Origin of the sequence: Mycobacterium sp. GA-1285 (genome assembly GCF_001499905.1) — a bacterium.
Classification (GTDB): Bacteria; Actinomycetota; Actinomycetes; order Mycobacteriales; family Mycobacteriaceae; genus Mycobacterium.
This window is the reverse complement of the sequence record NZ_LQIS01000052.1, coordinates 1-56,911: the sequence shown is the minus strand read 5'-3', so window position 1 is coordinate 56,911 and position 56,911 is coordinate 1. Positions and strand designations below refer to the sequence as shown.

Annotated in this window: 56 protein-coding genes and 1 pseudogene (1 of these 57 cut by a window edge); 24 read left to right on the top strand and 33 right to left on the bottom strand. The window is 66.7% G+C overall.

The features are described 5' to 3' along the window. Positions 1-1,279: pseudogene (locus AU193_RS18970) on the bottom strand (DEAD/DEAH box helicase family protein) (its annotated part extends 867 nt beyond the left edge of the window); the annotation flags it as partial. A 196-nt stretch (positions 1,280-1,475) separates the two neighbouring features. Between AU193_RS18970 and AU193_RS18965 the strand changes: the two are divergent. Next, positions 1,476-1,760 (top strand): hypothetical protein, encoded by a 285-nt coding sequence (locus tag AU193_RS18965; RefSeq protein WP_064423919.1) that lies wholly within the window; start codon positions 1,476-1,478, stop codon positions 1,758-1,760. Between the two features lie 73 nt (positions 1,761-1,833). Here AU193_RS18965 and AU193_RS18960 read toward each other — a convergent pair whose 3' ends face one another. The 8 genes from AU193_RS18960 to AU193_RS18925 form a co-directional block, all read right to left on the bottom strand. Further along, positions 1,834-2,412 (bottom strand): hypothetical protein, encoded by a 579-nt coding sequence (locus AU193_RS18960; protein WP_064423918.1) that lies wholly within the window; start codon positions 2,410-2,412, stop codon positions 1,834-1,836. Positions 2,413-2,505: 93 nt separating this feature from the next. Continuing rightward, a complete protein-coding gene (locus AU193_RS18955) occupies positions 2,506-2,853 on the bottom strand; it encodes a metal-sulfur cluster assembly factor (RefSeq protein WP_064423917.1) in 348 nt (115 codons plus the stop codon). Continuing rightward, a complete protein-coding gene (sufU, locus tag AU193_RS18950; protein ID WP_064423916.1) occupies positions 2,831-3,301 on the bottom strand; it encodes a Fe-S cluster assembly sulfur transfer protein SufU in 471 nt (156 codons plus the stop codon). Before sufU ends, AU193_RS18955 begins: the two co-directional genes overlap by 23 nt. Position 3,302: 1 nt before the next feature. Further along, positions 3,303-4,553, bottom strand: a complete 1,251-nt coding sequence (locus tag AU193_RS18945) for a cysteine desulfurase (protein WP_064423915.1) — start codon at positions 4,551-4,553, stop codon at positions 3,303-3,305. Position 4,554: 1 nt separating this feature from the next. Continuing rightward, positions 4,555-5,319: a Fe-S cluster assembly ATPase SufC gene (gene sufC / locus AU193_RS18940; protein WP_064423914.1), complete on the bottom strand. Its 765-nt coding sequence runs from the start codon at positions 5,317-5,319 to the stop codon at positions 4,555-4,557. Then, positions 5,316-6,500 carry a Fe-S cluster assembly protein SufD gene (gene sufD, locus AU193_RS18935; protein WP_172798361.1) on the bottom strand — a complete coding sequence of 395 codons (1,185 nt, stop codon included), beginning with the start codon at positions 6,498-6,500 and terminating at the stop codon, positions 5,316-5,318. Before sufD ends, sufC begins: the two co-directional genes overlap by 4 nt. A 41-nt stretch (positions 6,501-6,541) precedes the next feature. Continuing rightward, on the bottom strand, positions 6,542-9,121 hold the full coding sequence (sufB, locus tag AU193_RS22950) for a Fe-S cluster assembly protein SufB (protein ID WP_156425291.1): 2,580 nt from the start codon (positions 9,119-9,121) through the stop codon (positions 6,542-6,544). Next, a complete protein-coding gene (locus tag AU193_RS18925; protein ID WP_082683056.1) occupies positions 9,118-9,837 on the bottom strand; it encodes a metalloregulator ArsR/SmtB family transcription factor in 720 nt (239 codons plus the stop codon). The genes sufB and AU193_RS18925 overlap by 4 nt, the downstream gene beginning before the upstream one ends. Positions 9,838-9,928: 91 nt before the next feature. On the opposite strand from AU193_RS18925, the gene mptB reads away from it, so the two are divergent. From mptB to AU193_RS18910, 3 genes are all read left to right on the top strand, one after another. After that, positions 9,929-11,623 (top strand): polyprenol phosphomannose-dependent alpha 1,6 mannosyltransferase MptB, encoded by a 1,695-nt coding sequence (mptB, locus tag AU193_RS18920; protein ID WP_064424053.1) that lies wholly within the window; start codon positions 9,929-9,931, stop codon positions 11,621-11,623. A 35-nt stretch (positions 11,624-11,658) separates the two neighbouring features. Further along, positions 11,659-12,567 carry an ABC transporter ATP-binding protein gene (locus AU193_RS18915; protein WP_064423913.1) on the top strand — a complete coding sequence of 303 codons (909 nt, stop codon included), beginning with the start codon at positions 11,659-11,661 and terminating at the stop codon, positions 12,565-12,567. Positions 12,568-12,659: 92 nt separating this feature from the next. After that, positions 12,660-13,448, top strand: coding sequence for an ABC transporter permease (locus tag AU193_RS18910; protein ID WP_064423912.1), 789 nt, complete (start codon positions 12,660-12,662; stop codon positions 13,446-13,448). Here AU193_RS18910 and AU193_RS18905 read toward each other — a convergent pair. Next, a complete protein-coding gene (locus tag AU193_RS18905; protein ID WP_064423911.1) occupies positions 13,362-14,045 on the bottom strand; it encodes a hypothetical protein in 684 nt (227 codons plus the stop codon). The two genes, AU193_RS18910 and AU193_RS18905, sit on opposite strands and share 87 nt — an antisense overlap. Before the next feature lie 89 nt (positions 14,046-14,134). Here AU193_RS18905 and AU193_RS18900 point away from each other — a divergent pair, with 89 nt between their 5' ends. Next, positions 14,135-14,704, top strand: coding sequence for a TetR/AcrR family transcriptional regulator (locus AU193_RS18900; RefSeq protein ID WP_064423910.1), 570 nt, complete (start codon positions 14,135-14,137; stop codon positions 14,702-14,704). A gap of 73 nt (positions 14,705-14,777) precedes the next feature. Continuing rightward, a complete protein-coding gene (locus tag AU193_RS18895) occupies positions 14,778-15,707 on the top strand; it encodes a heme A synthase (protein WP_172798360.1) in 930 nt (309 codons plus the stop codon). Here the strand turns inward: AU193_RS18895 and AU193_RS18890 are convergent. Then, entirely contained in the window at positions 15,657-16,385 is a 729-nt protein-coding gene (locus tag AU193_RS18890) for a hypothetical protein (RefSeq protein WP_064423909.1), read from the bottom strand. The genes AU193_RS18895 and AU193_RS18890 overlap by 51 nt on opposite strands. Before the next feature lie 29 nt (positions 16,386-16,414). Here AU193_RS18890 and AU193_RS18885 point away from each other — a divergent pair, with 29 nt between their 5' ends. Beyond that, positions 16,415-17,386, top strand: a complete 972-nt coding sequence (locus AU193_RS18885) for a quinone oxidoreductase (RefSeq protein ID WP_064423908.1) — start codon at positions 16,415-16,417, stop codon at positions 17,384-17,386. Here AU193_RS18885 and AU193_RS18880 read toward each other — a convergent pair. Further along, positions 17,383-18,309, bottom strand: coding sequence for a heme o synthase (locus AU193_RS18880; protein ID WP_064423907.1), 927 nt, complete (start codon positions 18,307-18,309; stop codon positions 17,383-17,385). The two genes, AU193_RS18885 and AU193_RS18880, sit on opposite strands and share 4 nt — an antisense overlap. Positions 18,310-18,495: 186 nt before the next feature. Here AU193_RS18880 and tkt point away from each other — a divergent pair, with 186 nt between their 5' ends. The 5 genes from tkt to pgl are packed head-to-tail and all read left to right on the top strand — an operon-like array spanning position 18,496 to position 24,904. Then, positions 18,496-20,595 carry a transketolase gene (tkt, locus tag AU193_RS18875; protein ID WP_064423906.1) on the top strand — a complete coding sequence of 700 codons (2,100 nt, stop codon included), beginning with the start codon at positions 18,496-18,498 and terminating at the stop codon, positions 20,593-20,595. Between the two features lie 25 nt (positions 20,596-20,620). Beyond that, positions 20,621-21,739 carry a transaldolase gene (tal, locus tag AU193_RS18870; protein ID WP_064423905.1) on the top strand — a complete coding sequence of 373 codons (1,119 nt, stop codon included), beginning with the start codon at positions 20,621-20,623 and terminating at the stop codon, positions 21,737-21,739. After that, the gene (gene zwf, locus AU193_RS18865; protein ID WP_064423904.1) at positions 21,736-23,262 is read left to right on the top strand and encodes a glucose-6-phosphate dehydrogenase; all 1,527 of its coding nucleotides are present in this window, start codon (positions 21,736-21,738) and stop codon (positions 23,260-23,262) included. Before tal ends, zwf begins: the two co-directional genes overlap by 4 nt. Further along, entirely contained in the window at positions 23,259-24,170 is a 912-nt protein-coding gene (gene opcA / locus AU193_RS18860) for a glucose-6-phosphate dehydrogenase assembly protein OpcA (protein WP_064424051.1), read from the top strand. Before zwf ends, opcA begins: the two co-directional genes overlap by 4 nt. Continuing rightward, positions 24,167-24,904 carry a 6-phosphogluconolactonase gene (gene pgl, locus AU193_RS18855; protein ID WP_064423903.1) on the top strand — a complete coding sequence of 246 codons (738 nt, stop codon included), beginning with the start codon at positions 24,167-24,169 and terminating at the stop codon, positions 24,902-24,904. The genes opcA and pgl overlap by 4 nt, the downstream gene beginning before the upstream one ends. A 5-nt stretch (positions 24,905-24,909) precedes the next feature. On the opposite strand, the gene AU193_RS18850 is transcribed toward pgl, so the two are convergent. Beyond that, positions 24,910-25,410: a nitroreductase family deazaflavin-dependent oxidoreductase gene (locus tag AU193_RS18850; RefSeq protein ID WP_064424050.1), complete on the bottom strand. Its 501-nt coding sequence runs from the start codon at positions 25,408-25,410 to the stop codon at positions 24,910-24,912. Between the two features lie 84 nt (positions 25,411-25,494). Here AU193_RS18850 and AU193_RS18845 point away from each other — a divergent pair, with 84 nt between their 5' ends. Continuing rightward, complete coding sequence (locus AU193_RS18845; RefSeq protein ID WP_064423902.1) at positions 25,495-26,931, top strand: HNH endonuclease signature motif containing protein; 1,437 nt, start codon at positions 25,495-25,497, stop codon at positions 26,929-26,931. A 213-nt stretch (positions 26,932-27,144) separates the two neighbouring features. Then, a complete protein-coding gene (locus AU193_RS18840; RefSeq protein ID WP_064423901.1) occupies positions 27,145-27,516 on the top strand; it encodes a hypothetical protein in 372 nt (123 codons plus the stop codon). A gap of 10 nt (positions 27,517-27,526) precedes the next feature. On the opposite strand, the gene ppc is transcribed toward AU193_RS18840, so the two are convergent. Continuing rightward, positions 27,527-30,328: a phosphoenolpyruvate carboxylase gene (gene ppc / locus AU193_RS18835; RefSeq protein ID WP_064423900.1), complete on the bottom strand. Its 2,802-nt coding sequence runs from the start codon at positions 30,326-30,328 to the stop codon at positions 27,527-27,529. Between the two features lie 152 nt (positions 30,329-30,480). Here ppc and AU193_RS18830 point away from each other — a divergent pair, with 152 nt between their 5' ends. Beyond that, complete coding sequence (locus tag AU193_RS18830; RefSeq protein ID WP_064423899.1) at positions 30,481-30,876, top strand: hypothetical protein; 396 nt, start codon at positions 30,481-30,483, stop codon at positions 30,874-30,876. A 64-nt stretch (positions 30,877-30,940) separates the two neighbouring features. Here the strand turns inward: AU193_RS18830 and secG are convergent, their stop codons facing one another. From secG to gap, 4 genes are read right to left on the bottom strand one after another with little or no spacing between them, the layout of a single operon-like run. Continuing rightward, positions 30,941-31,174: a preprotein translocase subunit SecG gene (secG, locus tag AU193_RS18825; protein WP_064423898.1), complete on the bottom strand. Its 234-nt coding sequence runs from the start codon at positions 31,172-31,174 to the stop codon at positions 30,941-30,943. 45 nt (positions 31,175-31,219) lie between these two features. Then, the gene (gene tpiA, locus AU193_RS18820) at positions 31,220-32,005 is read right to left on the bottom strand and encodes a triose-phosphate isomerase (RefSeq protein WP_064423897.1); all 786 of its coding nucleotides are present in this window, start codon (positions 32,003-32,005) and stop codon (positions 31,220-31,222) included. A gap of 14 nt (positions 32,006-32,019) precedes the next feature. Beyond that, a complete protein-coding gene (gene pgk, locus AU193_RS18815) occupies positions 32,020-33,243 on the bottom strand; it encodes a phosphoglycerate kinase (RefSeq protein ID WP_064423896.1) in 1,224 nt (407 codons plus the stop codon). 4 nt (positions 33,244-33,247) lie between these two features. Next, positions 33,248-34,270, bottom strand: coding sequence for a type I glyceraldehyde-3-phosphate dehydrogenase (gap, locus tag AU193_RS18810; protein WP_064423895.1), 1,023 nt, complete (start codon positions 34,268-34,270; stop codon positions 33,248-33,250). 180 nt (positions 34,271-34,450) lie between these two features. Here gap and AU193_RS18805 point away from each other — a divergent pair, with 180 nt between their 5' ends. After that, complete coding sequence (locus AU193_RS18805) at positions 34,451-34,696, top strand: hypothetical protein (protein WP_064423894.1); 246 nt, start codon at positions 34,451-34,453, stop codon at positions 34,694-34,696. A gap of 12 nt (positions 34,697-34,708) precedes the next feature. Here AU193_RS18805 and AU193_RS18800 read toward each other — a convergent pair whose 3' ends face one another. From AU193_RS18800 to uvrC, 5 genes are all read right to left on the bottom strand, one after another. Next, entirely contained in the window at positions 34,709-35,416 is a 708-nt protein-coding gene (locus AU193_RS18800) for an ABC transporter substrate-binding protein (protein ID WP_064424049.1), read from the bottom strand. A gap of 700 nt (positions 35,417-36,116) precedes the next feature. After that, complete coding sequence (gene whiA / locus AU193_RS18790) at positions 36,117-37,094, bottom strand: DNA-binding protein WhiA (RefSeq protein WP_156425300.1); 978 nt, start codon at positions 37,092-37,094, stop codon at positions 36,117-36,119. Continuing rightward, on the bottom strand, positions 37,091-38,128 hold the full coding sequence (yvcK, locus tag AU193_RS18785; protein WP_064423891.1) for a uridine diphosphate-N-acetylglucosamine-binding protein YvcK: 1,038 nt from the start codon (positions 38,126-38,128) through the stop codon (positions 37,091-37,093). Before yvcK ends, whiA begins: the two co-directional genes overlap by 4 nt. After that, positions 38,125-39,024 (bottom strand): RNase adapter RapZ, encoded by a 900-nt coding sequence (gene rapZ / locus AU193_RS18780; protein ID WP_172798359.1) that lies wholly within the window; start codon positions 39,022-39,024, stop codon positions 38,125-38,127. Before rapZ ends, yvcK begins: the two co-directional genes overlap by 4 nt. Positions 39,025-39,035: 11 nt before the next feature. Then, positions 39,036-41,030 carry an excinuclease ABC subunit UvrC gene (uvrC, locus tag AU193_RS18775; protein WP_064423889.1) on the bottom strand — a complete coding sequence of 665 codons (1,995 nt, stop codon included), beginning with the start codon at positions 41,028-41,030 and terminating at the stop codon, positions 39,036-39,038. Between the two features lie 53 nt (positions 41,031-41,083). Here uvrC and AU193_RS18770 point away from each other — a divergent pair, with 53 nt between their 5' ends. Together AU193_RS18770 and AU193_RS18765 are read left to right on the top strand one after the other, a co-directional pair. After that, entirely contained in the window at positions 41,084-43,063 is a 1,980-nt protein-coding gene (locus tag AU193_RS18770; protein WP_082683055.1) for a gamma-glutamyltransferase family protein, read from the top strand. Continuing rightward, a complete protein-coding gene (locus tag AU193_RS18765) occupies positions 43,060-43,527 on the top strand; it encodes a GNAT family N-acetyltransferase (RefSeq protein WP_064423888.1) in 468 nt (155 codons plus the stop codon). The genes AU193_RS18770 and AU193_RS18765 overlap by 4 nt, the downstream gene beginning before the upstream one ends. Here the strand turns inward: AU193_RS18765 and AU193_RS18760 are convergent. From AU193_RS18760 to AU193_RS18750, 3 genes are read right to left on the bottom strand one after another with little or no spacing between them, the layout of a single operon-like run. Beyond that, entirely contained in the window at positions 43,514-43,963 is a 450-nt protein-coding gene (locus tag AU193_RS18760; RefSeq protein ID WP_064423887.1) for a PH domain-containing protein, read from the bottom strand. The genes AU193_RS18765 and AU193_RS18760 overlap by 14 nt on opposite strands. After that, positions 43,960-44,439, bottom strand: coding sequence for a 6,7-dimethyl-8-ribityllumazine synthase (gene ribH, locus AU193_RS18755; RefSeq protein WP_064423886.1), 480 nt, complete (start codon positions 44,437-44,439; stop codon positions 43,960-43,962). Before ribH ends, AU193_RS18760 begins: the two co-directional genes overlap by 4 nt. Further along, entirely contained in the window at positions 44,436-45,755 is a 1,320-nt protein-coding gene (locus tag AU193_RS18750; protein ID WP_064424047.1) for a bifunctional 3,4-dihydroxy-2-butanone-4-phosphate synthase/GTP cyclohydrolase II, read from the bottom strand. Before AU193_RS18750 ends, ribH begins: the two co-directional genes overlap by 4 nt. Positions 45,756-45,931: 176 nt before the next feature. Here AU193_RS18750 and AU193_RS18745 point away from each other — a divergent pair, with 176 nt between their 5' ends. Next, positions 45,932-46,264: a hypothetical protein gene (locus tag AU193_RS18745; RefSeq protein WP_064423885.1), complete on the top strand. Its 333-nt coding sequence runs from the start codon at positions 45,932-45,934 to the stop codon at positions 46,262-46,264. 37 nt (positions 46,265-46,301) lie between these two features. Here the strand turns inward: AU193_RS18745 and AU193_RS18740 are convergent, their stop codons facing one another. Further along, entirely contained in the window at positions 46,302-46,901 is a 600-nt protein-coding gene (locus tag AU193_RS18740; RefSeq protein ID WP_064423884.1) for a riboflavin synthase, read from the bottom strand. Positions 46,902-47,004: 103 nt separating this feature from the next. On the opposite strand from AU193_RS18740, the gene AU193_RS18735 reads away from it, so the two are divergent. Both AU193_RS18735 and AU193_RS18730 read left to right on the top strand, forming a co-directional pair. Beyond that, positions 47,005-47,709, top strand: coding sequence for an LppX_LprAFG lipoprotein (locus AU193_RS18735; RefSeq protein ID WP_064424046.1), 705 nt, complete (start codon positions 47,005-47,007; stop codon positions 47,707-47,709). Then, positions 47,709-49,292 carry an MFS transporter gene (locus AU193_RS18730; RefSeq protein WP_064423883.1) on the top strand — a complete coding sequence of 528 codons (1,584 nt, stop codon included), beginning with the start codon at positions 47,709-47,711 and terminating at the stop codon, positions 49,290-49,292. The genes AU193_RS18735 and AU193_RS18730 overlap by 1 nt, the downstream gene beginning before the upstream one ends. A 19-nt stretch (positions 49,293-49,311) precedes the next feature. Here the strand turns inward: AU193_RS18730 and AU193_RS23405 are convergent, their stop codons facing one another. Continuing rightward, the gene (locus AU193_RS23405; protein ID WP_172798354.1) at positions 49,312-49,473 is read right to left on the bottom strand and encodes a hypothetical protein; all 162 of its coding nucleotides are present in this window, start codon (positions 49,471-49,473) and stop codon (positions 49,312-49,314) included. Between the two features lie 172 nt (positions 49,474-49,645). Here AU193_RS23405 and AU193_RS18725 point away from each other — a divergent pair, with 172 nt between their 5' ends. Genes AU193_RS18725 through AU193_RS18715 form a run of 3 tightly spaced genes read left to right on the top strand, consistent with a single transcriptional unit; the run spans position 49,646 to position 52,337 of the window. Then, complete coding sequence (locus AU193_RS18725; RefSeq protein ID WP_172798358.1) at positions 49,646-50,200, top strand: type 1 glutamine amidotransferase domain-containing protein; 555 nt, start codon at positions 49,646-49,648, stop codon at positions 50,198-50,200. A gap of 47 nt (positions 50,201-50,247) precedes the next feature. Continuing rightward, entirely contained in the window at positions 50,248-51,297 is a 1,050-nt protein-coding gene (locus tag AU193_RS18720) for an ABC transporter permease (RefSeq protein WP_064423882.1), read from the top strand. 5 nt (positions 51,298-51,302) lie between these two features. Continuing rightward, positions 51,303-52,337, top strand: coding sequence for an ATP-binding cassette domain-containing protein (locus AU193_RS18715; protein WP_064423881.1), 1,035 nt, complete (start codon positions 51,303-51,305; stop codon positions 52,335-52,337). Here AU193_RS18715 and ribD read toward each other — a convergent pair. Genes ribD through AU193_RS18690 form a run of 5 tightly spaced genes read right to left on the bottom strand, consistent with a single transcriptional unit; the run spans position 52,324 to position 56,892 of the window. Beyond that, positions 52,324-53,325, bottom strand: coding sequence for a bifunctional diaminohydroxyphosphoribosylaminopyrimidine deaminase/5-amino-6-(5-phosphoribosylamino)uracil reductase RibD (gene ribD / locus AU193_RS18710; RefSeq protein WP_064423880.1), 1,002 nt, complete (start codon positions 53,323-53,325; stop codon positions 52,324-52,326). The genes AU193_RS18715 and ribD overlap by 14 nt on opposite strands. After that, on the bottom strand, positions 53,322-53,999 hold the full coding sequence (gene rpe, locus AU193_RS18705) for a ribulose-phosphate 3-epimerase (protein WP_064406030.1): 678 nt from the start codon (positions 53,997-53,999) through the stop codon (positions 53,322-53,324). The genes ribD and rpe overlap by 4 nt, the downstream gene beginning before the upstream one ends. 4 nt (positions 54,000-54,003) lie before the next feature. Further along, positions 54,004-55,377 (bottom strand): RsmB/NOP family class I SAM-dependent RNA methyltransferase, encoded by a 1,374-nt coding sequence (locus AU193_RS18700; protein ID WP_064423879.1) that lies wholly within the window; start codon positions 55,375-55,377, stop codon positions 54,004-54,006. Positions 55,378-55,384: 7 nt separating this feature from the next. Further along, positions 55,385-56,314, bottom strand: a complete 930-nt coding sequence (gene fmt / locus AU193_RS18695) for a methionyl-tRNA formyltransferase (RefSeq protein ID WP_064423878.1) — start codon at positions 56,312-56,314, stop codon at positions 55,385-55,387. A 41-nt stretch (positions 56,315-56,355) separates the two neighbouring features. Next, positions 56,356-56,892, bottom strand: a complete 537-nt coding sequence (locus AU193_RS18690) for a LemA family protein (protein WP_064423877.1) — start codon at positions 56,890-56,892, stop codon at positions 56,356-56,358. Positions 56,893-56,911 lie beyond the last annotated feature (19 nt).

Below are 56,911 nucleotides of genomic sequence, written 5' to 3'. Positions count from 1 at the left end.
CAGGCGTGGTGCGATCACCGACTCATCGACCGTCAACACGATCACCTTGTAATCGGTGAGCAGTCCGCGCTCGACCGCCTCACCGAAGGTCAGCCGGTGAAACTCCGGACCGAAGGTGAGTTCGTCGTCCATCGAGACGAGTTCGGCGGAGTGCTCGTCTGCCTTGTCCTTGACGTTCTCGTCGAAGATGCGCGGCGTGGCCGTCATGTAGAGGCGACGGGTCGCCTTGATGTAGGCGGCATCGTGAATCCGCACGAAATTCGACGGGTCCTCCCCCGACATCGTCACGCCGGTGGTGCGATGGGCCTCGTCGCAGATCACCAGGTCGAACGGGTCAACACCCAAACCCTGGGCCTCGGCGACCACCGGCAACGACTGGTAGGTGCTGAAAACCACCGTCAGACCCTGAGCCCGCTTGCGGTGTTGCATCTCGTGCACGAGCACCTGCGGGTCGGTGGTGACCGGGATCGGCACGTCGTGGACATTGAAGTCCTCAGCCGAGCGCGACACCTTGGTGTCCGAACACACCGCGAATGCGCGTAGATCCAACTCGCTCTGCGCCGTCCATTCGCGCAAAGTCTGGCTCAGCAGCGAGATCGACGGCACGAGGAAGAGGACCCGTGCGCTGGCGCCGTTCTCGCTGGCCGTGCGTTCGGCGATCTTGAGCGCGGTGAACGTCTTGCCTGTGCCGCACGCCATGATGAGCTTGCCGCGGTCGCTACCGACCGCGTAGCCGCGGAACACCGCGTCGATCGCCTGGTCCTGATGCGGCCTGGTGCCGTGACGCTTGGCCGGCGTCAGATCCACGTGGAGGTCGCCCTGCGGCCACGCGATATCCCAGTCGATCGGCGACTCGGCGATCTCGGCCAGACCGATCCGCTGCACCGGGATCGTCTGCCCGTCCAGAGCATCCTCTGCGTTCTTGCCCCAGCGGTCAGTCGTGGAGATGATCACCCGATTGGTGAAGGGTGCCTTCCCGGAGGCGGTGAAGAACGAGTCGATGTCCCCTTTCGCCAGCGTGTGGGTCGGCTCGTAGAACTTGCATTGGATCGCCGTGTACTCGCCGGTGTCCCGATTCCGCGCCACCAGGTCGATCCCGGTGTCGGCCTTGCCCTTGCGGTCCGGCCAGTCGATCCAGCGCCAGACCGCGTCGTACTGCTGGGACAGCATCGGGTCCCAGCTCGAAGTAGCGGACCATCAACTTCTCGAACTTCGTGCCCCGTTCGGAATTCGACGGCGCCTGCCGGAACGCCTCGATGACGTCGTGCACCGAACCCATACCGCTGTACTACCCCACTTCCTCGCTGAAGTCTCACGACGATAGTCAGGGCGGGTGACAGCTGTGGGCAATTGACACCGGCGAACGATTTTTCAACTGTGACACACAGGGCAAGATCGGCCCGGGAGGCCGTCGTTATCCCCAGGTGGGTCGATCGGAGCACTTGAAGGGTTCCGTTTGATTTAGAGTCGGCACTGTGCCCAAGCTCGAAGACCTCGAAGCGCGCGTCGCGGCGCTCGAAGCATCGCGCGCCGACTACCGTGCCGTGCTCGCGGCCGTCAATGCGCTCGGCGCCAACCAGCGGGAACAAGCAATCCGACTCGGCGGGGTCGAGACCCAGCTCACGGGGGTAGAAGCACGACTGACTACCCTCCAAACCCGGGTGGAGAACGGCTTCCAGGAAACATATGCCCGGTTCGGCTCTGTCGACGAGCAACTCGCTGAGATCAAGGATCTGATCATCGCCGGGCGGGATCGCTAGGTTACCGGTCTAGGCGCCCGTCGCAACTTTCCACAGTCGGGCAATTTCGAGATTTGATCGTCGGCCTGTGCGATCAGTGATCTTCGCGAATAGAGCCGGTCCCTTGCGACAGGACCTGTGCGGCGACATCTGCCGCGTAATCCGTGTTGGCCAGGAGCTGGCGGTGCCGCGGGGGCCACCAGAACACCTCGACGAGTAACGCGGCCAGGTAGAGCACCGACGCCACGGCGTTGGCCCATGAGCCGAACACCCAGTCCCACACCGCTGTCCCGGCGGCGACGACAAGCACGACGATCAGCAGCCACCTCAGAGGCCGCGCACTCTCGGCGGACGCGTGCAAGCCGTCGCGGTAGTCGATGACGGCCTGCGCCAGATCCGGGTCGCCGATGGATTCTCCGCGGCGGGCGGTACGCGCGACCATCACTCGCTGATCACCGGTGAGGCGCCTGGCGCCCGGCCAGTAGCGCGCCATTCGGCGTGACATCCACATGCCGTAGAAGGTGCCGACGATGACGAACACGATCGCTCCGGCAATCAGGAATCCCGAATCAAGCCACGCAAGAACGCCCACCGCGAGTCCGACGACGCCGCCGGTGATCAGCGCTCGAAGGAAGAATCCGCCTCGCCAGACGAACGCCGGCACCGTGACCATCCGTCGATTGTGTCGTCGAAATTGCGCTCAGGGTCGTGATCCGGCGAAAACCACAGCCCTCTACGCAAATTCGACGGCGGTATCGGCCGCGTGCTAGACGGTGAAGCCCAGTGCGCGTAGCTGCTCGCGGCCGTCTTCGGTGATCTTGTCCGGACCCCACGGCGGGTTCCACACCCAGTTGATCCTGAGCTCGTCGACCAACCCGGCGCCCACCAGCGCGGTGCGCGACTGATCCTCGATCACATCGGTCAGCGGGCAGGCGGCCGAGGTCAACGTCATGTCGATCAGCGCAACGTTGCCCTGCTCCCCCTTCTCGACGTTGATCCCGTAAACCAGGCCCAAGTCGACGACGTTGATGCCGAGTTCCGGGTCGACGACGTCTCGCATCGCCTCCTCGAGATCGAACAACAGCTCCTCGTTAGGCACTGCGGTGTCGCTCATCTGGCGCCTCCTCACTGGCTTGCGCTAGCGCGTCTTTGAAAGCCATCCAACCCAGCAACGCGCACTTCACCCGCGCCGGGTACTTCGCGACACCGGCGAATGCGATGCCGTCTCCGATTACATCTTCGTCGCCTTGGACCGTGCCACGCGAGGACACCATCTCGGTGAACGCTGCGACGGTCTTCAACGCGTCCCCGACGCTCTGGCCGATCACCTGATCGGTCAGCACCGACGTCGAGGCCTGGCTGATCGAACAACCCTGGCCGTCGTAGGAGATGTCGACTACCTGCTCACCATCGTCGGACAGCCTCACCCGCAGCCTCACCTCGTCGCCGCAGGTGGGGTTGACGTGGTAGACCTCCGCGGCGAACGGCTCGCGCAGCCCGCGGTTATGTGGGCGCTTGTAGTGATCGAGGATCACTTCCTGATAGATCTGCTCCAGCCGCACGTCAGTCCCCGCCGAAGAATTCGACGGCGCGGCGCACGCCGGCGACCAAACGATCGACCTCGTCGAAGGTGTTGTAGAGCGCGAACGACGCGCGCGCGGTCGCCGCGATCCCGAACCGGCGATGCAATGGCCATGCGCAATGGTGTCCGACGCGCACCGCCACGCCGTCGTCGTCGAGCACCTGGCCCACGTCGTGCGCATGCACGCCGTCGACCACGAAGCTGACCGGGGAGCCCCGGTTCTCGAGCGACGTCGGTCCGATGATCCGCACACCGTCAATAGCGGTCAGCCCGTCGAGCGCGGCGGCCACCAGTTGCGCCTCGTGCGCCTCGACGGTGGCCATCCCGATCTCCCGCAGGTAGCGGGCGGCGGCCGCCAACCCCACTACTTGCGACGTCATCGGCGTGCCCGCCTCGAAACGCTGCGGCGCCGGCGCGTAGGTGGTCTCCACCATCGAGACCGTTTCGATCATGGAGCCGCCCGTGATGAACGGCGGCATCGCGTCGAGCAGCGATCGCCGGCCGTACAAGACGCCGATTCCGTTGGGCCCCAGCATCTTATGTCCGGAGAACGCCGCGTAGTCGACATCGAGGGTGTGCAAGTCCACGGGCTGGTGCGGCACGGATTGGCAGGCGTCCAGCACCGTCAGCGCGCCGACGGCCTTGGCGCGCGACACCAGCTCGGTGACCCGGACCACGGCTCCCGTGACGTTCGAATGATGACTGAAGGTAACGACTTTCACCCGCTCATCCAGCGACAGCGAGTCCAGGTCGATGCGGCCGTCGTCGGTGACGCCGTACCACTTGAGCGTCGCGCCGGTCCGGCGCGCCAACTCCTGCCACGGGACGAGGTTGGCGTGGTGCTCGAGTTCGGTTGTGACGATCACGTCGCCCGGCCCGACGGCGTAGTCGAACCGCCTGTCGCCCAACGTGTACGCGATCAGGTTGATGGCCTCGGTCGCGTTCTTGGTGAAAACCAACTCGTCGGGGTCGGCGCCGACGAAGGCCGCGATGTCCGCGCGACCGTGTTCGTAGGCGTCGGTGGCCTCCTCCATCAACTGGTGCGCACCGCGGTGCACCGCACCGTTGAACGTGAGTAGGAACTCGCGCTCGGCGTCGAGCACCTGCAGCGGGCGTTGCGACGTCGCGCCGGAATCCAGGTACGCCAACTGATTTCCGCCGCGCATCACCTTCTTCAGGATCGGGAAGTCGCCCCTGATCTTGGTGAGGTCCAGAGTCTGCGCGGCGGTCATGTCACGCTCCGACGGCCTGAGTGAACCGGACGTAGCCGCTTTCCTCGAGTTCGTCGGCGAGTTCCGGACCGCCGGATTCGACGATGCGGCCACCGACGAACACGTGTACGAACTGGGGCTGGATGTAGCGCAGAATGCGGGTGTAGTGCGTGATCAGCAGCACGCCGCCGTTCTCGGTCTCGGCGTAGCGGTTGACGCCCTCGCTGACGACGCGCAGCGCGTCGACATCCAGACCCGAGTCCGTCTCGTCGAGGATCGCGATCTTCGGCTTGAGCAGTGCCAGCTGCAGGATCTCGTGGCGCTTCTTCTCGCCGCCCGAAAAGCCTTCGTTGACACTGCGTTCGGAGAACGACGCGTCGATCCCGAGATCCGTCATCGCGCCCTTGACCTCTTTGACCCAGTGCCGCAGCTTTGGCGCCTCACCGCGCACGGCCGTCGCGGCGGTGCGCAGGAAGTTCGACATCGAAACCCCCGGCACCTCGACCGGGTACTGCATCGCGAGAAACAGGCCGGCGCGGGCCCGCTCGTCGATGGTCATCTCCAGCACGTCCTGCCCGTCGAGTGTGATGGAGCCCGACGTCACCGTGTACTTGGGGTGGCCGGCGATCGCATAGGACAGCGTCGACTTGCCGGAGCCGTTGGGTCCCATGACGGCGTGGGTCTCGCCGGACTTCACTGTGAGGTCGACACCGTTGAGGATCGGGATCTCGGTCTGCTCAGGGGTCTGCACCGAGACGTGCAGGTCTTTGACTTCAAGTGTGGTCATGATTGGACTGTTCTCGATTCCGTGATCGCTAGTTCTCGTTCGATTGCTTCGGTGAGGCGCTCGCGCACCGCGGGCACGGCGATCTTCGCGATGATCTCGTTGAAGAAGCCGCGCACCACCAAGCGTCGCGCCTGATCCTCGGGGATGCCGCGAGCCCGCAGATAAAACAACTGCTCGTCGTCGAAACGTCCGGTGGCACTGGCGTGTCCGGCGCCGACGATCTCGCCCGTCTCGATCTCGAGGTTGGGCACCGAGTCGGCCCGAGCGCCGTCGGTGAGCAGCAGGTTGCGGTTCACCTCGAAGGTGTCGGTGCCGGTGGCCTCCGCCCGGATCAATACATCGCCGACCCACACGGTGTGGGCGTCGGGCCGGTTGGATGCCGGATCACCTTGCAACGCACCCTTGTACAGCACGTCGGACTTGCAGTTCGGGTGGGCGTGGTCGACCAGCAGCCGCGACTCGAAGTGCTGGCCGTCGTCGGCGAAGTAGGTGCCGAGCATCTTGGCGTCGCCGCCGGGTCCGGTGAACCGCACCGTCGCCGTCGTTCGCACCACGTCCCCGCCGAGTGTCACGTTGACGTGACCGAGCACGGCGTCCTTGCCGAGGCGCGCGTGATGCGCGCTGACGTGCACCATGTCGTCGGCCCAGTCGGCGATCCAGATCACCCCGAGCCCGGCCGAATCGCCGACGATGATCTCGACGTTGTCGGCGTAGGTGCCGCTGCCGCGCAGATCCACCACGACGATCGCGCGCGAGAGTTCCTCGACTCGGATCTGCAGATGCCCGTAGGCCACCGCGCCCTCGCCCGGGCCGGTGATGTCGACTTCGATGGGCTCGGCCACCTCGGTGTCGCGTGCGATCGTGACGACCGTCGCCGTGTCGAAGGACGAGAACGCCTGCGCGGCAATGCGATCGGACGGCGCACCGCCCTGACCGAGCCGCTCGTCGTCACGACCCACCGTCTCGACGGTGACACCGGGACGCTCCCCCACGGTGATGCCGGCGTGGCCGGTGGCGATCGCGGAACCGTCGTGCAGACCGCGCAGGCGCTTCAACGGCGTGAACCGCCAGATCTCGTCGCGACCGCCGGGCACCTCGAAGGCGTCCACATCGAACGAGGTGAAGATCTCGCCCTTGTTGAGCGCCGATCCCGCCGGAGTCCCTTCGATCGCAGTGGTCAGCTCGGAACCCCTACCCAAACCCGTCGCTTCGCTCGCCCCGGTCACCCAACCGCGCCTTCCATCTGCAGTTCGATGAGCCGGTTGAGCTCGAGCGCGTACTCCATCGGAAGCTCCTTGGCGATCGGCTCGACGAATCCGCGCACCACCATCGCCATCGCCTCGTCCTCGGTCAGACCACGGCTCATCAGGTAGAACAGCTGATCCTCGCTGACCTTCGACACTGTCGCCTCGTGGCCCATCGTCACGTCGTCCTCTCGGATGTCGACGTACGGGTAGGTGTCGGAGCGGCTAATCGTATCGACAAGCAACGCATCACATTTCACGCTGGACCGCGATCCGTGCGCGCCCTTGTTGACCTGGACCAGGCCACGGTAGGACGCGCGACCGCCGCCGCGGGCCACCGATTTGGACACGATATTGCTCGACGTATTGGGTGCCAGGTGCAGCATCTTGGCACCGGTGTCCTGGTGCTGACCCTCGCCGGCAAACGCGACCGACAGGACCTCGCCGCGGGCGTGCTCACCGGTCATCCAGACCGCCGGGTACTTCATGGTGACCTTGGAGCCGATGTTGCCGTCGACCCACTCCATGGTGGCGCCCGCCTCGGCGCGGGCCCGCTTGGTTACCAGGTTGTAGACGTTGCTCGACCAGTTCTGAATGGTCGTATAACGGCACCTGCCACCGGGCTTGACAATTATTTCGACCACTGCAGAATGCAATGAATCGGATTTATAAATTGGCGCAGTGCACCCTTCCACATAATGCACATATGCACCTTCATCTACGATTATCAGTGTACGCTCGAATTGGCCCATATTCTCGGTATTAATACGGAAATATGCCTGCAATGGAATGTCGACATGCACTCCCGGCGGCACATAGATAAACGAACCGCCCGACCAAACCGCGGTATTGAGTGCAGAAAACTTGTTATCGCCTGCAGGTATTACCGTTCCGAAATGCTTCCTGAAAACGTCCTCATGTTCCCGCAGCGCGGTGTCGGTGTCGAGGAAGATGACTCCCTGAGCCTCGAGGTCCTCGCGAATCTGGTGGTAGACGACCTCAGAATTGTGCGCGACGAGGCCTTCTGCGACGAAGTTGTGGGGGCCATCGACTTCGATGTCGTAGACCGGCTCAACGGCATACGGCTCGATCGATTTCACTCGTTCGAATCCGAGCCACTCATTGCAGTGGACTCGAATCGTCGTGCCGTGGGCACCATTGGACGAGTGCAAGTATTTCCGGCGGCCGAAACGGTTTGTGCGCTTCGGGTTTCGGCACCCCAACCGCTCAAAGTCACCGGAAATGCCCAGCCGCCAGGCGGTTTGGATCCGAGTCGGGTCGGTGTAGTACGGCTGCGTGAACGACCACGGCCCACCAGCGCGCAGTCCTGACAGCTCAGCGAGTTCACGTGCCTGGTTTATCAGTGGTTCGTTGGCGCACGTCAACAGCACCGAACCGCTCTTGTCTGGGCGCACGTGCCCATCGGCGTCCACCCAGCCCCCCAGGAACGCCAGCCGCTGATCGACCGGGAGCGAATAGACCCAGTCGGGAACCCGCTTGGTCAGCGCCAATCCGGTGAAGCCGAGTTCGGCGATCCACTCGGTCAGTGCCTTCGAGTTCACCACGACACGGTATTGGTCCGCCTCGATGACGCGTAATCCGAAGAGTCCCTTCACGACTCGGATCACCTCGGAACGCATTTCGACATCCGTAGCCGGAATCGCGAACTGGACGCGGTACGTCTTCGTCGACAGATGGAGGTTGCCATCGCCGATGTACAGGCCGAGCAGCCACATCAGATCCACACTGCTGGTCGCCGGCGTCATCAATCCGGCGACGGTCGGCAGTTCTGCGGCGACACCGAATTCAGGAAGCTTGCGGGGTACGGCGATGAAGTCGCCCGGCTTGATCTCGTCCACCGTGACCCAGCGCCGGTAGTACCGCGCCCGCTGGCGCCCGGGCTTACGCTCGTCACGCAGCACCAACATCGGATGGTTGTCGGTGGCGCGCAGGCCCCGCCGGGTCGTCTTGAGCTCGTATGTCTGACGGGTGTCGGTTTGCGCAGCGGCCTTCACCGGAGCCGCCACGAACCGCTCGGCAGTCTCGTCGTAGGCAAAGACAAGATCCCCGTGGGTGATTTCCTTGATAGGCACTTGGCCACGATTGGCAGTCCATACCAGGGTGTCCCCTGCCAGGCACTCGTACTGGGCCGCGACCCCGGAGACCAGACGCTGCTTCTCCGCCTCCGGGATGCCCAGCTTGTCGTAGGTGTTACGGATGTCCTCGGGCAGGTCGTCCCACGTGGCGGCCTGCTTTTCCGTGGACCGCACGAAGTACTTGATGTTGTCGAAGTCGATGCCCTCGAGGTTGGAACCCCAGTTCGGCATCGGCTTCTTGTCGAAGGTGCGCAGCGCCTTCAGGCGCGTTTCCAGCATCCACTCGGGCTCGTTCTTCTTCGCGGAAATGTCGCGGACTACGGCCTCGGACAGCCCGCGCTGTGCGCTGGCGCCGGCGACGTCGGAGTCCACCCAGCCGTAGCCGTACCGGCTCAGGGAGGCGATCGCCTCGTCCTGGCTGAGCGGTTCGCCTACCTTGTGGGCCTCGGGTGTCGTCGTCATCTCGACGCTCCTTGCTTGTTAGTGGGGTCTGGTGGGGCTGAAGCACTGATCTTTTCGACCAGAGGTACGTGCGTGGTGCAGGCGCAGTCGCCGTTGACGATCGTGGCGAGCCTCTGCACATGGGTGCCCAGGATCTCGGCGAACGCCTCTCGCTCGGCTTCGCACAGTTCCGGGAACTCCTCGGCCACGTGCGACACCGGACAGTGATGCTGACACAGCTGGATGCCGTGGATGGATCCGGGCGCCGGCGTCACCGATGTCACGGTGGTCGCGTAGCCGGCCTCGGTCAGCGCCGCGGCCACCCGGTCGGCTTTAGATGCAACGTCATCGGGGCCCTCGGTTACTCCCGCGAGGATCCCGTCGACACGGCGCCGCGCAAACGTGCGCACCGCTTCGTCACCGCCGATTTCACGAAGTTGGCGCATCGCCGCGGCAGCGAGGTCGTCATAAGCGTGGTCCAGTTTCGCCCGGCCCGCCGCGGTCAGCAGGTAACGCTTGGCAGGTCTCCCGCGCCCGGTGTGCTGCCATGCCGCCGCGTTGTGGGACTCGGCATCGCCCGCCTCCATCAGAGCATCGAGGTGGCGGCGCACGCCGGCGGCGGAGATTCCGAGCCGCTCGCCGATCTCACCGGCGGTGATCGGTCCGGATTCGAGCAGCAGTCGCACGATCGCACCACGGGTGTGGCGATCGGCTCCCGCTTCCGGACTGATTTTCACAACACCATTGTGACGGAATTCGGAAAGTGCTGTAAAGCGAGGGCACCCTTAGCGTGGTAGGGGCCATAACGTGGGCGGTTACGCTGCTGAGGTGGCAGCCCGCCTCCCCTCCTTCAGCTCGTCGATCGCCCGTTGGCACGCCGACGAACGCCCGGTGGGCTCGCCCCTCAACGACGCCGAGGTCATCGCGCTGCGCCGGACGCGGCTGTTCGGCGCCGCGGGCACGGTGCTGATGGCGATCGGCGCGCTCGGCGTGGGGGCCAGGCCGGTGGTGCAGGATCCGACGTTCGGCGTCCGGCTGCTCAATCTGCCGTCACGTATTCAGACCGTGAGCCTGACCATGACCACCACCGGTGCGGTGATGATGGCGCTGGCCTGGCTGATGCTCGGGAGATTCACGCTGGGTGACCGGCGCATGTCGCGCACCCAGTTGGACCGGCTGTTGTGGCTGTGGGTCCTGCCGCTGCTCATCGCCCCGCCGATGTACAGCCGCGATGTCTACTCCTACCTGGCGCAGAGCGAGATCGGCATCAAAGGCCTCGACCCTTACCGGGTCGGTCCGGCCACCGGCCTGGGCCTGGACCACGTGTTCACGCTGTCGGTGCCGAACATGTGGCGCGAGACACCCGCGCCATACGGGCCGCTTTTCCTGTGGATCGGGCAGGGCATCTCGGCGCTGACGGGCGAGAACATCGTGGCCGCTGTGTTGTGCCACCGGTTGGTCGTGCTGCTGGGTGTGGGCCTGATCGTCTGGGCGACCCCGCGCCTCGCCCGTCGCTGCGGCGTCGCCGAGGTGAGCGCGCTGTGGCTGGGCGCCGCCAACCCGCTGCTGATCATGCATCTGGTCGGAGGCATCCACAACGAGGCCCTGATGCTCGGCCTGATGCTCGCCGGCACCGAGTTCGCCCTGCGGGGCGTCAGCAGCATCGGGGTCGCCACGCCGCTGCTTCCCAGACCGCTTTCTTGGCCACAGAGCCGTGAGCAATGGGCACGGTGGCGGCCGCTGGCGATGCTGTTGGTCGGCGTCGTGTTGATCACGCTGTCGTCACAGGTAAAACTGCCGTCGCTGTTGGCGTTGGGGTTCGTGGCGATGGCGCTGGCCTGGCGATTGGGCGGGACGGTCAAGGCCTTCTTCCTGGCCGGTGGCGCGCTGACCGCGGTGTCGGTGGTGGTGATGGCGCTGATCGGGTGGGCCAGCGGTCTCGGGTTCGGCTGGCTCAACACACTGGGCACCGCCAACGTCGTGCGCAGCTGGATGTCACTGCCCACCCTGTTGGCCCTGGGCACCGGTCAGGTCGGCATCCTGTTGGGCCTCGGCGACCACACGACGGCGGTGCTGGGGCTCACGCGTGCGATCGGTGTCTTCATCATCGCGATCCTGGTGACGTGGCTGCTGCTGCTGGTTCTGCGGGGGCGGCTGCATCCCGTGGGCGGGCTCGGCGTCGCGCTGGGCGTGACGGTGCTGCTGTTTCCGGTCGTCCAGCCCTGGTACGTGTTGTGGGCCGTCCTTCCCCTCGCGGCGTGGGCGACCCGGCCGGCGTTCCGCAGCACCACGATCGTGGTGACGCTGGCCGTCGGGATCTTCGGTCCGACAGCCAACGGCGACCGGTTCACGGTTTTCCAGATACTCCTCGCCACCGCGGCAAGCACCGTGATCGTCGTCGCGTTGTTCCTGCTCACCTACAACCGGTTGCCCTGGCGCAGCGTGACGACCCCGCCGCACAATCAGCCCTCACCACCGCAGCCACAGCCCGCGCGGCCCGACGCTTACGCTGAGTCCCCGTGACCCACTCTGGATTCGGGGCATCGTCCCCCGCCCCCGTGCGCCTCAGCGGGGTCACGAAGCGCTACGGGTCGACCGTCGCGGTGTCCGAGCTCGACTTGGAGGTTCACGCGGCCGAGGTGTTCGCCCTGCTGGGGCCGAACGGCGCCGGCAAGACCACGACCGTCGAGATGTGCGAGGGCTTCATCCGTCCCGACTCCGGCACCATCGCGATCCTCGGCATGGACCCGTTCGGCGACAACGCCCGGTTGCGTGAGCGCATCGGAGTGATGTTGCAGGGCGGAGGCGGCTACCCGGCCGCCCGCGCCGGCGAGATGCTCAAGCTGGTGGCCTCCTATGCGGCCAACCCACTTGATCCGGCGTGGCTGATGGACACCCTGGGGCTGACCGAGGCGGCACGCACGACCTACCGCAGGCTGTCCGGCGGTCAGCAGCAGCGACTGGCGCTCGCCTGTGCCGTGGTCGGGCGCCCGGAGTTGGTCTTCCTCGACGAGCCGACCGCCGGTATGGACGCACATGCGCGAATCGTGGTGTGGGAGTTGATCGATGCGCTACGTCGCGACGGCGTGACCGTGGTGCTGACGACCCATCAACTCACCGAGGCCGAGGAGTTGGCCGACCGCATCATGATCATCGACCACGGCGTCCCGGTGGCCACCGGTTCTCCCGAGGCGCTGATGCGCAGCGGTGCCGAGAACCAGTTACGGTTCCGCGCGCCGCGCATGCTCGACCTGTCGCTGTTGGTTTCCGCGCTGCCCGAGAGCTACCGGGCGACCGAGACCGCCCCGGGTGATTACCTGGTGGAGGGCGCAATCAATCCACAGGTGCTGGCGACGGTGACGGCGTGGTGTGCGCGTCTCGATGTCCTGGCTACCGATATGCGCGTGGAACAGCGAAGCCTCGAGGACGTGTTCCTCGATCTGACCGGGCGGGAGTTGCGGCCGTGACGAGCGCTTGCGCGAGGAACCGAAAACTATGACGAGCGCTTGCGCGAGGAACCAAGAACTATGACGAGCGCTTGCGCGAGGAACCAAAAACTATGACGACGAATCGCTTTGCGCCGGGCACGTTCTCACCCGACCCTGGCCCGGCCACCGTGCAGAAGATGCTCGCCGCGCAGTTCGGCCTGGAGTTGCGGCTGCTGTTGCGCAACGGCGAACAGCTGCTGCTGACGATGTTCATCCCGATCACCTTGCTGGTGGGCTTGACGCTGCTGCCACTCGGCTCGTTCGGACCGAACCGGGCGGCGACGTTCGCGCCTGCGATCATGGCGCTGGCGGTGATCTCCACCGCGTTCACCGGGCAGGCGATCGCCGTGGCGTTCGACCGCCGCTACGGAGCGCTCAAACGCCTAGGCGCCACAGCGCTTCCTGTGTGGGGCATCATCGCGGGCAAGTCGTTGGCGGTGGTCGCGGTCGTTTTCCTGCAGGCGATCGTGTTGGGCACCATCGGGGTGGCGCTCGGCTGGCGGCCCAACCTTGCGGGACTCGCGCTCGGTGCGGCGGTGATCGCCTTGGGCACAGCGGTTTTCGCGGCGCTGGGCCTGTTACTCGGCGGCACCCTGCGCGCCGAGATCGTCCTGGCCCTGGGGAACTTGCTGTGGTTCGTCTTCGCTGGGCTCGGCGCGCTGACGCTCGAGGGCGGCCTCGAGGGCGGCATGGTGCCGTCCGCGGCGCAGTGGGTGGCCCGGTTGACGCCGGCCGGCGCCCTCACCGAGGCGCTGACCCAGGCGATGACGCTGTCAGTGGACTGGTTCGGCCTTCTGGTGCTCGCCGTTTGGGGCGCGATCGCCTCGGTGTGCGCGCTGCGCTGGTTCCGCTTCACCTGACGCCAGTAGCGGCAGCAGATATTCGAGCTGTCCGACCTCTTCGATGTTGTGCTTCACCCACGCGCGCGTCTTGTCCACCGGAAAGCGTCGGCGCACGATGCTGTTGACGCCAGAGAGCAGCGGCGACCGCCCGCCGAGATCCATCACCGTCACGTAGTGGGCACCGTCGGTGCCGGCAGACCAGGTGTGCTCCAGCTGGAAGATCGGAATTCCCGCGACCCGTTTGACCAGTCGGATGCCGGTCTCGTCGAGCTTCTCGACCCGCGCGATCTCGTCGATCCTGTACTCGGGTCGGCCGCCGAACGCCTCGACCATGCGGAATTGCGCGCCATCGGCCGCTCCACCTCCTGGCGCCGGACGCGCCAAAGCCCAGTGAATGTGATCGATCGGATGCCAGGCGAGATAGCGGTCTATGACTTCTCCCCCGTACACCATCGTTTCGCCGAGGTGCGTGAACCAGTCCAGAAGCATCGCGGGAGTCACGCCCCCAAGCGGCCGGTGGTCGATGGTGATGCGGCGCCTGCCGTGGCGATGGTCGAGGTACTGCACCGTCGCGGTGTCGACGGAGCGGAGCGGATAAAGCACCGGGCGTGTCATGCTTCTCCTAAGATACGGATGCGTTTCTTATAACCAGACGCTAACCCTGCGCGCTAAGATACGCAAGCGTTTCTTCAAAGGAGTGGTGGATGGCGCGTCGCCGCGGACAAGAACTCGACGCCGCGATCCGTGACGCGGCGCTCGAGCTCCTCGCCCGACACGGCCCGGCCGGCGTCACGATGGAGGCCGTCGCCGCGGCGGCCGCGACAAGCAAACCCGTGTTGTACCGGCGCTGGCCGGACGCCGCCGCCCTGCTCCGAGACACGCTGCTAGGCATCGCCACCGAGGCCATCCCGCACGAGGACACCGGCAGCTACCGCGGCGACATGCTCGCTGTGTTGCGTGGATGGGCCGCGCTGTTCACCGGCCCTCGGGCGGCGGTGATCCGGGCCGCGATCGCGGCGGGCTCCCACGACCCGAACCTCACCGAAGCCTTCCGTAACGGCGTCATCGGCTGGCGCAAGGAGGAAATGGCCGCGCTGCTCGCGCGCGGCGTCTCCCGCGGCGACGTGCGCGCCGACGTTCCAGTCGAGATCGCCCGCGAATTGGGACAGAGCGTGCTGTGGCATCGGCTGCTGATCACCGGCGACCGCATCGACGACGATCTGGTCGTACAACTCGTCGACGAAGTACTGGTGCCGTTCGTGTCGCCTCGGTAGCCGGCTCACCCGCTACTACGGCTTGTAGTTGCGCTGCTCTACCATCGGAACCGTGCGACGCGCCTTCTTGCGGCTGGTCGATCTGCTGCCGCTGCCCAGCCTGCGGGCCCAGCGCGTCATCGCCTTCCTCGTCATCCTGACCCAGGGCGGAATCTCGGTGACGGGCGCGATCGTCCGCGTCACGGCGTCCGGCTTGGGTTGTCCGACCTGGCCGCAGTGTTTCCCGGGCAGTTTCACGCCGGTGCCGGTCGCCGAGGTGCCCGTCGTGCATCAGGCCGTCGAGTTCGGCAACCGCATGGTCACCTTCCTCGTCGTGCTCACCGCGGCGGCGGCCGTGCTGGCTGTGACACGGGCCCGTCGCCGCCGCGAAGTGCTCATCTACGCGTGGCTGATGCCTGCCTCGACAGTGGCACAGGCCGTCATCGGCGGCATCACGGTGCTGACCGGCCTGCTCTGGTGGACCGTGGCCATCCATCTGCTGGTCTCGATGACGATGGTCTGGCTCGCCGTGCTGCTATTCGTCAAGATCGGCGAGCCCGACGACGGCGTGCCGATTCGCCGTGTGCCGAAACCGTTGCGCCAGCTCACTTTCCTCTCTGGTCTCGCGCTGGCCGCCGTGCTCGTGACCGGCACTTTCGTCACGGGCGCCGGGCCGCATGCCGGGGACAAGAGCATCGAGGCGCCGGTACCGCGGTTGCAGGTGGAGATCGTGACGTTGGTGCAGATTCACGCCACGCTGCTGGTGGCATACCTGTCGCTGTTGGTGGCGCTGGCGTTCGCGCTGCGAGCCGTGGCCGCGCCGCGACCTGTCGTGAGGCGACTCGCGGTACTGCTCGCCCTGGTCGCTGCCCAGGCTCTGGTGGGGCGCGTGCAGTACGCGTTGGACGTGCCCGCCGCGTTGGTGGCGGTTCACGTCGCAGGTGCCGCACTGTGCACCGCCGCGACCGCCGCGCTATGGGCGTCGATGCGAGAGCGGGCCGAGCCCGAACCGGTCGAGCGCTGACTCGACGGCCAGAACGAACTCGCGTTGCTGTCGGTCGCGGGTGGCCTCGTCCAGCTGCATCCAGCCCAGCGACGGCTCGACCAGCGCGACTTCCAGCACCCGTGGGTCGGCGCGTCCGCCGATGACGTCCACCCGCGCGTAGAGCAACTCCTCCGGAGACAGGTCGAGATGCGCGGCCGCCGCCGCAAGGGCCTGGTGCCCGACGTCCCAGACCTCGAAATCGGGGTCGGCTGGGCTGCGGGCCTCGGGCTGTCGCAGGATTGGACCCTTCGTGAAGGCATGTGACTGCGCGCCGCCGATGAACACCAATGCGGTCTCGCCGGCCTCGATGCGTGGGTCGAAGAAGGGGATCGTCGGCACTCCTGCGGCGGCCAGGTCGGCCAGGTAGCGCTTGTCGCTGTTCCAGGGCACCACCCGGGCTGGGTTGAGCAGGTTGGCCACCTGGTGCGTCCAGGACATGAACTCGTCGAGCCGATCGATGTAGTCGAACGTCGCCCGCAGGATCACCAGATCCGCCGTCAAGGTCGCCGGGTCGTCCCACGACATCCAGCGGGCGTGCAGCCCGCGCTTACCCAACGCCGCGACCAGGCCGGCGTCGTCGCCATCCCCCTCCGGCAGGGCGGGGCATCCGGCCAACACGATGCGCGGATGGAACACGTCGGGCCGCGCGAGCTTCACGAGTGCCAGGATATTGGGAAGATGTGACCATGCATGCCATCGAAGTCGCAGAGACCGGCGGACCCGAAGTCCTCACCTACGTCGAGAAGCCACAACCCACGCCCGGCCCGGGCGAGGTGCTCATCAAGGCCGAGGCCATCGGCGTGAATTTCCTCGACACGTACTTCCGATCCGGTCAGTATCCGCGGGAGACGCCGTTCATCGTCGGCAACGAGGTGTGCGGCACCGTGGAGGCGATCGGCGAAGGGGTCGCCGCGCTGAAGGTGGGTGATCGTGTCGTCACCGCTCAGGCCAACGGGGCCTATGCCGAATACAGCGTCGCCCCAGCCGATTTCGTGGCCTACGTACCCGACGGCGTGGCCCCTGACGCGGCCGCCGCGTCCCTGCTCAAGGGGATGACGGCGCACTACCTGATCAAGTCGCTGTACCCGGTACAGCAGGGCGACTCGGTGCTGGTGCACGCGGGCGCGGGCGGCGTGGGCCTCATCCTCACCCAGTGGGCGACCAGCATGGCGGTGCGCGTCATCACCACCGTCTCGACGCCGGAGAAGGCCGAGTTGTCACGGCAGGCGGGTGCGGTGCGCGTGCTCGACTATCCGACCGACCCGGCGGCCTTCGGCGCCGAGATCAAGGAGATGACCGACGGTGGCGTCGCGGCGGTGTACGACGGGGTCGGGGCCGCCACGTTCGAAGCCAGCCTGGCCAGCCTCAGGGTGCGGGGCACGCTGGCGTTGTTCGGTGCCTCGAGCGGGCCGGTGCCGCCGTTCGACCCGCAGTTGCTCAACGCGGCGGGCTCGTTGTTCCTGACTCGACCGACGCTCGTGCACTACACCCGCACCGCCGACGAATTCGCCTGGCGTGCAGGTGAACTGCTCGATGCGATCGCGTCGGGCACGCTGACGATCACGGTCAGCGAGCGCTACCGGCTCGCCGATGCCGAGCAGGCGCACCGGGACCTGCAGGGCCGCAAGACCGTCGGTTCGGTCGTGCTGGTGGCTTAGAAGACAGTCGGCAGCGCCAACACGGAGTCGACCGCCAGCGCCAGGAACAGGACGGCCAGGTAGTTGTTCGACTGCAGGAACAGTCGCAACGGCTTGACCGCCTCGCCGCGACGCACGCCGTTGTAGAGCTGGTGCGCCATCACCAGGAACCACCCGCCGGCCAGCAGCGCCACCGCCGCGTACAGCCAGCCGGTGACCGGCGTCAGCGCCAGCGTCGCGGCCACCGTCAGGTAGGTGTAGATCAGGATCTGCTTGGTGACCTGACGCTCGGTGGCAACCGCGGGAAGCATCGGGACGCCCGCGGCGCGGTAGTCCTCCTTGTAGCGCATCGCCAGCGCCCAGGTGTGTGGCGGTGTCCAGAAGAAGATGATCGCGAACATGACCAGCGCGGGCCATGCGATCGTCCCGGTGACCGCGGACCAGCCGATCATCACGGGCATGCAGCCGGCCGCGCCGCCCCACACCACGTTCTGCGGCGTGCGGCGCTTGAGCAACAGCGTGTAGACCAGCACGTAGAACGCTATCGTCGCGCCCGCGAGATGGGCCGAGAGCATGTTGGTCGTCCACCACAGCCAGAAGAACGATCCGACGGACAGAGCAAGCCCGAAGATCAGGGCGTGGCTGCGCGGAACCGTGGCCCGCGCCAGCGGCCTGCGCTCCGTGCGCTTCATCACCTTGTCGATGTCGGCGTCGGCCACACAGTTCAGAGCATTGGCGCCCGCCGCCGCAAGCAGCCCGCCGATCAGTGTGTTCATGATCAGCAACGGGTCAACGCTGCCGCGGCTCGCCAGGAGCATGGCCGGGATCGTGGTGACCAGGAGCAGTTCGATGACCCGCGGCTTGGTCAGCGAGACGTATCCGAGAAGCCGGTCGCGTAGGCGGGTGGGCGCCCCATCGACGAGGTGGACGTCGCGAACTCTCACGCAGTTACTCCTGTCGAAATGGTCGCAGCGCGGGGCTTCTACTACAGACGATGGTAGACCGCGTGCAATCACCGGCCTAATCCCGCCCGGGATCTCGCACCAGCGGCCTGCAATAGCGAAGCATGCGGCACTAGGGTGGATGAAAGTGCAGCTGAGAAGAGCTCTACGCCGACCAGGAGTCCGCCTGTGACCACACTCGAAGAAATTTCCGAGCTGACCCGCCCGAACCACCCCGAGGACTGGACCGACGTCGACTCGCTGGCGGTCGACACCGTCCGGGTGCTGGCGGCCGACGCGGTGCAGAAGGTCGGCAACGGCCACCCGGGAACCGCGATGAGCCTCGCGCCGCTGGCCTACACGCTCTTCCAGCGCCAGATGCGCCACGATCCCAGCGACGTGCATTGGCTCGGTCGGGACCGCTTCGTGCTCTCGGCCGGGCATTCCAGCCTGACGCTCTACATCCAGCTCTATCTCGGCGGCTTCGGGCTGGAACTCTCCGACATCCAGGCCCTGCGGACGTTCAAGTCGAAGACCCCCGGCCATCCGGAGTTCCGCCACACCAAGGGTGTGGAGATCACGACCGGCCCGCTCGGACAGGGCCTCGCATCCGCGGTCGGCATGGCGATGGCCTCGCGCTACGAGCGCGGTTTGTTCGACCCCGACACACCCTGGGGTGAGAGCCCGTTCGACCACTACATCTACGTCATCGCCTCGGACGGCGACATCGAGGAGGGCATCACCAGCGAGGCGTCGTCGCTGGCCGGCACCCAGCAACTCGGCAACCTGATCGTCTTCTACGACAAGAACCAGATCTCGATCGAGCACGACACCAACATCGCGCTCTCCGAAGACGTCGCGGCACGCTACCGCGCCTACGGCTGGCATGTGCAGGAGGTGGAGGGCGGCGAGAACGTCGTCGGTATAGAGCAGGCTATCGCCGAGGCGAAGAAGGTGACCGACAAGCCGTCGTTCATCGCCCTGCGGACGATCATCGGCTATCCGGCGCCCAACAAGATGAACACCGGCGGTGTGCACGGCTCGGCGCTCGGCGAGGAAGAAGTCGCGGCCACCAAGAAGATCCTCGGCTTCGATCCCGACAAGACGTTCGAGGTGCGCGACGAGGTCATCGAGCACACCCGCAAGCTCGTGCAGCGCGGTAAGGAAGCACACGCCAAGTGGCAGACCGACTTTGACGCGTGGGCCGAGCGTGAGTCCGAGCGCAAGGAACTGCTGGACCGGCTGTTGGCTCAGGAACTGCCCGACGGCTGGGATTCCGACCTGACCTACTGGGAGCCGGGCTCCAAGCCGCTGGCCACCCGCGCCGCGTTCGGCCAGGTGCTCAACGACGTCGCGCCGAAGCTGCCGGAGTTGTGGGGTGGTTCTGCCGACCTCGCGGGCAGTAACAACACCACGATCAAAGGTGTGAAGTCGTTTGGGCCGCCGTCGATTTCGACGGCGGACTTCACAGCGGACTGGTACGGCCGGGTGTTGCACTTCGGCGTCCGCGAGCACGCGATGGGCGCGATCCTGTCGGGTATCGTGCTGCACGGCCCGACCCGCGCGTTCGGTGGCACGTTCCTGCAGTTCTCCGATTACATGCGGCCCGCGGTGCGGCTCGCGTCTCTGATGGACATCGACACCATCTACATCTGGACCCACGACTCGATCGGTCTCGGTGAGGACGGCCCGACCCACCAGCCGATCGAGCACCTGGCGGCGCTGCGCGCGATCCCGAACCTGTCCGTGGTTCGACCGGGTGACCCCAACGAAACGGCGTATGCCTGGCGCAGCATCATCTCTCGCGGCAACGGCAGCGGTCCGGTCGGTTTCATCCTGACCCGCCAGGGCATCCCCGTGCTGGAGGGCACCGATGCGGACGGGGTGGCCCGTGGCGGCTACGTCCTCGGCGGCGCTTCCCCCGAAGAAGTGCGCGACGCGGATGTGATCATCATCGCGACGGGCTCGGAACTACAGCTGGCGGTGGAGGCGAGAAAGCAGTTGGCGGAAAAGGACATCACCGCCTATGTGGTGTCGATGCCGTGTGTGGAATGGTTCGAATCGCAGCCGCAGGAGTACCGCGATTCGGTTCTGCCTCCCAGCGTTTCGGCGCGCGTGGCGGTCGAGGCGGCCGTCGCCCAGAGCTGGTACAAGCTCGTCGGCGACACCGGGGAGATCATCTCGATCGAGCACTACGGCGAGTCCGCCGACGACAAGACGTTGTTCCGTGAGTTCGGGTTCACGCCCGAGGCCGTGGTGGCCGCCGCGGAGCGATCGATAGACAACTGAGGCGAACGGTAGGAAAGGCACAGCTATGGCTCAGAATCCGAATCTCGCGGCGTTGTCCGCGGCAGGCGTTTCGGTGTGGCTCGACGATCTGTCGCGCGACCGACTGCAGTCAGGGAACCTCCAAGAGCTCATCGATACCAAGAGCGTCGTCGGGGTGACCACCAACCCCTCGATATTCCAGGCCGCGCTGTCCAAGGGGCACGCCTACGACGGCCAGGTCAAGGAGCTGGCCGAGCGCGGCGCCGATGTCGACGCCACCATCCGCACCGTCACCACCGACGATGTCCGCAACGCGTGCGACGTGTTGGCCAAGCAAAATGAGCTCTCCGACGGCGTGGACGGCCGGGTCTCGATCGAGGTTGACCCACGGTTGGCTCACGACACCGACAAGACCGTCCTGCAGGCGATCGATCTGTGGAAGACCGTCGACCGGCCCAACCTGCTGATCAAGATCCCGGCGACGATGGCAGGCCTACCAGCGATCACTGCCGTGATCGCCGAGGGCATCTCGGTCAACGTGACGCTGATCTTCTCGGTGGAACGCCACCGGCTCGTGATGGACGCCTACCTCGAGGGCCTGGAGAAGGCCAAGGAGGCCGGCCACGACCTGTCCAAGATCCATTCGGTCGCTTCGTTCTTCGTGTCCCGGGTGGACACCGAGATCGACAAACGCCTGGAGAAGATCGGGTCGCAGGAGGCGATGGACCTGCGGGGTAAGGCCGGGGTCGCCAACGCGCGGTTGGCCTACGCCGCTTATGAAGAAGTGTTCGTCGGCGGCAAACGCTACGAAGCGCTCAAGGGTTCCGGCGCCCGCGTCCAGCGTCCACTGTGGGCGTCCACCGGCGTGAAGAATCCCGAGTACTCGGACACGTTGTACGTCACCGAGTTGGTCGCCCCGAACACGGTGAACACCATGCCGGAGAAGACGATCGACGCGGTCGCCGAGCACGGCGTGATCACCGGTGACACCGTGACCGGCACGGCCGACGAGTCGCAGGCGCTGTTCGACAAGCTCTCGTCGATCGGAATCGACCTGCCCGACGTGTTCCGGCTCCTCGAAGACGAGGGCGTGGAGAAATTCGAGAAGTCGTGGCTCGAGTTGCTCGAGGCGACGCAGGAACAGCTCGACGCCCGCAAGAAATGACGGCCTGGGTCAATCCGCTTCGCGACAAGCGCGACAAGCGGATGCCCCGGATCGCGGGGCCGTGCGGGATCGTCATCTTCGGCGTCACCGGTGACCTGTCGCGTAAGAAGCTGATGCCGGCGATCTACGACCTGGCCAACCGCGGCCTGCTGCCGCCGTCGTTCTCGCTGATCGGATTCGCCCGAAGGGACTGGGCCGACGAAGATTTCGGCCAGGTGGTCTACGAGGCGGTGAAGCAGCATGCCCGCACGCCGTTCCGCCAGGAGGTGTGGGACCGGCTGGCCGAGGGATTCCGGTTCGTCCAAGGCACTTTCGACGACGATGCAGCGTTCGGCCGACTCGCTGAGACGCTCGACAAGCTCGATGCCGAACGCGGAACGGGCGGCAATCACGTCTTCTATCTGTCCATTCCGCCGAACGCGTTCCAGCAGGTGTGCGAGCAGCTACACAAGTCCGGGCTGGCCAACCCGCAGGAGGGGCGCTGGAGCCGGGTGGTGATCGAGAAGCCGTTCGGTCACGACCTGGCGAGCGCGCAGGAACTCAACGCGGTCGTCAACAGCGTGTTCCCCGAGGAGTCGGTGTTTCGCATCGACCACTACCTCGGGAAGGAGACCGTGCAGAACATCCTCGCGCTGCGGTTCGCCAACGAATTGTACGAGCCGATCTGGAACAACAACTACGTCGACAGTGTGCAGATCACGATGGCCGAGGACATCGGGCTCGGCGGGCGGGGAGGCTACTACGACGGAGTCGGTGCCGCACGCGACGTCATCCAGAACCATCTCTTGCAACTGCTGGCCCTGACCGCGATGGAGGAGCCGGTCAGCTTCGGCCCGAAAGAACTGCAGATCGAGAAGATCAAGGTGTTCTCGGCTACGCGGCCGATGCAGCCACTGAACGAGACGACCGCGCGCGGACAGTACACGGCCGGGTGGCAGGGCAGCGAGAAGGTGGTGGGCCTGCTCGAAGAGGAGGGCTTCTCGAAGGATTCGAAGACCGAGACCTACGCGGCCATCGCCCTGGAGGTCGACACCCGGCGGTGGGCCGGTGTGCCGTTCTTCCTGCGTACCGGAAAGCGGTTGGGGCGCAGGGTGACTGAGATCGCGCTGATTTTCAAGCGGGCGCCGCACCTGCCGTTCGACAAGACCATGACCGAGGAACTCGGCCAGAACGCCTTGGTGATCAGGGTGCAGCCCGACGAGGGCATCACGATCCGATTCGGTTCTAAGGTGCCCGGCAGCGCGATGGAGGTCCGCGACGTCAACATGGACTTCTCGTATGGATCGGCGTTCGCCGAGGACTCCCCCGAAGCCTACGAACGGCTGATCCTCGACGTGCTGCTCGGTGAACCGTCGTTGTTCCCGGTGAACAGGGAAGTCGAATTGTCCTGGGAGATCTTGGATCCTGTGCTGGACTACTGGGCCGCACACGGTAGGCCCGAGGCGTACGAGTCGGGTACCTGGGGTCCGGCCTCAGCCGACGAGATGCTGCATCGCATGGGCCGGGAATGGAGGCGGCCGTGATAGTCGATCTGCCGGACACGAACACGAACGACATCAACAAGAAGATCACCGGTCTGCGCGAGGAGGGTGGGGCGATCACGCTGAGCCGGGTGCTCACGCTGGTGATCTCCCTCGATTCCGGTGAGCTACTGGAGGATTCGATCGAGGCGGCCAACTTCGCCAGCCGAGAGCACCCGTGTCGGGTGATCGTCGTGGTGCCCGGAGACCGGAACGCCGACGACGCACGGTTGGACGCGCAGCTACGCGTCGGTGGTGACGCGGGGGCCGGGGAGATCGTCGCGCTGCGCCTGCACGGCGAGCTCGCCGACCATGCGAGCGCCGTGGTGCTGCCTTTCCTCTTGCCGGATACACCGGTGGTGGCGTGGTGGCCCGCGGGTGGACCCGAGGTACCGGCCGAGGACCCCTTGGGCCGGTTGGCCATTCGCCGGATCACCAACGCGACGCAGTGTTCCGATCCGTTGGCCGCGATCAAGGGGCGGTTGGGCGGCTACACCGCCGGGGACACCGACCTGTGCTGGGCTCGAATCACGTACTGGCGGGCACTGCTGGCCGCGGCCGTCGATCAGGAACCGCACGAGCCGATCGCGTCTGCGGTGGTGTCGGGTCTGGGGAACGAGCCGTCGCTCGACGTGTTGGCGGGTTGGCTCGCCGCTCGAATCGAGGGTCCGGTGCACCGGCAGGTAGGCGAGTTGAAGGTCGAGCTGATTCGCGTCGGTGAGACGATCACTTTGCGGCGGCCTCAGCATGGCGTCACCGCGACGCTGAGCCGCACCAGCCGACCGGAGGCGCGAATCCCCCTGGCGCGCAGGGAAGCCAAGGAGTGCCTGGCCGAGGATCTACGCAGGCTCGACCCCGATGAGATCTACCACGAGGCGCTGCAGGGAATCGACAAGGTGCAATACGCGTGAGCACCACCATCGAGCGTTATCCGGACACCGCGACGTTGGTGACGGCCGCCGGCGATCGGCTTGTCGCGGCGATCGTCACAGCCATCGACAAGCGCGGATCGGCACACATCGTGCTCACGGGCGGGGGCACCGGCACCGGGCTGTTGAAGCGCGTGGCCGAGAAGGGCGCCGAGATCGACTGGGCGAAGGTGCATCTCTACTGGGGAGACGATCGCTTCGTCCCGGCAGACGACGACGAGCGCAACGACAAGCAGGCCCGCGAGGCGCTGCTGGATCACGTGGATGTCCCGGCCTCGAACGTGCACCCGATGGCCGCCAGCGGCGCTGAGTTCGGCGACGACCTCGACGCCGCCGCGGCCGACTACGAGCAGGTGCTGGCCGCCAACGCCGACGATGGTGAGCCGGCGCCCGACTTCGACGTGCACCTGCTGGGGATGGGCGGCGAGGGACACGTCAACTCGCTGTTTCCTCACACCCCTGCGGTGCGTGAGACCGAGCGCCTGGTGGTCGGTGTCGAGGACTCCCCCAAGCCGCCGCCGCGCCGGATCACGTTGACGCTGCCCGCGATTCAACGGTCGCGGGAGGTGTGGTTGGTGGTCTCCGGTGAGGCGAAGGCCGATGCGGTCGCGGCGGCGATCGGCGGCGCTGAGGCCGACGACGTGCCTGCCGCCGGTGCGGTGGGTTGGGAGGCGACGGTGTGGCTGCTCGACGAGGCCGCGGCAAGCAAGCTCTGACCCTCTCAGTGCCGCTCCAGCACGAAGGCCTCGATCCGCCGTTCGCCGGCCCACACTTCCTCCTTCGTGAGACCGGGATACAGGTTGACGCCTCTCCCCCATATCTCTTCGCGTTCGTCCGGTGTGGCCAGCCGGGCGGTGGCATCCCAGGTATCGCCCTCGATCGTGACCCGTGCCGACGGGTTCGCCCTGAGGTTGTAGTACCAGCCTGGGTGTGTGGCACCGCCGTAATTCGCCGCGACCACCGCCACGCCCTCGGCGTGTGGGATCCCCAAAAGCGCTACCGTCCGCGGCTTTCCAGATTTGGCGCCGGTGGTGGTGAGGATGACCGTGGGAAGGCCGGCGGCGATCCCGGCGAAGCTGTACCTCCCACCGCTGAGCTTGCTGACCAACTGGTCCAAGCGGTGTGCCGTCGGACGAAAGATCACACGGCCCGCCTTCGTTCCGGCAACGCGGCGCATCACCCGATGGAAGCCATTGGCTTCGCCGAAGGAGCGGGCCGACACAGCCGCATTCTCCCGGATTGTGCCCATGGCTGAAGAGGTATCGAGCACCGCGACTTGTCAGGGTACGCGAGTAGTATCGAACACATGTTCGAGAATTTCGACGATGCGGCGGTGGTTGAGACCATTGCCGCGTCATCGCGCGAACAGAGCGCAGCTTGTGGCCGCGAGCTAATGGCCATCGGCGAGCTCTATGCCCGCCGTGCTCCAGATGACGACGATGAGCGGGCGAACTGGGCGATCGACGGACACGCCAACGTGGTTGCCGAGATCGCGGCGGCACTGAACATCAGCCGCGGGCGAGCGGCCAGTCGCCTGCACTACGCCATCGATCTGCGCGAACGCTTGCCCAAGGTCGCCGAGGTCTTCGCGAGCGGACAGATCGACTTTCGGATGATGACCGCCCTGGTCAACCGCAGCTCCAATGTCAAGGACGACGATCGCCTTGCCCGACTCGACGCGGCTTTCGCGAAATGGTCGCCGAAATGGATGAAGTTGTCCGGGCCGAAGCTGCACGAGCGCATCGACATGTGGGTGGAGAAGTTCGACCCGGACGGGGTTCGGGAACCGAAGCCGCCCAGCGACGACCGCTACGTCGAGGTCGGTCCGATCAGTCCAGGAATGGTCGGAATCTGGGCCAGACTCGCCTTTGCCGACGGCGTGGCTTTCGACACGCGCCTCGATGAGATTGCCGCAACGGTATGTCGCGACGATCCGCGCACGATTTCGCAGCGCCGTGCGGACGCCATGACGGCGATGAGCGCAGGGCAGATGCGGCTCGAGTGCGGCTGCGGCGGCGAGGATTGCCAGAACGGGTCTCCTGGCGAGCCAACGAGTCAGGTCGTCGTCAATGTGATCGCCGAGCAGGCCACGATCGAGGGCCGGTCCGACAACCCGGGATACCTGCCAGGCTTCGGCGCGGTGCCCGCCTCGATGTTGCGGGAGATGATCGCGACCGCGCGGGTGCGCCCTGTTCCGCTGCCCGAACCCTGCCCCCAGCAGGGCTACCGGCCGTCGGCGGCGTTAGCTCGTTTCATCCGATGGCGTGACCTGACGTGCCGCTTTCCCGGATGCGATGTGCCGGCGTCTGCGTGCCAGATCGACCATACGGTCCCGTATCCAATGGGACCCACCCATCCATCAAACTTGAAGCTACTCTGCGGGTTTCACCATCTGCTGAAAACTTTCTGGTGCGGTGCCGACGGGTGGTCAGACCGACAACTCGCGGACGGCACGGTCATATGGACGGCGCCCAGCGGCCAGACGTACACCACCACCCCCAGCGGTGCCGAGTTCTTCGAACAGCTGGGCCGGCCCACGGGCGACATCGTGGTCGCCCCGCACCCGGACGGGCCAGACGATCTTCATCGAGGCGCGAAGATGCCAATCCGCAGGCGCACCCGCGCAGAGGACAAGGCATATCGGATCGCGCTGGAGCGGCAACACAACGCCGAGCGCATCGCTCGCAAAGAGTTGCTCCTCGCCGAACGACTCGCCAGGGACGACGAACCACCGCCGTTCTGACCAGCGTTCAGCCTGAGAGGGCCGAGAGATCATCATTGTGTCCGTCGCGGAAGCCCGCGTCGTAGTCGGCGCTTGCGGTCGTGGCGTCCGATCCGACCATGACGACTCGCGGATCCATCGGGCACTGCCGTGACGTGGTTTCCTTCGCGCTCACATGTGTTCAGACGCCGGGTTACCCCCAGCGGTTCCCCGGCTGCCGTCATAATGGCCCCCATGGCAGACAAGGGTGGTCGACCGGTCCGCACAGGCCCGGAACGCATCAGAAAGCTCGCCCAAGCGGCGCTCAACGCCGACGTCACCGTCGAGCAGGTCGACACCATCCTGGAGGGCCTGAGCGAGACCCTCGAGGATCTGAACAGATCCACGGAGAATCTCGACGCCACGCTCGAGCGGTTCAACGGCACGATCAGCCAGATCAATGAACTCGCGCCGCGGCTGAACGGGGTGGTGGACCGGATGGAGGGCATCGTCACGCGCGTGGAGCACATTGTCGGCCTCGGTGAGTCCGTGCTCGGACCATTGGCCGCGACGGAGCAGGCCGTGCGCGGGGCCGTGAACAAGGTACGTCGGTCCGCCGGCCTGTAACGCTCGTACCCTAGCCGCTGTTGCGCAGGGCGGTCGCCAAACCGCTCATCGTCAGAAGGATTCCGCGCTGGACCAGTTCGTCGTCGTCCCCGGATCGGTAGCGGCGCAGCAACTCGACCTGAAGATGGTTCAGCGGCTCCAGGTAGGGGAAGCGGTTGAACACCGATCGGGCCAGCGCCGGGTTGTCGGCCAGCAAATCATCTTGGCCGGTGATGAGCTTGTGCATCCGGATCGTGCGCTCGTGCTCGGCGGCTATCTTGTCGAACACCCGCCGCCGCAACTCCTCGTCGTCGACCAACTCGGAGTATCGGGCCGCCAACCCCAGATCGGATTTCGCCAACACCTGCGCCATGTTCGACAGCACGGTACGGAAGAACGGCCAGCGGCGATACAGATCCTGTAAAACCTCGACGCGGTCCTCCTCCGACTCCGGACCCTCGGCGATCCACTCCTCGAAAGCCTTACCCGTGCCGTACCAGCCGGGCAGCATCACCCGCGACTGGCTCCACGCCAGCACCCACGGGATCGCCCGCAAGTCCGCGATCGACGTCGTCGGCTTCCGCGACGACGGGCGACTACCGATGTTGAGCGCGCCGATCTCGCTCACCGGCGTCGACGCCTTGAAGTACTCGACGAAACCCGGTGTCTCATGGACCAGTTCGGCGTACGCGTGCTGAGCGCGGGCCGCCAGGTCGTCGAGCAATTCATAAGCCGGACCGGCGTCGTCGCCGAGACCTTCCACGTCGAGCAGCGTGGCCTCCAACGTGGCGGCCACAAGGGTCTCGAGATTGCGATTCGCGACTTGGGGTTCGGCGTACTTCGCCGCGATCACCTCGCCCTGCTCGGTGAGGCGCAGCGATCCGTTCACCGCGCCCGGCGGCTGGGCCAAGATGGCGTCGTAGCTCGGGCCGCCGCCTCGACCAACGGTGCCCCCGCGGCCGTGGAAGAGGCGCAACCGTATTCCGGTCTTGCGCGCCGATTCCACCAGATCGAGTTCCGCCCTGTACAGCGCCCAGTTCGCCGCGAGGTAGCCGCCGTCCTTGTTGGAGTCGGAGTAGCCGAGCATCACCTCCTGACTCTCGCCGCGTGCCGACACGATCGACCGGTACACCGGAAGATCCAGCGCCGCTTCGAGAATCGACGAGCCATGCTGCAAATCATCGATGGTCTCGAACAACGGCACGATGCCGACGGGCACGTACGGCTCCTTCGCGGAGATGTCGAGCAGCCCGGCCTCTTTGAGCAGGATCCCCGCCTCGAGCATGTCCGACACGGACTCGCACATCGAGATGATGTAGTTCGGCACCGCCCGCGTCCCGAAGACCCGCACCGCCCGAGCGGCCGCCGCCACGATGTCGAGCTCTTTACGGGCCAGCTCGGACAGTTCAGCACCAGGCTTGACCAGCGGACGGCGGGTCGACAGCTCGCCTGCGAGCAGCTCTACTCGTTCGGCCTCAGTCAGCGAGCCGTAGTCGGGGTGCACACCCGCCCACGCCAGCAGCTCGGCGACGACCTCCTCGTGCACGTCGGAGTTCTGCCGCATGTCGAGACCGCAGAGGTGAAACCCGAACGTGCGCAACGCTTCCCGCAATTTGGCCAGCCGGTCGTCGGCCAGCACCGCGCTACCGTGGCTCCGCAACGACTCGTCGACCACGTCCAAGTCGGCGAGCAACTCGCCGGCTGACTCATAGCGCTCGAGCCCCAAGTCGAGTTCGTGCTCGGGCTGCTCGTCGAGAATCTCCTTCGCCGTCGACGTCAGCCGGGAGTGGATGACCCGCAGAGCTCGCCGGTAGGGCTCGTCGGCCCGGGCGGGTTCTTCGCAGCGGGCCGCCAGTGCCTCGAGGCCCTCGCTGATCCGCACGAGCCGCGCCGACATCGACAGCTCCTCTTCCAGCGCTGTGATCTCAGTGAAGTAGTGATCCAGTGCCATGTACGCCGCTCTGCCAGTCGCGCGTCGGACGACGTCGGCGGTGACGTTGGGGTTGCCGTCCCGATCCCCGCCGATCCACGACCCCGGGCGCACGATCGGCTCGTCCAGCAGCCCGGCATCGGGCCAACGGGCCTGCAGCTGGGTGCGCACGTCGGCGTTCACCTGCGGTACGACTTCGAAGAACGCGGCGGGGTAGTACCGCAGCCCGGTCTCGATCTCGTCCTGAATCTTCAAGCGGGACAAGCGAACCAGCGCTGTTTGCCACAGCGTCAGGATATGGCGGCGCAGCTCACGCTCGATATCGCGACCGTCGGACGGACCGTATCCGTGCAGGCGCAACCGCATCAGCTCGGTGATGCGGTGTTGGGTGTCGAAGATCGTGCGGCGCCTGGTCTCGGTCGGATGCGCGGTGATCACCGGTGAAACCATCGCCCCGGCTAGGGCTTCGGCGACGGTGCCTGCGTCGAGGTCGACGGCGTCGAGTTTGGCATAGGTGGCGGCGAGGCTGCTGTTCTGCGGCGGCTCCCCCGCTTCGACATGGATCGCTCGGCGACGCTCCCGGTGGATGTCTTCAGCGACGTTGGCTAACAGCGCGAAGTGGGTGAAGGCACGGATGACCGGAATCGCTCGGTGGATGTCGATGCCGTCGAACATCCCCGCCAGCTCCGCGCGGTCGATCTCGGAGCGGCGCACTCGGAACGACTCGACGCGGGCACGCTCGACGAGGTCGAACACCTCCTCGCCGTTCTGCTCGCGGACGGTGTCGCCCAAGATGGTGCCCAGCAGCCGGATGTCCTCCCGCATGGGCTCGGTCGCCTCACGCCCGACCCGGGTGCGATGGACCGCGCCGATCGGTTCCAGCGCATCGGGGAGTTCGGCCATGCGCTCAGTATCGCCGTCACGGTCGGGCTCTGCGCGACGGGAGTTCCGCGGTACCGCTCAGAACACGCAAGAAAAAAAGTCGGAAACCGACACCGCGGCACGATTCCGGCGCACGCTTGACACATCACACACCCTCGTCACGAGGACCGACGATGACCGATTCACCTCCACTTCTGCGTCGGCTGATGATCGCCGGCTGTGCCGGTGCCTTTGTCGTGTTGACCTGGCCGGCCACCGCGGCCGCCGCGCCCGACGACGGCTCGTGGGACGTCGAGCAGTACGACAATTGCATGAAGCAGACGGTCCGCAACCCCGACCTGTGCTGCGTCGACTCGGGCGGCGTGCCGACCAGTGACCCGAACGACACCCAGGCCGACGGATCGCCGAACTGCTATGCCCCGCCCGCACAGGCGCAGGAAGCGGAGCAGCAGCCGGCCGCCCCCAAGGGGCCGGGTGCGGTCCGGGGAGACCTGCCCGTCGTGCAGCTGCCGCCGGCTCAACCGCAGCAACCGGCGGCCCCCATGCCGCCGCTGGTGCTCGCGCCGTAGCACTGAGGAGCCCGCGCCGCGGGAAGAATAGTCGGCACCGTCTACGACGGCAGTGCGCTTCGCGTCAGCTGTACTTGATCAGCAGCGCGACGCCGACGATCGAGACGAGCCAGATCCCGGTGACGAACAACGTCAGCCGGTCCAGGTTCTTCTCCACCACCGTCGACCCCGACAGGCTGGACTGGACGCCGCCACCGAACAACGTGGACAGGCCGCCGCCCTTGGCGCGATGCAGCAGCACCAGGAGCACGACCAGGACACTGGTCACGACCAGGATGATCTGCAGGGCCAATTCCATGGGCGCAAGACTACCTAATCGACGACGACGCCCACCAATCGGCGGCTAGGGCAGGGGCCCGCCGGCTGCGATGGCCGACAATGTCGCGAACTGCTCGCCGTCGAGCGACGCACCCCCGACGAGGGCCCCGTCGATGTCCTCCTGCGCGACGATGTCGCCGACGTTCTTGGCGTTGACCGACCCGCCGTACAGCACCCGGACCCCGGCCGCCAACTGCGGCGTCGCCAGCTTGCCCAACTCGTCGCGGATGGCCTTGCAGACCTCCTGCGCGTCGGCGGCGCTGGCGACCCGGCCGGTGCCGATGGCCCACACCGGCTCGTAAGCGATCACGGCCTGGCCGATCTGTTCGGCCGACAGACCCGCTAGCGACCCGCGCAGCGACTCGACGTTGTGCTCGACGTGGTTGCCCGCCTCACGCACCTCGAGTTGCTCCCCGATGCAGATGATCGGTACCAAACCGTGCCGGAAGGCGGCCGCCGCCTTGGCCGCCACGAGGGCGTCGTCTTCGTGGTGGTAGGTGCGCCGCTCGGAGTGCCCGACGACGACGAAGGTGCATCCCAGCTTGGCCAGGAACGCGCCGCTGACGTCGCCGGTGTAGGCGCCGGAGTCGTGCTGCGAAAGGTCCTGCGCCCCATAGGTCAGCAACAGTTTGTCGCCGTCGACCAGGGTCTGCACGCTACGTAGGTCGGTGAACGGCGGGATCACCGTCACGTCGACCTTGTCAAAGTACTTCGCAGGCAACGCGAACGCGATCTTCTGCACCAACGCGATCGCCTCGAAGTGGTTGAGGTTCATCTTCCAGTTGCCGGCGATCAGCGGCTTGCGGCTCACGATTCCAGGACCTCTCACTCTTCTAAAACGGCGATACCGGGCAGCTTCTTGCCTTCAAGGTATTCCAGCGAGGCACCGCCGCCGGTCGAAATGTGGGAGAAGCCCTCTTCGTCCAGGCCGAGCTGACGGACCGCCGCAGCCGAATCGCCGCCGCCGACGACACTGAAGCCGCCCTTGGCGGTCGCGGCGATGATGGCCTCGGCGACGCCCTTGGTGCCCGCGGAGAACGCAGGGAACTCGAAGACGCCCATCGGCCCGTTCCAGAAAATGGTCTTCGCGTTCGACAGCAGCGTCGTGAACCGCTGGACCGAGCCGGGCCCGATGTCCAGGCCCATCCTGTCGTCCGGGATCTTGTTCGCTGCGACGATTTCGGCCGTGGCATCAGCGGCGAACCTGTCGGCCACCACGATGTCGACCGGCACGTGGATGACGTCGGCGTAGGTGTCGAGCAGCTTGTGGCACGTCTCGATCATGCCTTCCTCCAGCAGCGAGGTGCCGACCGAAACACCTTGCGACGCAAGGAAGGTGAAGCACATACCGCCGCCGATGATCAGGCTGTCGGCTTTCTCCGCGAGCGACTCGATGACCGCCAGCTTGTCCGACACCTTGGACCCGCCGAGCACCACGGCGTACGGCCGGTCGGTCGAGGTGGTCAGCTGCTCGAGCAGGTCGACCTCCGCGGCCACCAGCGTGCCCGCGTAGTGCGGAAGCAGGGTCGCGACGTCGTAGACCGATGCCTGCTTGCGGTGCACCACACCGAAACCGTCGGAGACGAAAGCGCCGTCCTCACCGACGAGTTCGACCAGTTGCCTGGCCAACGCCATCCGTTCGGCGTCGTCCTTGCTGGTCTCGCGGGCATCGAAGCGGACATTCTCCAGCAGCAGAATGTCGCCGTCGGTCAATCCCTCGGCGCGGGCAAGCGCGTCGGTGCCGACGACATCGCCGGCCAGCTGCACGTGCCGACCCAGTTGCTCCCCCAACGCCTTTGCGACCGGGGCCAGCGACAGTTTCGGGTCCGGCCCGCCCTTGGGACGACCGAGATGCGCGGTGACGATCACCTTGGCGCCGGCGTCGGACAGCGCTTTGAGCGTGGGCACCGACGCGGTGATGCGGCCGGGGTCGGTGATGTTGCCGTCGTCGTCTAGCGGGACGTTGAGATCCGAGCGGACCAGCACACCGCGATCCGAAACACCTTCTGCGAGAAGGTCTGTAAGCGTCTTGATCGAGGTTGATGCCACGGCGTTACAAAGACTTGCCGACAAGTGCGACCAGGTCGACCAGCCGGTTGGAGTAACCCCACTCGTTGTCGTACCAGGACACGGTCTTGGCCTGGTTGTCGATCACCTTGGTCAAGCCCGCGTCGAAGATCGAGCTGTGCGGATCGGTGACGATGTCGCTGGACACGATCGGTGCGTCGTAGTACTTGAGGATGCCCTTGAGCGGACCGTCCGCGGCGGCCTTGAACGCCGCGTTGATCTCGTCGGCGGAGGCCGACTTCGACAGTTCGGCGGTCAGGTCGGTGCACGAACCCGTGGGGATCGGCACGCGCAGCGCGTAACCGTCGAGCTTGCCCTTCAGTTCGGGCAGCACCAGGCCGATCGCCTTGGCTGCGCCGGTGGAGGTGGGCACGATGTTCAGCGCGGCGGCGCGGGCGCGGCGCAGGTCCTTATGGGGGCCGTCCTGCAGGTTCTGGTCTTGCGTGTAGGCGTGAACCGTGGTCATCAGACCCTTGACGATGCCGAACTCGTCGTTGAGCACCTTGGCCAGCGGGCCGAGGCAGTTCGTGGTGCAGGACGCGTTGGAGATGATGTTCTGGCTGCCGTCGTACTTGTCGTCGTTGACGCCGAGCACGATCGTGATGTCCTCGTCGGTGGCAGGCGCGGAGATGACGACCTTCTTGGCGCCGGCGTCCAGGTGGCCCTGCGCCTTGTCTCGCTTGGTGAAGATGCCGGTGGACTCGACGACCACGTCCACCCCGAGATCGCCCCACGGCAGCGCCGACGGGCCTTCCTTGACCTCGAGTGCGTTGATCTTCTGGTCGCCGACGACGATGGTGTCGTCACCTTCGAGGCTGATCTCGGCGGGGAACCGGCCCAGGATCGAGTCGAACTTCAGCAGATGCGCCAGGGTGGCGTTGTCGGTGAGATCGTTGACCGCAACGATCTCGATGTCGGTGCTCTTGCCTTCGGCCTTCTGCGCGGCGAGCGCCCGGTAGAAGTTGCGCCCGATGCGGCCGAAGCCGTTCACGCCTACCCGGATGGTCACTGGTCTCTCCCTTGGTCGCCTCGACGTGTAGTGCTCGACCGCCAGCCTAGTGGTGTGATAGCGGCCACGTGCCACCTGGTCAGCCACGATCGGCCTGCCGTCAGCGCCGGGGACTTCTGCGAGGCACACCGGTGACCTTCGTCCCTGCCGATACGCGGCCCGAGGCGCGATACTTCGTGCATGACGGTCGACGACCCGCGTTTCCTCGGCGACGCCGGGGTGGCAGCTGCGGAACGGGCAGCCGAACTGCGCGACCTCAACGCCCGTCTGCAGGCGGGCGGACGGGTGGATGCGGCCGATGTCGACCGCGCCCAGAACCGTGCGTCGGTGGCTCACGTCAGGGCGCGGCGGGCACATCTGGCCGCTGCCGAACAGCACCGACATGCGGCCGGTGCGGCGGCGCTGCAGAAGGCGCGCGACGAATAGCGGCGAGAGTCGTTAGCGCACCGCGAGGTTCTGATCCGCATACGGGTTGCCGAGCCATTTGCGACGGATCCGTTGCAGGGTGCCGTCGGCTTCTAACTCCGCCTGCGCGACGGTGAGTCGGCTCAGAAGCGCTTGATCACCCAGCGGAACGGCGATCGCGATGTCCTCCACGGTGATGCCCCGCTGAACGACCTCGATTCCGGGGACCTGTCTGACCAGTTCGGTCAGCGTCGGTGCAAGCGTCATCAAGGCATCGCAGTCGCCCGAGGCGAGGTCGGTCAACGCGTCGTGGATCGAGCCGTAGTCATAGCTGCGGACGGCGCCGGCCTTGCCGTCATGGACGAGACGCTCGGCGATCGGCCGACTGGTGTCGCCCCGTTTCACGCCGACGGTCAGACCATCGAGACCATCGATCGATGTGACGCGCGGCAACCGGCGGGTGTCGACGGCCAACGCCTGACCGGAGATGAGGTACGGGGGCAGGAACGTCGCCTTCTCCTCGCGCTCCGGTGTGACGGTCCCGGCGGGGACGCAGTCATAGTCCGATCCCAGTGCGTCGAAGATGCCCTCGAAGTCGTGCCCCTCGTAGGGCTTGAAATCCACTGTGGCGCCGATCTTCTCACTCAGAGCATGCATCAGGTCGACGTCGAGGCCACCGCCGTCGGGCATCGCGTTGAACGGTGGATCGGGCATCGCCATGCCCACCCTCAGCGTCTCCATGGCCTCACCGTAGCCGTCGGTGTCGAGTTTCGTGACAGCACAGACGCTTTGGGGTCGACTCTCCGCGTCGTCGAGCAGGTAGCGGCCGAAACATCGCGTAACCGCCGTAGTCATGGCAGGCATCCGGCCGCCGGCCTCGATTGCATGGCAGATGTATTTGCCGCTTCAAAGTATGTTGGCTCGAATTCACGGGTATTGCGCTGGCCAGGGCGCGGGGCGCATGATGAGAAACCACGCTCACGTCGATTTCCGGGCATATTCAAATGGGGGGAGCGGAAATGAGAAGGACGGTCACAAGTAAACGGACAGATGCCGCTGGCACGACGAAGATGCTTGTCGCTGCTGTCGGTCTGGCGCTCGGGCTAGGCTTGGGCCTTCTTTACGGTGCGGGCACCGCCGCCGCCGACGCATTCGGGATCCTCGACGAGGACGGAACATTCGGAGCAGACGATGTCCCTCAAGAATCGCGTGATTGGGACCTCGACCCCGCCCTCCACAATTACGACACCTCGTCTTACCCGGCGGAATCATCATGGCCGGCGAGGACCTTCGAGGGCTGGCCGCCGATGCGACTCGGAGTCGGCGGGCCGCCCTGACCAGCGAAGTGAGTTCGTCCAAAGGATATCGCCCTTCTCCCGGCCAGGTCATGGCCGAGACGGTGTCAGAGCGGGTGACGGGGCAAGATATAAATGCCGGCAGGTCAAGCGTCTTCGAGCAAGTCCGGGGTGACGGCTGACTCGGTGTCGGGGATGCCGTCCTGCTTGGCCTTGCGGTCGGCCATGGACAGCAACCGCCGAATACGGCCCGCCACAGCGTCTTTCGTCATCGGCGGATCGGCGAGCCGGCCCAACTCCTCGAGCGACGCCTGCCGGTGCTCGACACGCAGCTTGCCCGCCGCGGCGAGATGATCGGGCACCGTGTCGCCGAGAATCTCCAGCGCCCGTTCCACGCGTGCGGCCGCGGCGACGGCCGCGCGCGCCGAGCGCCGCAAGTTGGCGTCGTCGAAGTTGGCCAGCCGGTTGGCCGTGGCCCGCACCTCGCGACGCATCCGCCGCTCTTCCCAAGTCAGCCTGGTGTCCTGCGCACCCATCCGCGTCAACAGGGCGCCGATCGCCTCGCCGTCGCGCACCACCACCCGGTCCGTTCCGCGGACCTCGCGTGCTTTCGCGCTGACCCCCAACCTACGGGCGGCGCCGACAAGTGCCAGCGCCGCCTCAGGACCCGGGCAGCTGACTTCCAAGGCCGACGACCGCCCCGGTTCGGTGAGCGACCCATGCGCCAGAAACGCTCCGCGCCAGGCTGCTTCGGCGTCGGCCACGCTGCCGCCGACCACCTGTGCCGGTAGCCCACGCACCGGACGACCCCGCAGATCGAGCAGACCGGTCTGCCTGGCCAAGGCTTCGCCGTCTTTGGCCACCCGAACCAGATACCGGGTGCTCTTGCGGATTCCGCTGGCCGATACGACGTGCACCGACGCGTTGTAGCCGTACAGGTCGTAGATGTCCTTGCGCAGCCGCCGGGCGATGATGCCGAGATCGACCTCCGCCTCGACGACGACGCGGCCCGAAACGATGTGCAGTCCGCCGGCGAACCGCAGCAGGGAGGCCACCTCGGCGCGTCGAGCACTGACCGAATTGACGACCAGCCGACTCAACTCATCCTTGACCTCGGCTGTCATCGCCACGGGTCGTCACCTCTCGGTCCATTCGCTGTCGACGTGGGCACTGCGGGCGCCGGGGCGGTGGCGCCGCGGAGACGCACACCTTCCAACGCCGCTGCCAAGCGCGCCGGGTCATGTAAAGGTGTACCAGGTCTGGACACGTCAGCAAACTGAACTTGAGCACGAAGGATGTTCGCGGTCCGACGTAGTTGTTCACGCTCACGCTCGCTGGGCACGCGGCTCGCATCGACGACGATGTCGTGCACGGTGAAATCGGGGGCATGCTGCGACAGCACATGGATGTGTCGCTCGACCGAGAAGCCCGCCGTCTCCCCCGGTTCGGCCACCAGGTTGAGCACCAGCGCCCGCCGCGCCGCGGTCGCCTGCAGCGCCGCCGCAAGCCCGGGAACCAGTACATGCGGGATGACGCTGGTGAACCACGAACCGGGGCCCAGCACCACCAGGTCGGCTGCCATGATCGCGTCGACAGCCTGCCGGGTGGCGGGCGGATCGCCGGGCAACAGCCGCACGCGCCGGACCTTGCCCACGGTCGTGGCGATCGCCACCTGACCGCGGATCACCCGGCTCATGCGCGGGTCGGATTCCAGACCCGCCACGTCGGCCTCGATGCCAAGGCCCATCGGACACATCGGCAGCACCCGACCCTTCACGCCGAGGATCCGGCCAAGTTCGTCGAGCGCGGCGACCGGGTCGGCCAAGACCTCGCTGAGTCCCGCGAGCAGCAGGTTGCCGATCGGGTGTCCGGCCAGCGCCCCGCTGCCTCCGAACCGGTGCTGGATGATCGTCGCCCACAGGCGGCCGTGTGGACTGTCGGATGCCAACGCCGCCAACGCCATTCGAAGGTCACCGGGAGGCACGACGTCGAGCTCGTTGCGGAGTCGGCCTGACGAGCCGCCGTCGTCGGCGACCGTGACGATGGCCGTCACGTGCGGGGTCAGCCGGCGTGCCGCCGACAAGGTCGCATAGAGTCCGTGCCCACCACCGAGTGCAACGATCCGCACCGCGGCGAGCCGCGAATCAGAGGAAGTCATTCGCGACCCAGATCCCGGTGCAGCACCCGCACCGTCAGGTCATCACCGCCCTGCAGCCGCGCCGCCAGCGCCTCGGCGATCGCCACGCTTCGGTGTTTGCCGCCGGTGCATCCGATGGCGACGGTCATATATCGCTTCCCCTCGCGACGGTATCCGTCGATGACGACGTCGAGCAGCCGATGATAGGTCTCCAGGAAATCGCCTGCACCCGACTGCCCGAGAACGTAGTCGCGGACCGCGGGATGCTGCCCGGTGTGCGGGCGCAGATCGTCTACCCAGTGCGGGTTCGGCAGAAACCGGACGTCCATCACGGTGTCGGCGTCCATCGGCAACCCGTACTTGTACCCGAACGACTCGACCGTGACGTTCGTGTGGGCGACGGCCTCACCGCCGAAGGCGCGTTCGATGCTCTCCCGCAGTGCCGGCACCGACATCGCCGAGGTGTCGATCACAAGATCGGCCGTCGCACGCACCGGGGCCAACAGCGCACGCTCGGCCGCAATGCCTTCTGCCAGAGTCTGATTGCCTTGCAGCGGGTGGCTCCGACGGTTCTGCTCATACCGGCGCACCAGGCTCTCGTCCGAGGCCTCGAGGAACAGCACCCGCGGGGCGATGTTGCGGGTGGCGAGGTCGTTACGCACCCAGTCCAGGTCGCCGGTGAAACCGCGCGACCGCACGTCCATCACCACCGCCAGTTGGGTGATCCGCGATCCGGCGGCAAGTCCCAAGTCGACCATCTGCGCGATGAGCTCCGGGGGCAGATTGTCGGCGACATACCACCCCAGATCCTCGAGCACCTTGGCCGCGGTGCCCCGGCCCGCTCCCGAAAGGCCGGTGACGAGAACCACGTCGATGCCGGAGTCGGCGCCGGCCTCGTCCCGAAGATCCTCGTGCATTCCCTGGTCCGTCATCCCGATACCCTGCTCTGATCATTGCCGATCGCCGCCTCAGGTGCGTCGCTTTCGGACGGTACGCCGAGCGCGTCGAGCACCGCACGGGCGGTGGCGACGCCGATACCCGGTACCGCGGTGATCTCCTCGATCGACGCCTCCTTCAAACGGGCCACCGAGCCGAAGTGGGTGACCAGCGCTTTGCGGCGATGCTCGCCGAGCCCCGGAATCGAGTCCAGCGCCGAGGCGGTCATCCGCTTGGAACGCTTGCTGCGGTGGTAGGCGATCGCGAACCGGTGCGCCTCGTCACGTACGCGCTGCAGGAGGTAGAGCCCCTCGCTGTTGCGCGGCATGATCAGCGGGTCGGGTTCGGACGGAACCCACACCTCCTCCAACCGCTTGGCCAAGCCGATCACCGCCACGTCGGTGACACCCAGTTCGTCGAGCACCGCTTGTGCCGCGTTGACCTGTGGCGCACCGCCGTCGACGACGAACAGGTTGGGCGGATAGGCGAACTTGCGTGACTTTCCTTCGGGTGCAAGCTCTGTCGGGTGCTGGATGTCGTGCAGGTGACGGTAGAAACGGCGCCTGGTCACCTCGGCGATCGACGCGACGTCGTCGGAGCGGCCCTCGCCCGCGGCCTCCCGGATCGCGTAATGGCGGTAGTCGGACTTGCGCGGCAAGCCGTCCTCGAAGACCACCAGCGAGGCCACCACATCGGTGCCCTGCACGTGGCTGATGTCGACACACTCGATGCGCAACGGCGCCTCGGCAAGTCCCAGCGCATCCTGAATGCTCTGCAGGGAAGCGCTTCTCGCGGTGAAATCACCGGCACGCTTGAGCTTGTGCTGGGTGAGCGCATCCTGCGCATTGCGGCGGACGGTCTCGGCGAGGGCACGCTTGTCGCCGCGCTGCGGCACGCGCAACGACACGCGGGACCCCCGCAGCTGGCTGAGCCAGGACGCCAACTCGTCGGAGTTGCTCGGCAGGCACGGAACCAGCACCTGGCGCGGCACGGGATTGGTCGCCTCGTCCCCGCCACCGTCACTGGCGCCGCCCAGGTCGGCCTGATCGCCGTAGAACTGCGTCAGGAACTGTTCCACCAAGCGTTCCTCGCTTGATTCGCCGGGCTCACCGGACTTCTCGACGATCCAGCCGCGCTGGCCGCGCACCCGGCCGCCACGCACGTGGAAGACCTGCACCGCCGCTTCGAGTTCGTCGTCGGCGAACGCGACCACGTCGGCATCGGTGCCGTCGCCGAACACGACCGCCTGCTTCTCCAGCGCCCGTTTCAGAGCGCCGATGTCGTCGCGCAGGCGTGCGGCCCTCTCGAAGTCCAGTTCCTCGGCGGCCTCGTTCATCTGGTGTTCCAGATCGCGGACCAGCCGGTCGGTCTTGCCGGCCAGGAAGTCACAGAAGTCGAGGACAATCTGGCGGTGCTCGTCGGCGCTGACCCGACCGATGCACGGCGCCGAGCACTTGTCGATGTAGCCCAACAGGCAGGGTCGGTCGATCTGCCTGTGCCGCTTGAACACTCCCGCCGAGCAGGTTCGTGCGGGGAACACTCGCGTGAGGAGGTCGAGGGTTTCGCGGATGGCCCACGCATGCGAGTAGGGCCCGAAGTAGCGGACCCCCTTGCGCCGCGCCCCGCGATACACCATCAGCCGCGGGTACTCCTCGTTGAGCGTGACCGCAAGAACCGGGTACGACTTGTCGTCGCGGTACCTGATGTTGAATCGCGGATCGAACTCCTTGATCCAGTTGTATTCGAGCTGCAGCGCCTCGACTTCGGTGTTGGCCACTGTCCACTCGACGCTGCCCGCGGCCATCACCATCTGGCGGGTGCGCGGCGCCAGGTTCGCGACGTCGGCGAAGTAGGAGTTCAACCGGCTGCGCAGGCTCTTGGCCTTGCCGACATAGATCACCCTGCCGTGCGGGTCACGGAATCGGTAGACGCCCGGTTCGACGGGAATGGACCCCGGAGCGGGTCGGTACGTCGATGGATCGGGCACGGAATCCAGGTTACTGCCGCCTTCCGACCGCCCCGATCCACTACCGTCGAGTGATGCGGATCCCTTCACTGACCAAGGTGATGGCCCCGCTGACCGGGTTGGTGCTCATGTTTGCCGGCTGCTCGACGGACGACGCCGCCGAATCCGAAGCCGCAGAACCATGCGCGATCGTGCAGAACGGCACCCCGGTGGTCAAGACCACCGCCGCACCCCCTCCAGGGTCAGGGTCGCTGCCGACCTCCCGCGACATCGCCCTCAATCCTGAGGTCGCCACGGGCTACCGCAGCGACATGACGCCGGTGCGAACCGGCAGCTATTCAGTGGTCACCGCGAATCCGCTGGCCACCCAAGCCGCGTGCGAGGTGCTTCGCGACGGCGGCACCGCCGCGGACGCACTCGTCACCGCCCAGACCGTCCTCGGCCTGGTCGAGCCGCAGGCGTCCGGACTCGGCGGCGGCGGCTTCCTGCTCTACTTCGACGCCGCCTCCGGGGAGGTACGGGCCTACGACGGTCGCGAGATCGCGCCGGCCGCGGCCACGGAGAACTATCTGCGCTGGGTTTCCGAGAGCGATCGGGCCGAACCCAAGCCGGACGCCAGGGCCTCGGGACGTTCGATCGGTGTGCCCGGAATCCTGCGGATGCTCACCGAGGTCCACGCCGATCATGGCAAGACGGGCTGGCGCGATCTGTTCGCCCCCGCGGTCAGGATGGCCGACGACGGCTTCGACATAAGTCCGAGGCTTGCCGCGGCCATCGACGACGCGGCGACCGAGCTCAAGCGCGATCCCCAAGCCGCCGAATACTTCCTCAACGCCGATGGCAGCCCCAAGACGGAGGGCACCCGGCTGACCAACCCGGCGTACTCGAAGACGTTGGGCGTCATCGCAACCGACCCCGCGTCGTTCTACACCGGCGCCATCGCCCGCGACATCGTCGCCGCCGCGGCCGACGGCTCCGGTGGCCGGACCCCCAGCCTGATGACCGTCGAAGACCTCGCCGGCTACACGGTCAAGGAACGGGAGCCGCTGTGCAGGCCGTACCGCGGGCGGGAGGTCTGCGGGATGCCGCCGCCGTCGTCGGGCGGCATCGCCGTCCTGGCGACGCTCGGCATTCTCGAACACTTCCCGATGGCCGATCACGAACCCGGTGACGTCGACCTCAACGGCGGCCGACCGTCGGTCATGGGCGTCCACATCGTTTCGGAGGCGGAACGACTGGCGTATGCCGACCGCGACAAGTACGTCGCCGACACCGATTTCGTGCCGCTGCCGGGCGGCTCACCCGACACCCTCCTCGGCAGTGACTACCTCGCTGGACGCGCGGCGCTGATCTCCGAGCAGCACAGCATGGGCACCGCGGAACCCGGCGAGTTCGGCCCTCCGACCAGCCCCGCACCACCCGTCCCGGAACACGGCACCAGCCAGGTCAGCATCGTCGACTCACAGGGCAACGCCGCATCGTTGACCACCACTGTCGAATCGGCATTCGGCTCGTTCCACATGGTCGACGGGTTCGTCCTCAACAACCAGCTCACGGACTTCTCGGCCGAGCCGACCGGCCCCGACGGGGTACCGGTGGCGAACCGGATCCAGCCCGGTAAGCGACCGCGCAGCACGATGGCGCCGACACTGATCTTCGACCAGGCACGGGGCCGGCCCGCAGAGCGCGGACGCCTCTATGCGGTGTTGGGTTCGCCAGGGGGTGCGGTGATCATCCAGTTCGTGACGAAAACAATTGTGGGGATGGTGGATTGGGGCCTCGACCCGCAGCAGGCGGTGTCGATGGTCGACTTCGGCGCCGCAAACACGCCGAAGACCAATGTCGGCGGCGAGCATCCGAGCATCGACACCTCCGGCCCACCAGGATCGGCTGGAAACCGTGACCCACTCGTGCGGGGGTTGCGAGCACTCGGCCATCAGGTGGATCTGGCCGACCAATCGAGCGGCCTGTCGGTGATCACCCGAGACGACACAGGTCTCATCGGGGGTGCAGATCCCCGCCGGGAAGGGTTGGTCATGGGCGACGCCCGATGAACGAATGCGTTGTCCGGCTCGGCGAAACCGATTGGCAGGCTTTCGCCGCCATGCGGTTGAGGGCCCTGGCCGATTCGCTGGGTGAGAACGATCCGAGTTACCGAGACGAGGCGGCCTTCACCGCAGCGCAGTGGCGGCGGCGGCTACGCGAGCATGCGCAATTCGTCGCGCTCGACGGTGACCGTCCAGTCGGCATGATCGGGGCGCAGCAGGAGAACACCGAGACCGTTTATCTGTACTCGCTGTGGCTGGAACCGGCGGCACGCGGTCGTGGCCTGGCGCGGCGATTGGTCGCCGCGGCGCTCGACTGGGCGCGCACCAGCAATGTGCACACAGTTCGGCTGCGGGTGGCGACGGACAATGCGGCGGCTCGTCAGGTGTACGAGAGCGTCGGGTTCAGCGTCGCAGACGACCAAACCACTTCCGCACCCACTGAACTCGCGATGTCACTCAGCGTGAGTTGAGGCCCTTGTAGCGCTCGAGGACGTCGCGGACGCGGTCCATCGCATCGACGGCGCGCCCCTTGTCGACGGCCTGGATCGCCATGACCGGAATATACTCGTAGTCTGGCAGATCCACGCGGGCCCACCGCGCGCCCCGCGGAAAAGAGATGTCGACCACGTCCGACCACGGGATCGTCTTGTCACCGAGGAGGTTCCGCACTGCCACACCCGATGCGCCGACCCGCAGCCGGGGCCGGGCGAACATCAGAACGACCGCGGCGATGACGACTCCCAGCAGCGCGATAGCCACCTGATCGGCGGTCCGGAAGATCACTCCGGTCGAACCGATCTTCAGCAAAGCGCCGACCGTGACATGCGCGCCGAGAATCAGCGCCGCGGCGCCGTAAGCGAAATACGGTGCCAAATGGGGGCGTATCTCGACATCCCAGTCGGTCATGAGCCAGAACGCAGGTCACGCAACGTCAGCGCGGTCGACAGCGCGGCAGCCGCCGCCTGGGCGCCCTTGTCTTCGGACGACGACGGCAGGCCGGCCCTGTCGAGCGCTTGCTGTTCGGTGTTGGTGGTCAGCACGCCGTTGGCCACCGGCGTCGACGCATCCAGCGACACCCGGGTCAAGCCCTGCGTCACCGCATCACACACGTAGTCGAAATGCGGTGTCGCCCCGCGGATCACCACACCCAACGCGACGACCGCGTCATGGTTGGCCGCCAGCGCCTGCGCTACAACGGGTATCTCGATGGCGCCCAGCACCCGCACGACCGTCGGGTTCTCGACCCCTGCGCCCGCAGCGACCTTGAGCGCGCCGTCGAGCAGCGCGTCGCAGATGGTTTCGTGCCAGGTGCTGGCCACGACGGCGAGCTTGAGCCCCGATCCGTCGATGTCGGGAAGATCGGGTACGCCCGTACCACTCACAGGGCTCCGCCGAGATCGGTCGGCCTGCGGTCACCGAGCAGGTAAACGCCTTCGTCGTAGTCGGCCATGGTGGTGGCCTCGTGATAGGCGTCCAGACCGCTCAGATCGTGACCCATCCGGTCACGCTTGGTCATCAGGTAGCGGATGTTCTCTTTGTTCGCCCGCACCGGCAGCGGCACGCGTTCGATGATGTGCAGCCCGTAACCGTCGAGCCCGACCCGCTTGGCCGGGTTGTTGGTCAGCAACCGCATCGAGCGCACGCCCAAATCGACTAGGATCTGCGCGCCGATGCCGTAATCACGCGCGTCGGCGGGCAGGCCGAGCTTGAGGTTCGCGTCCACGGTGTCGTCACCGGCGTCCTGCAGTTGGTAGGCCTGCAGCTTGTGCATGAGGCCGATGCCCCGGCCTTCGTGACCGCGCATGTACAACACCACGCCGCGGCCCTCGCGGGCGACCATCGCCATTGCCGCGTCGAGCTGGGGGCCGCAGTCGCAGCGCTGAGAGCCGAACACATCACCGGTGAGGCATTCGGAGTGCACGCGTACCAATACGTCGTGGCCGTCGCTGGTCGGGCCTGCGATATCACCCTTGACCAGTGCAACATGCTCCACGTCGTCGTAGATGCTGGTGTAGCCGACGGCGCGGAATTCGCCGTGCCGGGTCGGTATCCGGGCCTCGGCGATGCGCTCGATGTGCTTCTCGTGCTTGCGCCGCCACTCGATCAGGTCGGCGATCGAGATCAGCGCGAGGTCGTGTTCGTCGGCGAAGATACGCAGCTCGTCGGTCTGCGCCATCGAGCCTTCGTCTTTCTGGCTGACGATTTCGCAGATCGCACCGGCCGGCTGCAGCCCGGCGAGTCGCGCCAGGTCGACGGCGGCCTCGGTGTGGCCGGGACGGCGCAGCACGCCTCCGTCCTTCGCCCTCAGCGGTACGACGTGGCCCGGCTTCGTGAAATCGTCGGCGACGCTTGACGGATCCGCGAGCAGCCTCATCGTCGTCGCGCGGTCCGCGGCCGAAATACCCGTTCCCACACCATTTTTCGCGTCCACCGTGACGGTGTAGGCGGTGCCGTGCTTGTCCTGATTGACCGCATACATCGGCAGCAGGCCCAGCTTGTCGCAGATCGCACCGTCCAGCGGGACGCAGAGGTAACCCGAGGTGTAACGGACCATGAACGCGACCAGCTCCGGTGTCGCCTTCTCGGCGGCGAAGATGAGGTCGCCCTCGTTCTCGCGATCCTCATCGTCGATCACGACGACGGCCTTGCCCGCGGCGATGTCGGCCACCGCACGCTCAACAGTGTCAAGCCTCGTCACCACATCAGTATGAACCACCAGGGTCTAAATCTTATTGCCAGGCCGCTGAGCTGGGCGTTTACCATCGTCTTGAAGCGGCCCGGCCTTGAGGGGACCGGTGTATTTTCGGAATAGCAATTCGGCTGAGCCGACCGATGTCTACGCTACGTTTCCTGGTCACGCTCAAGGGGACTCATATGAATTCGTCACGTCTCAACGCCCCGCGGCTGCTGCTGGCCACATGCGCTGTGGCCGCCTCCGGTTACTTTCTTGCCGCCGTGCCCGCTTCCGCCGAGCCGACCGACACCTGGACGCCGGGGCCCGCCACCACCGCTTCCGACGTGATCCCAGCGGTCGGAGTGCTCGAAGGCATGTGGCGGCAGTACGTGCCCAGAACCGTGGCCCCGCCCGACCAGATGGGGGCGGTCGACCGGTTCTTCACCGAGTTCGTCCCGACCGCCACTGAGGTCAGCGACTTCTTCGGCTTCATCCAGCAATTACGTCCGCCCGCGGGACCACTCGCCTACTAGTCGCTGAATAGGACGGCGGCGCGAAAGTGGCGCTCGGTCAATCGCTTTGCGGAGAGAGCAGCCGCTCGACGTATTTGGCGATCACATCCACCTCGAGATTGACCAGCGCGCCGACCTCGGCACGTCCGAGCGTCGTGAGGTCGAGCGTCGTCGGAATCAGCGACACCTCGAACCAGTCGTGCCCGAGACCGGATACCGTCAGCGACACCCCGTCGACGGTGATCGACCCCTTCTCGACCACATAGCGCGACAGCGCGGTCGGAAGCGCGATGCGCACCACTTCCCAGCGCTCCGAGGGCGTGCGCGCTATGACGTGCCCGGTGTCGTCGACGTGGCCCTGGACGATGTGCCCACCAAGGCGGCTGTTCACCGCCGCCGCACGCTCGAGGTTGACCCCGCTGCCGATCCCGAGACGCCCAAGGCTCGACCGGTTCAGCGTCTCGCCGATGACATCGGTGGTGAACACACCGTCCGGCCGCACCTCGACGACGGTGAGGCAGACGCCGTTCACCGCGATCGAGTCACCGTGGCGCGCGTCCGATGTCACAAGGGGCCCACGGATGGCGAGGCGGGCGAAATCGCCGAGATCCTCTTTGCCGACGACCTCACCGACCTCTTCGACGATTCCGGTGAACACGTCGTCAGACTATCGAGGTTGCCCCGACCCCGGCACGGCCCCGTTCGCCCTGGCTGCGCCCCGCGAGCCGAGTCCGGACGGTCGGACCCTCTACGATGCAGTCATGCCTACGCGTCTCCTGACGATCTTCGCCGCCCTCGTCGCCGCCATTGCCCTGCTCGCGGGTTGTTCCTCTGGGTCGGAGGAAGCCACGAAGGATCTCCCCGAAGGCGCGACGCTGCTCAAGCAGTCGAGCGAAACGACCAAGAACCAGACGAGCGCGCATCTGAAGCTGACGGTCGACGGCACGATCGAGAAGCTGCCCATCGAGTTGCTCGAAGGTGACCTGAGCAACGCGCCGACCTTCACCGCCCAAGGCAAGGTCAACCTTCTGATGGGGGGCCAGCGTCTCGAGGGTGTGGAGTTCGTGGTCGCCGACGGTGACCTCTACGCCACGTTGACCCCGGGTGGCGCGTTGTCGAACTTCGGTCCCGCCGTCGATATCTACGACGCCTCGCTCATCCTCGACCCCGAAACCGGGTTGGGCAACCTGCTGGACAACTTCTCCGACCCGAAGGCCGAAAGCCGCGAAACGGTCAACGGCGTGGAGACGGTCCGCGTGACAGGCACCGTCAGCGCCGATGCAGTGAACAAGATCGCACCGCAGCTCGGCATGTCCGGTCCAGTGCCCGCTACGGCCTGGATCGCCGAGGGTGGCGACCACAAGTTGGCCCAGGTCAAATTGCAGACCGCTTCGGACAGCAGCGTCACCATGGCGATGTCGGAGTGGGGTAAGCCGGTGACGGTCACCAAGCCGCCGGCGGCCTGATGCCGGTTTCAGCGCGAGCGACGCATCACCGCCCAGCGGCGACGAAATCGGTCAATCGTCGGATCGCCATCAGCGCTGGTAGCCTCGCCGTCCTGCTCGGCGCGCTCGACACCTATGTCGTCGTTGCCATCATCAGCGACATCATCATCGACCTGAGAATCCCGGTAAACCAGATACAACGGGTGACTCCGATCATCACCTGTTACCTGTTGGGGTACATCGCCGCGATGCCGCTGCTCGGTCGGGCCTCGGATCGATTCGGCCGCAAATTCATACTCCAGCTCAGTTTGGCCGGCTTCGCGGTCGGTTCCGTCGTCACCGCGATGTCGGACGACCTCGTTCCGATGGTGATCGGCCGCACCATCCAAGGCGTGGCCAGCGGCGCGCTGCTGCCGGTCACGCTGGCGTTGGCGGCCGACCTGTGGGCCAGTCGCAGCCGGGCGTCGGTCCTGGGCGGCATCGGCGCCGCGCAGGAACTGGGCAGCGTGTTGGGCCCGCTCTACGGCATCGCCGTCGTCGCGGTGCTGAACACTTGGCGCGACGTCTTCTGGATCAACCTGCCGCTGGCAGCGGTAGCGATGGTGCTGATCCACTTCAGCCTTCCCGCGCGGCTCAAGCCCGAGAACCCCGAACGCGTTGACGTCGTCGGCGGAGTGTTGCTCGCCGTCGCGCTTGGCCTCACGGTGATCGGCCTGTACAACCCCGCGCCCGACGGCCGGAAGATTCTGCCGAGCTACGGACCGCCGGTGCTATTGGGCGCCGCCGTTGCTGTCGTCCTGTTCTTCGTCTGGGAGCGGTTCGCCCGCACGCGGCTCATCGAGCCGGCCGGTGTCCATTTCCGGCCGTTCCTGGCTGCACTGGGCGCGTCGCTGTGCGCAGGCGCTGCGCTGATGGTGACACTGGTCAACATCGAACTGTTCGGTCAGGGTGTGCTCGGCAAGAATCAGACCGATGCCGTTCTTCTACTATTGCGATTCCTGATCGCGCTGCCCATCGGTGCCGTGATCGGCGGCTGGCTTGCAACGCGAATCGGTGACCGAGTGGTCACATTCGTGGGCCTCATGATCGCCGCCGCCGGATATCTGCTGGTCTCGAACTGGCGGGCCGACGTGCTGACCACGCACCACGACCTCGGCTTCATCAGCCTGCCTGTCCTCGACACCGACCTGGCGATCGCCGGCTTCGGTCTCGGCCTGGTGATCGGGCCGCTTACCTCGGCGGCGCTCCGCGTGGTGCCCGCCGCCCAGCACGGGATCGCCTCGGCGGCGGTGGTGGTGGCCCGCATGGTCGGCATGTTGATCGGCTTGGCGGGGTTGACCGCATGGGGTCTGTACCGGTTCAACCAGTACCTTCAGACCCTGCCCTTTCCACCGGCCAACACGCTTGCCGAACGACTGGCCGCCGAAGCGACCCGCTACCGCGAGGCGTACGTGCTGCAGTACGGCGACATCTTCGTCGTCACGGTCGCGGTCTGCGTCATCGGCGCTTTCCTGGGCCTACTCATCGGTGGCAAGCAGGAGCATGCCGACGAACCGGCGGAGTTGGTCGAGGCAGGGCCCCCGGATCGCGCCGACGGCGCCTGACAACGCTCGGCGACGGCGCCTAACAGCGCTCGAGTCCGGGGCGGAGCAGGGCCGGCTGGGCAGGCTTGGCCACCTCTTCGGCGGGTTGTGCGGGCTGACCCCGGAAGGCGTCGCAGATCAAGGCCCCGAGGGTCCGGGGGTGCATCGGGCGATAGCTGAGCCAGTCCTGCAGTGCAGTCATGGTCGTCGTCCTTTGTTCGTGCTCACCAGCGCGCGAATCGTCGGTGAAGGCGCGATTACGGCGGGCCGCTCACGGCCCGGTCTGGTACGAGTGTACCGGCGTGAACGCGCTGATTGACTCCTCGACGCGCGGGGTATGCGTGCCATCACGTCTACCTCAACGGAGAAAGCTCATGGCAAGTTCACTGAATGGCAGAAAGATTGCGTTCCTGGTTGCTCCTGAAGGTGTCGAGCAGGTTGAGCTGACCGAGCCGTGGAAGGCCGTCGAGCAGGCCGGCGGCACCCCTGAACTGGTGTCGACCGAGGTCGGCAAGATCCAGGCGTTCAATCACTTGACCCCCGCCGACACCTTCGATGCCGAGAAGTCCGCCGACTCGGTGTCGGCGTCCGACTATGCGGCGCTGGTGCTGCCCGGTGGGGTCGCCAACCCCGACAATCTGCGCATGAGCGCCGACGCGGTCGCGTTCGCGAAGAGCTTCTTCGATGCGGGCAAACCGGTCGCGGTGATCTGCCACGGCCCGTGGACGCTCATCGAGGCGGACGTGGTGCGGGGACGCACCCTGACCTCGTGGCCCAGCGTGAAGACCGACCTGGTCAATGCCGGGGCCAACTGGGTGGATGACGAGGTCGTCGAATGCTCCCGTGGGCCAAACACTTTGGTGTCCAGCCGCAAGCCGGATGACCTGCCCGCTTTCTGCAACACGTTGGTCAGCGCTTTCGCGAAGTAGCCCGAACCCGGCGCGCCGACCGCGGTAGTCGGGGTAACGTCGCCGACATGCTCCTCGCCGCGCTGCGCGACATGCAGTGGCGACGGCGGCGTTTCGCCATCGCGGTGCTGTCGACGGCGATCATTTTCGGGATGACGCTGGTTCTCACGGGTTTGGCCAACGGTTTCCAGACCGAGGCCGAGAAGACCGTCGACAGTCTCGGTGTCGACCAGTTCATCGTGAAGGCGGGTGCATCGGGACCGTTCGTGGGGGCCACCCCGTTCGCGCCGGTGGAATTGCGCCGTGTCGCTGCCGCTCCCGGTGTCGAGGCCGCCGCTCCCCTGGCCTATGCGGGCGGCACCGCCACCGTCGAGGGAGCGACGCGCAACGTCGACATCTTCGGTGCGCCCGAACGCGGGCCGGGGATGCCGGCCGTCGTCGAAGGGCGTGCGCCAATCAACCCCGACGAGGTCGCGGTGTCGACCACCTTGGGCCGGAACGTCGGCGATGAGGTCGAGATCGCCTCGCAGACGCTGCGTGTCGTCGGCCTGGTGGAGAACTCGACCGCATTGGCGAACCTGCCCAATGTGTTTCTCACCACAGAGGGTGCACAGCAGTTGGTGTACGGCGGTGAGCGACTGGTCGCCTCCATCGGCGTCCGCGGTTCGCTTCAGCAGGTGCCGAACGGCTATCGGGCGGTCGACCGCGCCGGAGCGATCGAGGATCTGCTGCGCCCGTTGAAGGTTGCGGTCAACTCCATCACCATCGTGGCGATCCTGCTGTGGATCGTCGCTGCGTTGATCGTGGGGTCGGTTGTCTACCTGTCCGCGCTGGAACGGCTGCGAGACTTCGCCGTGTTCAAAGCGATTGGGGTGCCGACCCGCTCGGTGATGGCCGGGCTCGCGCTGCAGGCGGTGATTGTGGCGCTGCTGGCCGCACTGGTCGGCGCCGGGCTGTCGCTGTTGCTCGGACCACTGTTCCCCATGCAGGTGATCGTGCCCACAGAGGCCTTCGTCGCGCTGCCGGTGGTCGCGGTGGTGATCGGCCTTCTCGCCAGCGCGGCGGGGTTACGTCGCGCGGTGTCAGTCGATCCCGCTCTGGCATTCGGGGGGCCTTGATACCCGTGGGCGACCTGTCGATCCAGAACCTGGTCGTGGAATACACGAGCGGCGGGCACACCGTACGCCCGATCGACGGTCTGAACCTCGATGTCGCAGCCGGCTCACTGGTGATTCTGTTGGGCCCCAGCGGTTGCGGGAAGACAACGCTGTTGTCGTGCCTCGGCGGGATCCTGCAACCCACCTCGGGTGCGATCAAGTTCGGCGATGTGGAGGTGACATCGCTTGGCGCCGACGAGCTTTCGACATACCGGCGCGAGACGGTGGGATTCGTGTTCCAGGCCTTCAACCTGGTGCCCAGCCTCACCGCGGTCGAGAACGTGATGGTGCCGTTGCGCGCATCGGGCATGTCGCGCCGGGCTTCTCGGAAGCGGGCCGAACAGCTGTTGGCCCGGGTGGGGCTCGAGGACCGGCTCGACCACCGACCGGGTGACCTCAGCGGCGGTCAGCAGCAGCGGGTCGCGGTGGCCCGGGCGATCGCGCTCGATCCCCCGCTGATCCTGGCGGACGAGCCAACGGCGCATTTGGATTTCATCCAGGTCGAGGAGGTGCTGAAGCTGATCCGCGAGCTGGCCTCCGGCACCAAGATGGTGGTCGTCGCGACGCACGACAGCCGGATCCTGCCGCTGGCAGATCGGGTCGTCGAGATGGTGCCCGACTTTGCCTCCGCCGACCGCCCGCCGCAGACTGTGGAGCTGAAGGCCGGCCAGGTGCTGTTCGAACAGGGCACCATGGGTGACCTGATCTACATCGTGGACCGGGGTGAGATCGAGATGATGCGCGAACTGTCCGGCGGCGCTGAGGAATTGCTGAAGCTCGCGACCGAGGGCGACTACTTCGGCGAGATCGGGCCGCTGTTCCACCTACCCCGATCGGCGACGGCGAAGGCGCGCACCGAGGCGACCGTCGTGGGGTACACGGTGCGGGCTTTTCGAGAACGGTTGGGAATGGCGGGAGTTCGCGACCTCATCGAGCACCGCCCGCTGAGCGGCGAATTAAACGAGAGCCCGCTGAGCGGCGAACTGGCTACCCCGGAATGAGGCTCAGCAGGACGTCGGGGCCGATCGGCTCGACGCCGTCGAAACGCCACCGCTGCGCGTGCGCGATGCTCAGCACACCGACGTCGTCCACCGCGGTGATCGGTCCACCGAGCAGGATGGGCGCGACATAAGCCAGGATCCGGTCGATGACACCGGCGCGTAAGAACGCGCCCGCCAACGTGGGGCCACCCTCGAGCAGCACGTCGGTCCGATCGGCCAGCGCTTTGATCACTTCGTGGGGATCGTGGGTGCGAATGACCATTGTGCGTGAGTCGTCGTTGAGAACCCTTGCCTCCTGCGAGATCTCACGCTCCCCGACGACCACGCGCAGCGGCTGACGGTCCGCGAGGGTGCCATCGGGGAGTCGCGCGGTCAGCGCCGGATCGTCGACGAAGACGGTCCCGGTCCCGACCACGATCGCGTCGGCGACAGCACGTCTGCGGTGCACGTCCGCGCGGGCGGCTTCGCTGGTGATCCACTGGCTGGTGCCGTCCGCCGCCGCACTGCGACCGTCTACGCTGGTCGCGAATTTCCATGTCACATGCGGCGATCCGGTGCGTTGCTTGTGCAGCCACTCGCGCAGCGGTCCGCCCGTCACCGCCTCGGCGAGTACGCCCGCGGTCACGGCCAACCCCTCCGCGGAGAGCCGTGCGGCTCCGCCGGCGGCGATCGGGTTCGGGTCGGCGACCGCATATGCGACCGCCGAAATACCCGCGCGCACAAGCGCATCCACGCAGGGCGGTGTGCGGCCGTGGTGATTGCACGGCTCGAGCGCCACGACGGCGGTGCCTCCCGCGGCGCGGTCACCTGCCCTACGCAAGGCGACCACCTCGGCGTGTGGTCCACCGGGAGGTTCCGTGGCACCCACACCGGCCACCTCGCCGTCTTTGTCCAGAATGACCGCGCCAACCGGCGGATTGGGGTAAGTCGTGCCCTTGACCTTCTCGGCCTGGTGGATCGCCAGCCGCATCGCGGCTTCGAGATTCATGCCCGCAGATGCTTGGAGGCGGCGGCAGCCTGCCTGCGCAACGACTCCACGGCCGCGGCGGGGTCCTCTGCGCTGTAGACGGCCGAACCCGCGACGAAGCAGTCCACCCCCGCCTCGGCGGCCTGCTCGATGGTGTCGGCGTTGATACCGCCGTCGATCTCGACGACGATCGTCAACTCGCCTGCATCCACCAGTCGCCGGGCTGTGCCGACTTTCACCAGCACTTCCGGAATGAATTTCTGACCGCCGAATCCCGGCTCCACCGACATGATCAGCAGCGTGTCGAACTCCGGCAGGATCTCCAGATACGGCTCCAGCGGGGTGCCTGGCTTCACGGAGAGCCCGGCCTTGGCGCCGGCCGCGCGGATGTCTCGGGCAACACCGACCGGATTGTCGGTGGCCTCGGCGTGGAACGTGACGTTGTACGCGCCGGCTTCGGCGTACGGCGGCGCCCACCGATCGGGGTTCTCGATCATCAGGTGGCAGTCCATCGGGATGTCGGTCACCTTCAGCAGCGACTCGACGACCGGCTGACCGATGGTCAGGTTCGGGACGAAGTGGTTGTCCATCACATCGACGTGCAGCCAGTCCGCACCCCGCACGGCCTCGGCTTCGTCGGCGAGTCTGGCGAAGTCGGCGGCCAGGATTGACGGCGCGATGAGGGGTCCTGCCATGCGCCTACCCTACTTTGAGCGCAGCGGCGAACATCGCATCGGTGCCGTGGCGGTGCGGCCACAACTGCACGTGCGGCCCGTCACCGAGACGCTCCACCGGCGCGAACAGCGGCCGGGTGTCCAGCGCCGTCACGGGGTGGCGGCGCAGCGCGTCGGAGACGACGCCCACGGTCTCGGCCAGGTGCGGCGAACAGGTGGCGTAGAGCACCACCCCGCCCGGCCGCGTCAGCCGGATCGCCGAGGCCAGAAGTTCGCGTTGCAGTTTCGCCAGCGGCGGCACGTCGCCGGGCCTGCGCCGCCACCGTGCCTCCGGCCGGCGCCGCAGCGCACCCAGGCCGGTGCAGGGGGCGTCCACGAGCACCCGGTCGAAGCCGGGTTCTACGCCGGGGTCGCGACCGTCGACGCGCAGCACGTCCACGGGCAGGCCCCGGGTGTTCTGTTCGACGAGGTCGGCGCGCGCGGCTGCGGGCTCCACGGCGGTGACCCGGGCGCCGTCGGGCGCCAACGCGGCCAGCATGGCGGTCTTCCCGCCCGGACCCGAGCACAGGTCCAGCCAGCGCCCTCCGTCGGCACCCTCGATCGGGGCCAGGGTCAGTGCCTGTGCGACCAGTTGGCTGCCTTCGTCCTGCACCAGCGCGGCACCGTCACGCACCGCCTGCAACCGGCCCGGGTCACCACCGGCGAGATACACCGCGTACGGCGAATACCGGCCGACCCTGCCGTCGACCTGCCCGGCCAGCTCCTGCGCGGTCACCGCCCCGGGGCGGGCAGCGAGGTGCACGGCGGGCCGGGCGTCGTCGCTGGCAAGCAGCGCGTCGAGTTCACCGGCGTCGGCGCCGAGCGCGTCGGCGAAGGACTGCGCGACCCACCGCGGGTGCGCGTGCACAAAGGCCGAATGTCCGACGGGGTCGGACGCCGCGTCGGGAGCCAGTTCCGCGACCCACGACTGCTCGTCGCGCGAGGCGATCGTGCGTAGCACCCCGTTGACGAAACCCGCACGGGCCGAATCGAACTCGATGCCCGCCTGTTCCACGGTGGTGGATACCGCGGCGTGTTGTTCGACCCGGGTGCGCAACAGCTGATAGGCGCCGAGGCGCAGCAGGTCGAGCAGGACGGGATCGATCCTGTCGGTAGGGCGGTCCGCGGCGTGACTGATGATCGCGTCCAGCAGTCCCTTGGTACGGCAGGCGCCGTACGCGAGTTCGGTTGCGAAGGCCGCGTCGCGGCCGCTGATGCCGCGTTCCCGCAGGATTGCCGGTAGGGCGAGGTTGGCGTAGGCGTCTTTGTCCGAAACGGCCCGCAACACGTCGAACGCGGCGCGACGAGCCGGGTCCAGTGGCTTGCGTCGTTGCGGATGTCTGTTGCGCGGCTTGGTCATTCGGCTCTCATTCGGCTCGTGTCGAGTCGTCGAGCCGGGCGCCGCGTGCCCAGTCGACCGCGTTCATGAGCTTCTTGCCGGGTGGCTGGATCAGCCCGAGCAGCACGGGGTCGGACGCGGTGCCGACCCGCACCCCGTCGCGGCTGACGCGGAGCGCGCCGGGCGTCAGCTTCTGGGAAGCCCCGTCGACCGTGACCGGACCCAGTTTGACCCGAAGGTCCGCAATCATCGTCCACGCGCCGGGATTCGGCGTGACCGCGCGGATCCGTCGCTCGACGACGTGGGCGGGCAGGTCCCACCGCACCCGCGCCTCATCGACGGTGATCTTGGGAGCGATCGTCACGCCCTCCGCCGGCTGCGGTACCGGCGTCAGGATGCCGTCGGCAATTCCGTCGAGCGTGCGGTCGAGCAGCTCCGCACCTGAAATCGACAGTCGCTCAAGGAGATCACCGGCGGTGTCCGTCGGCCGGATGCATTCGGTGACGACGCCGTAGACGGGACCGCTGTCGAGGGCGGGTTCGATGAGGAACGTCGTCGCGCCGGTCACGGTGTCCCCCGCGGCGATCGCCGCCTGCACCGGCGCGGCTCCGCGCCAGGCGGGCAGCACCGAGAAGTGCAGGTTCACCCAGCCGCGTTCGGGCACGGCCAGCAGTCGCTCGCTGAGCAGGGCGCCGTAGGCGACCACCGCGCAGCATTCCGGTGCCAGCTCGCTCAGTTCGGCGATGAACTCGTCGGAGTTCGGCTTCGCCGGCCGCAACAGCGGGATGTCGTTCTCAAGCGCCAGCCGCGCGACCGGCGATGGTGTCGGCTTGCCGCGCCGACCCGACGGCGCATCCGGGCGCGTCAGTACCGCGACGACGTCGTGACGTGGCGATTCGATCAGACGGCGCAGCGACGGCAGGGCGGGCTCCGGGGTGCCGGCGAAGACGATGCGCACCGCGTCAGTCTAGTGACGGCACCGGTGACGACGTCGGGTGCTCAGCGCCGGGTCTGGTAGTACTCGCGTTCTGACACACCGGTCATCGGTGCGACGAACATCCACGGGATCGTGGTGATCAACCGGTTCAGCGTTGCGACCGAGTCGTTGTAGTACTGCCGCGCGAAGGCGAGTTTGTTCTCGCTATCGGTGAGGTTCTCCTGCAGATTCAGGAAGTTGTTCGACGAGTTCAGCTGCGGGTAGTTCTGGCCGAGCGCCAAAAGCGGGGCCAGCGCGGTGTCGAGTTGCTTCTCAGCGGCGCTCCGTTGAGCCACCGACTTGCCGGAGGTGGCGGAGGTCAGCGCGGCACGCGCGGTGGTGACATGGTCGAGGATGCCCTTCTCGTGCGCGGCGAAGGTCTGCACGGTGTGCACCAGACTCGGGATCAGCGAGGCGCGACGGGTCAGCTCGACGTCGATACCGCTCAGCGCCTCGGCAACGCGTACGTCGGCCGAGCGCAGCTTGTTGTAGCCGACGACGAAGACGGTGAACGCCACCACCGCCAGCAGCAGCGCGATCACCAGTAGCAGCGTCACCATGAGCCGCCCCCTCCCCCTC

Bases quoted from the DNA above. Each gene is read 5' to 3' on its own strand.
- AU193_RS18960 (WP_064423918.1), bottom strand. From the start codon at position 2,412: ATGGTCACGGTGCCGGCGTTCGTCTGGCGAGGCGGATTCTTCCTTCGA.
- ppc (WP_064423900.1), bottom strand. From the start codon at position 30,328: ATGGCCGAACTCCCCGATGCGCTGGAACCGATCGGCGCGGTCCATCGC.
- AU193_RS18900 (WP_064423910.1), top strand. From the start codon at position 14,135: ATGGCGCGTCGCCGCGGACAAGAACTCGACGCCGCGATCCGTGACGCG.
- yvcK (WP_064423891.1), bottom strand. From the start codon at position 38,128: ATGACTTCCTCTGATTCGCGGCTCGCCGCGGTGCGGATCGTTGCACTC.
- AU193_RS18735 (WP_064424046.1), top strand. From the start codon at position 47,005: ATGCCTACGCGTCTCCTGACGATCTTCGCCGCCCTCGTCGCCGCCATT.
- sufC (WP_064423914.1), bottom strand. From the start codon at position 5,319: ATGACCACACTTGAAGTCAAAGACCTGCACGTCTCGGTGCAGACCCCT.
- rpe (WP_064406030.1), bottom strand. From the start codon at position 53,999: ATGGCAGGACCCCTCATCGCGCCGTCAATCCTGGCCGCCGACTTCGCC.
- ribD (WP_064423880.1), bottom strand. From the start codon at position 53,325: ATGAATCTCGAAGCCGCGATGCGGCTGGCGATCCACCAGGCCGAGAAG.
- AU193_RS18910 (WP_064423912.1), top strand. From the start codon at position 12,660: ATGACGACGAATCGCTTTGCGCCGGGCACGTTCTCACCCGACCCTGGC.
- AU193_RS18760 (WP_064423887.1), bottom strand. From the start codon at position 43,963: ATGACCGACTGGGATGTCGAGATACGCCCCCATTTGGCACCGTATTTC.
- AU193_RS18770 (WP_082683055.1), top strand. From the start codon at position 41,084: ATGCGGATCCCTTCACTGACCAAGGTGATGGCCCCGCTGACCGGGTTG.
- AU193_RS18945 (WP_064423915.1), bottom strand. From the start codon at position 4,553: ATGACCGCCGCGCAGACTCTGGACCTCACCAAGATCAGGGGCGACTTC.
- secG (WP_064423898.1), bottom strand. From the start codon at position 31,174: ATGGAATTGGCCCTGCAGATCATCCTGGTCGTGACCAGTGTCCTGGTC.
- AU193_RS18805 (WP_064423894.1), top strand. From the start codon at position 34,451: ATGACGGTCGACGACCCGCGTTTCCTCGGCGACGCCGGGGTGGCAGCT.
- AU193_RS18800 (WP_064424049.1), bottom strand. From the start codon at position 35,416: ATGGAGACGCTGAGGGTGGGCATGGCGATGCCCGATCCACCGTTCAAC.
- AU193_RS18840 (WP_064423901.1), top strand. From the start codon at position 27,145: ATGGCAGACAAGGGTGGTCGACCGGTCCGCACAGGCCCGGAACGCATC.
- AU193_RS18730 (WP_064423883.1), top strand. From the start codon at position 47,709: ATGCCGGTTTCAGCGCGAGCGACGCATCACCGCCCAGCGGCGACGAAA.
- AU193_RS18745 (WP_064423885.1), top strand. From the start codon at position 45,932: ATGAATTCGTCACGTCTCAACGCCCCGCGGCTGCTGCTGGCCACATGC.
- AU193_RS18885 (WP_064423908.1), top strand. From the start codon at position 16,415: ATGCATGCCATCGAAGTCGCAGAGACCGGCGGACCCGAAGTCCTCACC.
- AU193_RS18765 (WP_064423888.1), top strand. From the start codon at position 43,060: ATGAACGAATGCGTTGTCCGGCTCGGCGAAACCGATTGGCAGGCTTTC.
- AU193_RS18830 (WP_064423899.1), top strand. From the start codon at position 30,481: ATGACCGATTCACCTCCACTTCTGCGTCGGCTGATGATCGCCGGCTGT.
- whiA (WP_156425300.1), bottom strand. From the start codon at position 37,094: ATGACAGCCGAGGTCAAGGATGAGTTGAGTCGGCTGGTCGTCAATTCG.
- tal (WP_064423905.1), top strand. From the start codon at position 20,621: ATGGCTCAGAATCCGAATCTCGCGGCGTTGTCCGCGGCAGGCGTTTCG.
- zwf (WP_064423904.1), top strand. From the start codon at position 21,736: ATGACGGCCTGGGTCAATCCGCTTCGCGACAAGCGCGACAAGCGGATG.
- sufB (WP_156425291.1), bottom strand. From the start codon at position 9,121: ATGACGACGACACCCGAGGCCCACAAGGTAGGCGAACCGCTCAGCCAG.
- AU193_RS18845 (WP_064423902.1), top strand. From the start codon at position 25,495: ATGTTCGAGAATTTCGACGATGCGGCGGTGGTTGAGACCATTGCCGCG.
- AU193_RS23405 (WP_172798354.1), bottom strand. From the start codon at position 49,473: ATGACTGCACTGCAGGACTGGCTCAGCTATCGCCCGATGCACCCCCGG.
- AU193_RS18725 (WP_172798358.1), top strand. From the start codon at position 49,646: ATGGCAAGTTCACTGAATGGCAGAAAGATTGCGTTCCTGGTTGCTCCT.
- AU193_RS18955 (WP_064423917.1), bottom strand. From the start codon at position 2,853: ATGAGCGACACCGCAGTGCCTAACGAGGAGCTGTTGTTCGATCTCGAG.
- AU193_RS18690 (WP_064423877.1), bottom strand. From the start codon at position 56,892: ATGGTGACGCTGCTACTGGTGATCGCGCTGCTGCTGGCGGTGGTGGCG.
- rapZ (WP_172798359.1), bottom strand. From the start codon at position 39,024: ATGCACGAGGATCTTCGGGACGAGGCCGGCGCCGACTCCGGCATCGAC.
- AU193_RS18905 (WP_064423911.1), bottom strand. From the start codon at position 14,045: ATGACACGCCCGGTGCTTTATCCGCTCCGCTCCGTCGACACCGCGACG.
- AU193_RS18720 (WP_064423882.1), top strand. From the start codon at position 50,248: ATGCTCCTCGCCGCGCTGCGCGACATGCAGTGGCGACGGCGGCGTTTC.
- AU193_RS18700 (WP_064423879.1), bottom strand. From the start codon at position 55,377: ATGACCAAGCCGCGCAACAGACATCCGCAACGACGCAAGCCACTGGAC.